The sequence below is a fragment of the Flavobacterium flabelliforme genome (assembly GCF_017948675.1).
GTDB lineage: Bacteria > Bacteroidota > Bacteroidia > Flavobacteriales > Flavobacteriaceae > Flavobacterium > Flavobacterium pygoscelis.
The window spans coordinates 57,672-115,342 of record NZ_JAGFBU010000004.1; the positions used below are offsets into that span (position 1 = coordinate 57,672).

General features: G+C 32.3%; 45 protein-coding genes and 3 tRNA genes (2 of these 48 cut by a window edge). 28 read left to right on the forward strand and 20 right to left on the reverse strand.

Annotation, left to right across the window (positions count from 1 at the left end; genetic code table 11):
* A protein-coding gene (locus J3S90_RS10850) for an SH3 domain-containing protein (protein ID WP_210646224.1) crosses the window boundary here: on the forward strand, window positions 1-441 show its end. It extends 468 nt beyond the left edge of the window; 441 of the gene's 909 nt are visible here — the last part of the coding sequence; its start codon lies off the left edge, out of view; the stop codon is at window positions 439-441.
* A gap of 86 nt (window positions 442-527) precedes the next feature.
* Here the strand turns inward: J3S90_RS10850 and J3S90_RS10855 are convergent, their stop codons facing one another.
* The 4 genes from J3S90_RS10855 to thrA form a co-directional block, all read right to left on the reverse strand.
* Entirely contained in the window at window positions 528-1,952 is a 1,425-nt protein-coding gene (locus J3S90_RS10855) for a hypothetical protein (protein ID WP_210646225.1), read from the reverse strand.
* 648 nt (window positions 1,953-2,600) lie between these two features.
* The gene (thrC, locus tag J3S90_RS10860; RefSeq protein ID WP_210646226.1) at window positions 2,601-3,893 is read right to left on the reverse strand and encodes a threonine synthase; all 1,293 of its coding nucleotides are present in this window, start codon (window positions 3,891-3,893) and stop codon (window positions 2,601-2,603) included.
* A gap of 194 nt (window positions 3,894-4,087) precedes the next feature.
* Window positions 4,088-5,011 (reverse strand): homoserine kinase, encoded by a 924-nt coding sequence (locus J3S90_RS10865; protein WP_210646227.1) that lies wholly within the window; start codon window positions 5,009-5,011, stop codon window positions 4,088-4,090.
* Window positions 5,012-5,101: 90 nt separating this feature from the next.
* Window positions 5,102-7,549 (reverse strand): bifunctional aspartate kinase/homoserine dehydrogenase I, encoded by a 2,448-nt coding sequence (thrA, locus tag J3S90_RS10870; protein ID WP_210646228.1) that lies wholly within the window; start codon window positions 7,547-7,549, stop codon window positions 5,102-5,104.
* 740 nt (window positions 7,550-8,289) lie between these two features.
* Between thrA and hutH the strand changes: the two genes are divergently transcribed.
* Genes hutH through J3S90_RS10885 form a run of 3 tightly spaced genes read left to right on the forward strand, consistent with a single transcriptional unit; the run spans window position 8,290 to window position 11,875 of the window.
* A complete protein-coding gene (hutH, locus tag J3S90_RS10875; RefSeq protein ID WP_188050328.1) occupies window positions 8,290-9,804 on the forward strand; it encodes a histidine ammonia-lyase in 1,515 nt (504 codons plus the stop codon).
* A gap of 49 nt (window positions 9,805-9,853) precedes the next feature.
* Entirely contained in the window at window positions 9,854-10,498 is a 645-nt protein-coding gene (locus J3S90_RS10880) for a DUF47 domain-containing protein (protein WP_188050329.1), read from the forward strand.
* A gap of 30 nt (window positions 10,499-10,528) precedes the next feature.
* Window positions 10,529-11,875: an inorganic phosphate transporter gene (locus tag J3S90_RS10885; RefSeq protein WP_188050330.1), complete on the forward strand. Its 1,347-nt coding sequence runs from the start codon at window positions 10,529-10,531 to the stop codon at window positions 11,873-11,875.
* 90 nt (window positions 11,876-11,965) lie between these two features.
* Here the strand turns inward: J3S90_RS10885 and J3S90_RS10890 are convergent, their stop codons facing one another.
* The 5 genes from J3S90_RS10890 to J3S90_RS10910 all read right to left on the reverse strand — a co-directional run bounded on the left by J3S90_RS10890 (window position 11,966) and on the right by J3S90_RS10910 (window position 17,184).
* Window positions 11,966-12,358 (reverse strand): OsmC family protein, encoded by a 393-nt coding sequence (locus J3S90_RS10890; RefSeq protein ID WP_210646229.1) that lies wholly within the window; start codon window positions 12,356-12,358, stop codon window positions 11,966-11,968.
* 55 nt (window positions 12,359-12,413) lie between these two features.
* A complete protein-coding gene (locus J3S90_RS10895) occupies window positions 12,414-12,929 on the reverse strand; it encodes a DUF421 domain-containing protein (RefSeq protein WP_188050332.1) in 516 nt (171 codons plus the stop codon).
* Window positions 12,913-13,116, reverse strand: a complete 204-nt coding sequence (locus tag J3S90_RS10900) for a hypothetical protein (protein ID WP_210646230.1) — start codon at window positions 13,114-13,116, stop codon at window positions 12,913-12,915. Before J3S90_RS10900 ends, J3S90_RS10895 begins: the two co-directional genes overlap by 17 nt.
* Window positions 13,117-13,127: 11 nt before the next feature.
* A complete protein-coding gene (gene rimK / locus J3S90_RS10905; protein ID WP_188050334.1) occupies window positions 13,128-14,498 on the reverse strand; it encodes a 30S ribosomal protein S6--L-glutamate ligase in 1,371 nt (456 codons plus the stop codon).
* A 139-nt stretch (window positions 14,499-14,637) separates the two neighbouring features.
* On the reverse strand, window positions 14,638-17,184 hold the full coding sequence (locus J3S90_RS10910; RefSeq protein WP_188050335.1) for an ATP-dependent Clp protease ATP-binding subunit: 2,547 nt from the start codon (window positions 17,182-17,184) through the stop codon (window positions 14,638-14,640).
* Window positions 17,185-17,440: 256 nt separating this feature from the next.
* Here J3S90_RS10910 and gyrA point away from each other — a divergent pair, with 256 nt between their 5' ends.
* Window positions 17,441-20,083, forward strand: a complete 2,643-nt coding sequence (gene gyrA / locus J3S90_RS10915) for a DNA gyrase subunit A (RefSeq protein WP_210646231.1) — start codon at window positions 17,441-17,443, stop codon at window positions 20,081-20,083.
* A 35-nt stretch (window positions 20,084-20,118) separates the two neighbouring features.
* Complete coding sequence (locus J3S90_RS10920; RefSeq protein WP_210646232.1) at window positions 20,119-21,387, forward strand: tetratricopeptide repeat protein; 1,269 nt, start codon at window positions 20,119-20,121, stop codon at window positions 21,385-21,387.
* A gap of 81 nt (window positions 21,388-21,468) precedes the next feature.
* Here J3S90_RS10920 and J3S90_RS10925 read toward each other — a convergent pair whose 3' ends face one another.
* Window positions 21,469-22,230, reverse strand: coding sequence for a C40 family peptidase (locus J3S90_RS10925; protein ID WP_210646233.1), 762 nt, complete (start codon window positions 22,228-22,230; stop codon window positions 21,469-21,471).
* A 71-nt stretch (window positions 22,231-22,301) separates the two neighbouring features.
* Window positions 22,302-23,480: an acetyl-CoA C-acyltransferase gene (locus J3S90_RS10930; RefSeq protein WP_210646417.1), complete on the reverse strand. Its 1,179-nt coding sequence runs from the start codon at window positions 23,478-23,480 to the stop codon at window positions 22,302-22,304.
* Window positions 23,481-23,710: 230 nt separating this feature from the next.
* Between J3S90_RS10930 and J3S90_RS10935 the strand changes: the two genes are divergently transcribed.
* From J3S90_RS10935 to J3S90_RS10980, 10 genes are all read left to right on the forward strand, one after another.
* Window positions 23,711-23,794, forward strand: a tRNA-Ser gene (locus J3S90_RS10935).
* 20 nt (window positions 23,795-23,814) lie between these two features.
* Window positions 23,815-23,889, forward strand: a tRNA-Pro gene (locus J3S90_RS10940).
* Window positions 23,890-23,928: 39 nt separating this feature from the next.
* Window positions 23,929-24,002, forward strand: a tRNA-Arg gene (locus tag J3S90_RS10945).
* A 326-nt stretch (window positions 24,003-24,328) separates the two neighbouring features.
* Window positions 24,329-25,942 (forward strand): type I restriction-modification system subunit M, encoded by a 1,614-nt coding sequence (locus J3S90_RS10950; RefSeq protein ID WP_210646234.1) that lies wholly within the window; start codon window positions 24,329-24,331, stop codon window positions 25,940-25,942.
* A 136-nt stretch (window positions 25,943-26,078) separates the two neighbouring features.
* Window positions 26,079-27,278, forward strand: coding sequence for a restriction endonuclease subunit S (locus J3S90_RS10955; protein WP_210646235.1), 1,200 nt, complete (start codon window positions 26,079-26,081; stop codon window positions 27,276-27,278).
* Entirely contained in the window at window positions 27,242-27,682 is a 441-nt protein-coding gene (locus tag J3S90_RS10960) for a transposase (protein ID WP_210646236.1), read from the forward strand. Before J3S90_RS10955 ends, J3S90_RS10960 begins: the two co-directional genes overlap by 37 nt.
* A 150-nt stretch (window positions 27,683-27,832) precedes the next feature.
* A complete protein-coding gene (locus J3S90_RS10965; protein WP_210646433.1) occupies window positions 27,833-28,021 on the forward strand; it encodes a hypothetical protein in 189 nt (62 codons plus the stop codon).
* Window positions 28,022-28,025: 4 nt separating this feature from the next.
* A complete protein-coding gene (locus J3S90_RS10970; protein WP_210646237.1) occupies window positions 28,026-30,920 on the forward strand; it encodes a type I restriction endonuclease subunit R in 2,895 nt (964 codons plus the stop codon).
* A gap of 555 nt (window positions 30,921-31,475) precedes the next feature.
* Window positions 31,476-31,874, forward strand: coding sequence for a DUF2452 domain-containing protein (locus tag J3S90_RS10975; protein ID WP_188050350.1), 399 nt, complete (start codon window positions 31,476-31,478; stop codon window positions 31,872-31,874).
* Window positions 31,875-31,995: 121 nt separating this feature from the next.
* Window positions 31,996-32,652 (forward strand): M15 family metallopeptidase, encoded by a 657-nt coding sequence (locus J3S90_RS10980; RefSeq protein WP_210646238.1) that lies wholly within the window; start codon window positions 31,996-31,998, stop codon window positions 32,650-32,652.
* Window positions 32,653-32,654: 2 nt separating this feature from the next.
* Here the strand turns inward: J3S90_RS10980 and J3S90_RS10985 are convergent, their stop codons facing one another.
* The 7 genes from J3S90_RS10985 to tsaD form a co-directional block, all read right to left on the reverse strand.
* Complete coding sequence (locus J3S90_RS10985) at window positions 32,655-33,221, reverse strand: hypothetical protein (protein ID WP_210646239.1); 567 nt, start codon at window positions 33,219-33,221, stop codon at window positions 32,655-32,657.
* Window positions 33,222-33,226: 5 nt separating this feature from the next.
* Window positions 33,227-34,405: a THUMP-like domain-containing protein gene (locus J3S90_RS10990; protein WP_210646418.1), complete on the reverse strand. Its 1,179-nt coding sequence runs from the start codon at window positions 34,403-34,405 to the stop codon at window positions 33,227-33,229.
* Window positions 34,406-34,407: 2 nt separating this feature from the next.
* Window positions 34,408-35,499, reverse strand: coding sequence for an AI-2E family transporter (locus J3S90_RS10995; protein ID WP_188050353.1), 1,092 nt, complete (start codon window positions 35,497-35,499; stop codon window positions 34,408-34,410).
* An 80-nt stretch (window positions 35,500-35,579) separates the two neighbouring features.
* A complete protein-coding gene (locus J3S90_RS11000; protein ID WP_188050354.1) occupies window positions 35,580-36,521 on the reverse strand; it encodes a zinc metalloprotease in 942 nt (313 codons plus the stop codon).
* A 366-nt stretch (window positions 36,522-36,887) separates the two neighbouring features.
* Window positions 36,888-37,526: a DUF4159 domain-containing protein gene (locus tag J3S90_RS11005; protein ID WP_210646240.1), complete on the reverse strand. Its 639-nt coding sequence runs from the start codon at window positions 37,524-37,526 to the stop codon at window positions 36,888-36,890.
* A gap of 12 nt (window positions 37,527-37,538) precedes the next feature.
* The gene (locus J3S90_RS11010; protein ID WP_210646241.1) at window positions 37,539-38,246 is read right to left on the reverse strand and encodes a 16S rRNA (uracil(1498)-N(3))-methyltransferase; all 708 of its coding nucleotides are present in this window, start codon (window positions 38,244-38,246) and stop codon (window positions 37,539-37,541) included.
* Between the two features lie 2 nt (window positions 38,247-38,248).
* A complete protein-coding gene (gene tsaD, locus J3S90_RS11015) occupies window positions 38,249-39,271 on the reverse strand; it encodes a tRNA (adenosine(37)-N6)-threonylcarbamoyltransferase complex transferase subunit TsaD (RefSeq protein WP_210646242.1) in 1,023 nt (340 codons plus the stop codon).
* 238 nt (window positions 39,272-39,509) lie between these two features.
* Between tsaD and J3S90_RS11020 the strand changes: the two genes are divergently transcribed.
* The 4 genes from J3S90_RS11020 to J3S90_RS11035 all read left to right on the forward strand — a co-directional run bounded on the left by J3S90_RS11020 (window position 39,510) and on the right by J3S90_RS11035 (window position 47,407).
* On the forward strand, window positions 39,510-43,907 hold the full coding sequence (locus J3S90_RS11020) for a translocation/assembly module TamB domain-containing protein (RefSeq protein ID WP_317192539.1): 4,398 nt from the start codon (window positions 39,510-39,512) through the stop codon (window positions 43,905-43,907).
* A 365-nt stretch (window positions 43,908-44,272) separates the two neighbouring features.
* Entirely contained in the window at window positions 44,273-45,259 is a 987-nt protein-coding gene (gene pfkA / locus J3S90_RS11025; RefSeq protein ID WP_188050358.1) for a 6-phosphofructokinase, read from the forward strand.
* 165 nt (window positions 45,260-45,424) lie between these two features.
* On the forward strand, window positions 45,425-46,429 hold the full coding sequence (gap, locus tag J3S90_RS11030) for a type I glyceraldehyde-3-phosphate dehydrogenase (RefSeq protein WP_210646243.1): 1,005 nt from the start codon (window positions 45,425-45,427) through the stop codon (window positions 46,427-46,429).
* A gap of 126 nt (window positions 46,430-46,555) precedes the next feature.
* Window positions 46,556-47,407, forward strand: a complete 852-nt coding sequence (locus tag J3S90_RS11035) for an N-acetylglucosamine kinase (protein WP_188050360.1) — start codon at window positions 46,556-46,558, stop codon at window positions 47,405-47,407.
* Window positions 47,408-47,473: 66 nt separating this feature from the next.
* Here the strand turns inward: J3S90_RS11035 and J3S90_RS11040 are convergent, their stop codons facing one another.
* Both J3S90_RS11040 and J3S90_RS11045 read right to left on the reverse strand, forming a co-directional pair.
* Window positions 47,474-47,854 carry a RidA family protein gene (locus J3S90_RS11040; protein ID WP_210646244.1) on the reverse strand — a complete coding sequence of 127 codons (381 nt, stop codon included), beginning with the start codon at window positions 47,852-47,854 and terminating at the stop codon, window positions 47,474-47,476.
* A gap of 57 nt (window positions 47,855-47,911) precedes the next feature.
* The gene (locus tag J3S90_RS11045) at window positions 47,912-50,608 is read right to left on the reverse strand and encodes a putative LPS assembly protein LptD (protein WP_236023933.1); all 2,697 of its coding nucleotides are present in this window, start codon (window positions 50,606-50,608) and stop codon (window positions 47,912-47,914) included.
* A 129-nt stretch (window positions 50,609-50,737) separates the two neighbouring features.
* On the opposite strand from J3S90_RS11045, the gene J3S90_RS11050 reads away from it, so the two are divergent.
* The 8 genes from J3S90_RS11050 to J3S90_RS11085 all read left to right on the forward strand — a co-directional run.
* Entirely contained in the window at window positions 50,738-51,904 is a 1,167-nt protein-coding gene (locus J3S90_RS11050; protein WP_210646245.1) for an N-acetylmuramoyl-L-alanine amidase family protein, read from the forward strand.
* Window positions 51,905-51,953: 49 nt separating this feature from the next.
* Window positions 51,954-53,108, forward strand: a complete 1,155-nt coding sequence (locus J3S90_RS11055; protein ID WP_236023934.1) for an N-acetylmuramoyl-L-alanine amidase family protein — start codon at window positions 51,954-51,956, stop codon at window positions 53,106-53,108.
* A gap of 50 nt (window positions 53,109-53,158) precedes the next feature.
* Window positions 53,159-54,124 carry an MlaD family protein gene (locus J3S90_RS11060; RefSeq protein WP_188050363.1) on the forward strand — a complete coding sequence of 322 codons (966 nt, stop codon included), beginning with the start codon at window positions 53,159-53,161 and terminating at the stop codon, window positions 54,122-54,124.
* 5 nt (window positions 54,125-54,129) lie between these two features.
* Window positions 54,130-55,464 carry a (Fe-S)-binding protein gene (locus tag J3S90_RS11065; RefSeq protein ID WP_188050364.1) on the forward strand — a complete coding sequence of 445 codons (1,335 nt, stop codon included), beginning with the start codon at window positions 54,130-54,132 and terminating at the stop codon, window positions 55,462-55,464.
* Window positions 55,465-55,532: 68 nt separating this feature from the next.
* Window positions 55,533-56,324 (forward strand): (Fe-S)-binding protein, encoded by a 792-nt coding sequence (locus J3S90_RS11070; RefSeq protein ID WP_188050365.1) that lies wholly within the window; start codon window positions 55,533-55,535, stop codon window positions 56,322-56,324.
* A 64-nt stretch (window positions 56,325-56,388) separates the two neighbouring features.
* The gene (locus tag J3S90_RS11075; RefSeq protein WP_236023935.1) at window positions 56,389-57,132 is read left to right on the forward strand and encodes a phosphatase PAP2 family protein; all 744 of its coding nucleotides are present in this window, start codon (window positions 56,389-56,391) and stop codon (window positions 57,130-57,132) included.
* Between the two features lie 32 nt (window positions 57,133-57,164).
* Window positions 57,165-57,647, forward strand: coding sequence for an ABC transporter ATPase (locus J3S90_RS11080; protein ID WP_188050367.1), 483 nt, complete (start codon window positions 57,165-57,167; stop codon window positions 57,645-57,647).
* Between the two features lie 15 nt (window positions 57,648-57,662).
* Window positions 57,663-57,671: the 5' end (the start) of a glycoside hydrolase family 3 N-terminal domain-containing protein gene (locus J3S90_RS11085; protein ID WP_210646247.1), read on the forward strand. Its footprint extends 2,988 nt past the window's final position; only the first 9 of its 2,997 coding nucleotides appear in the window; its start codon is at window positions 57,663-57,665; its stop codon lies off the right edge, out of view.

The window sequence follows — 57,671 nt, forward strand, 5'->3', positions numbered from 1 at the left end:
TACATTCCAAGGTTGCGATGGACTGATAAGGCAATAGAGGAGTTAGAAAAAGGAAACGAAGTACCCTTAATTTTTAATGATACCGTAAGACCTTTTTACTCCAATTATCTTTATGATTGGTTTGAAGAAGCATCCAATAATTTTGGTTGGCAAAAAATCGACAATGTTGATGAACTTCAAAAAAGAGTCAATGAAAATGGTGGAGTAGGAATTATCTCTGCAAAACGATTTATCCTAAATAAATCCGGTCATATTGTAGTAGTCGTTCCCGAAACTGAAACCGAGAAAGCGTACAGAGTAGATGGTAAAGTGATTTATCCTTTGCAATCGCAAGCAGGTTATGACAATTATAATTATTTTGCTGAAGTCAGAAAAGATTGGTGGGCAAATCCAGATCCTGAAAAAGGCTATTCCTCTGCGATTTTTTACTACCACGATTAATTAAATATTTAAAATAAAAAAAAAGACTTTTTAAAGGATTAAACCTTCAAAAAGTCTTTTTTTTATGAAATTATCTTACCTAAATATTACGACAAAATAGCGTCTTTCTTAATTAGTAACGAACTGCAAAAACCATTTTTATAATATTTTGCATGAAAACTGGCATATATCTGATTGTAGATTTCTATTGGGTCCGTTGACGGAATATTGATCACTAACATTTCTTCTAAAATAGCAATATAATCAGCTGGAACAACGGTTTCTTTTCCATGAACAATCGATTCAAAAGTAAAGTTATTCCATTCTAAATTGCATATTGGATTTTCAATTTCGTGTAATAAAGAATGATCCATAATAAAAACAAGAAATTGCAATACTTCTTTTAAGTGCTTTTCTTCAAAATAATCAAACATTCTAAATTCAATACCGTGATTTTTATGTTTGTGAAAATTGATGTCCAATCCTATTTTATCAATTTGTTCGTAATCTGATATTTCGGAGTAGCGATTTACCCACCACTTCGGATTATCATGCATCGGATGTGCTGTAAAATCCATTTGCACAATCTTACCCGTTTTCATTACATCAGTATCATAAGTTCCCACGCCAATGTATCTTGACATAGCACATCGTTGCGAAGCCTTTGTTAAGTTTACATCAATATCGTTATGTGATAAATAATCGGAAGATCCAAATTTAATCATAAACAAAGGGCTCAACCACTGAAACAATCGAATCGTGCGTTGGTGTTTTTTTATGAAATCAATTTTATCTTTAATTTCACCTTCCACGTTTAATTCTGTCGGAATTGTTAAATTAAAATGATACGTCATGTTATTAAAAACAGAATAATTCTCATTATTCGACACAAATATGGCAAAAGGATGATTGACAGAACAAATTTTTATTTTTCCAAACTCCGAAAAAATATTTTCTTGCTCCATTCCGTTTTGCAAGTGCGTTGTAAATTCTTGTTTGATATTTGCTAACTCAGCAATAACGCTATCAACATCTTTTTTGTAAAAATCTTGCGTTACAAATTCAATTGTATCCCCATCAAAAATGAATTTTTTCTGAAGTTCATCTACAAAATAGCTGTTGTTTTTTTGTAATTTATCAAATATACTTACTCCAGAATACTCAGGATTAGGCTCCTTATCTATAAAATCTAAAGTTTCATGTTCGTTGTTTACATCTGTTTTTGTAAACGAATGCGAATTCATCAATACAGGAATATGGTATTCCTTTTCAGTTAAGATTTTTAGCAAAGAATTTTCGAATACATTTTCTTTGTAATTCTTAAAATGATTAACGCTGTACTTTTCATGCAGACCCTTGGTTAGCAAAAAATCTTTATCCACCGTTCGGTGTTTTTCAAACTCTAAATAACATTCATTTTCGATACCAACTCCCCAATAAAAATCATTCGATTTATACTGATTGATATACTCTTTATGTTTGTCCAATAATTCAATTTCAAAACTAACAGCATTCATGCTATGATTCGTCATAAACTTTTTTCTCCTTCTTTTTAAATAAATTATGTTGATATAGGAAGCTACTTTATCAGGTAGTTTTTTGAAGCATTACAAGTCTGTTCGAATTTTGATAAAAGTCAAAAGATTAGTACTACTTACGTTTTGTTTTTTTGTGAATATAAGTTGTTTTTTCTATTCTTAAAAGAGGGGAACACAAACAACTTATTATTGTGCAAAAGTAGTTAAAATTTATGTGTAAATCAATGGGTGATTTTAAAATATTTTTTTTACCAATAAGCTTACTTTTTTAGGATGTAATATTTTAATTTTTAAAGTTTTAGCAGTTTTGTTTTTAGTAAAAATCAACATTTAAAAGTTCTAAATTCTCATTTTGAATTAGGAGCAGATATTTAGATTTCATTAACACTATTCGTCTCGCTATTCGCTATATCTTTATGCTTGAACGCCAAGCATAAAGGATACCGCTACTATCGAGGCTAAATAACCTACTTTTTCTCAGTAACTAGAATAGCGAAGAGAGCTAATAAAAAAGATGTTAGGAATAAATTATTTGAATATATAACAAACAAAAAAATCCTTACTCCATCTTTTACGCATCGGTAAATTTGTGGTAAGGATTATAATTTTGAATCAAGTAAAAGGTTTAAAGCGAGACTTTATTTATTGAATTAAAAACGTTTTCAAATGTTCATAAGTCTTAATTTTTATACTTACTTTTTCTTTATTTAAAACGCTTTCTATTTGTGTCGGAATGGGTAGTTTTACATTCAAAGTTGGTTCTACAGTATGTAAAAATTTAATAGGATGAGCCGTTTCTAAAAAAATACCAATCGCATTTTTATGGTTTTGCAATTCCTTTTTTAACCCTAAATATCCAACTGCTCCGTGAGGTTCTGCAATATAACCGTTGGTGTTATAAATAGTTTTCATTGCTTCCAGTGTTTCTTCATCGGAAAATGTAAATGAAGAAAAATCTTTTTTGAATTGCTCTAAATCATTTTGATACATCTCCTGAATTCGGATAAAATTACTTGGATTTCCAACATCCATTGCATTCGAGATCGTAGCTTTGGAGGGTTTTGGATCGTAAATACCTTTTTCTAAAAATCTAGGAACAGTATCATTTACATTCGTAGAAGCTACAAAATGTTCGATTGGTAATCCCATTTTTTTAGCAATAATGCCAGCGCAAATGTTTCCAAAATTGCCACTCGGACAGGAGTAAATTAATGGTTTGTTCTCTTTTTTTAAGGCTTTATATGCATAGAAAAAATAGAACATTTGTGGTAGCCAACGCGCAATATTAATAGAGTTTGCCGAGGTTAAGTTCTTGTTTTTTAAATCTATATCTAAAAAAGCCTTTTTAACCATATCTTGACAATCATCAAAAACGCCATCAACCTCAAGAGCAGTGATGTTTTGACCTAAAGTGGTTAATTGCCTTTCTTGAATATCGCTTACTTTTCCGGAAGGATATAAAATGATGACTTCAACGCCTTTCACGCCAAGAAAACCACTGGCTACAGCGCCACCAGTATCACCAGACGTGGCAACAAGAACGGTGTTTTTGCTGTCCTTTTTTTCTTTATTAAAATAACCTAAACAACGGGACATAAATCGTGCGCCAACATCCTTAAAAGCCATAGTTGGACCATGAAACAATTCCAGTGCGTAAATATCTTTTTCTACTTCAATCACTGGAAAGTCAAAACATAATGTTTCTGCGATAATTTCTTTTAAGATAATTTCTGGAATTTCATTGCCTATAAATTGTTTAATGGCTTGATAAGCAATTTCTTCATTGCTCAGATTTTCAATAGTATCAAAAAAATCAGCATTTAATGGCGTTATTGTTTCAGGAAAATACAATCCTTTATCGGGTGCTATTCCCTTTATTACGGCTTCTTGAAAAGAAACATTTGGTGCATTATGGTTTAAACTGTAGTATTTCATTATGATTTTTGATTGCGCATTAACGATTTTTGATTTATGATTTTTTCGTGACGTCATTACATCTGAAATCATAAATTATTAATCAATATTCTTATATTATTTATTCTTAAAATGTATTTTAGAAAATAGATTGACGACTTGTGATTTTTTGCAAAGCAGTTACATCTGAAATCAAAAATCGTTAATCAAAAATTTTAAATAATAACTTTCATTCCCTCATCATTTACTCTAGAAACGTGAATTTCATAAGGCAGATTCATATTTTCATATACTTGACTCATGGCTTTTGCAATTTTTTCAGCAGTGTCTACACCTTTGCTTAAAGCAAAAATAGAAGGTCCAGAACCCGATATCCCAGAACCTAAAGCGCCGTTTTCTAAAGCAGTTTGCTTAATTAAATCAAATCCTGGAATCAAAACACTTCGCAACGGCTCTACAATCTCATCATGAAGTGAGCGTCCGATTAATTCGTAATCCTGAGTGTATAATCCTGCAATTAATCCGCCAAGGTTTCCCCATTGTACAATGGCACTTTTTAGCGATACATTTTGTTTTAATACGGAACGCGCATCCGAAGTTTTCAACTCAATTTGAGGATGAATAATCGTCGCGTATAATTCTGATGGACTTTTAATTTTGATAATGTCCAATGGATCGTAACTCCGAACCAAAGTAAATCCGCCCAAAAGGGCAGGAGCAACATTATCCGCATGTGCGTTTCCGCTGGCTAGTTTTTCACCTTGCATGGCAAATAAAACCAATTCTTTTCTGGTAAATGGACGACCCAATAATTCATTAATTCCAAAAACAGCTCCTGCAGAACTTGCCGCACTGCTTCCGATTCCGCTTCCTGCCTTTATGTTTTTGTAAATTTCAATTTCAAATCCAAACTCGGTTGTTACATTTTCGAGCATTGCTAAAGCCGCTACACCTGCCACATTTTTTTCGGTTTCCAATGGTAAATCGGCACCAACAATTTTGATAATACGAACTCCTTTTACATCAGATTTTCGAATAATCATTTCATCGCCAGCCGTTTCTAGGCATAATCCAAGGACATCAAATCCACAAGATAAATTCGCAATAGTTGCAGGACAAAATATTTTAATAGTATTCATAAAGTTTTTAAAGTCTTATAGCCTAAAGTTGTAGCCTTTTTGTCATCAAGTTTTTCACTTTCGACAGCAAGACTTTTCACTTTCGACTAATTAGTTATTTCCAATTCTGATCACATCTGCAAAAATTCCAGATGCGGTAACTGCGGCTCCAGCACCAGCACCTTTTATTAATAAGGGTTGCTCAACGTAACGATCTGTAAAGAATAAAACAATGTTGTCTTTTCCTTCTAAATTATAAAATGGATGGTCTTTAGGAATAAAACGCAAGCCAACATTTGCTTTGTCGTCTTCAAATTGTGCTACATATTTAAGTCTTGAATCTTTGCTTACAGCTTCTTGATAAATGGCTTCAAAATGGGAGGCGTGTTTTTTTAATGATTCAAAAAAAGTTTCGTTTGAAGTGGTATCTAAACATTCAGCGGGCATAAAAGATTCATTAGTAATCTGATTCATTTCCATTTGATAACCACTTTCTCGTATTAATATCAATATTTTTCTCGCGACATCAATTCCGCTCAAATCGATTTTAGGATCTGGTTCCGTAAATCCCTGAATACCTGCTTCTTTTACGACATCATGAAAACTATTTTGTGTATCAAAATTATTAAAAATAAAGTTTAAACTTCCAGACAAAACAGCTTGGATTTTATGTACTTTATCACCAGAAGCAATCAAATTTTTTAGTGTATCAATAATAGGTAAACCAGCTCCAACATTGGTTTCAAACAAAAATGGGGCATTGAATTTTTGAGATAATTTTTTTAATTTTTTGTAATTGTCAAATTCAGATGCACAAGCAATTTTATTACAAGTGACAACGGCAATGTTACGTTTTAAAAAGTGTTCGTATGTTTGAGAAATACTTTCATTTGCAGTAATATCAACAAAAATACTATTGCGCAAATTGAGTTCTTTTACTGTAGTAATAAACTTTTCTTTATCGGCAGTTTCTCCTGTCTCTAGCAAAAATCGCCATTCTTTCAATGAAATGCCATCTTCATCAAAATACATTTTTTTAGAGTTAGATAATGCTATAACGCGTACATTAATTTTAAGATTTTCTTTTAAGAATTTCTTTTGTTGGTGAATTTGTTCGATGAATTTTTCACCAACATTTCCAACTCCCATTACAAATAAGTTCAGTTGTTTGGTGTTCTTTTCAAAAAAGGTTTCATGAAGACTATTTAATGCTTTTTTCACATCTCTTTCGCTAATAACAGCTGAAATATTTCGTTCGGAAGCACCTTGAGCAATAGCGCGAATATTTACATTATTTTTCCCCAAAGTACTAAACATTCTACCGCTTAAACCTTGATGATTTTTCATATTCTCACCTACTAGGGCAATGATGCATAAATTTTTCTCTACAATACAAGGGGCTATTTTATTTTGTGAAATTTCAACTTCAAAAGCTTTATTGATCGATTCTTCTGCACTATCGGCATCTGAATTTAGAATTCCGATACAAATAGAGTGCTCGGAAGAGGCTTGAGTAATAAAAATCACATTAATTTCTTGATGTGATAATACTTCAAAAAGTCTTTTAGAGGAACCAGTTACGCCAATCATTCCAGAACCTTCTAGTGTGATCAAAGTAATATTGTCAATATGGCTGATTCCTTTCACAGGATTGGTATGTGACATTTCTTGATTGGAAATGTAGGTTCCTTCGGCTTGCGGTTCGAAAGTGTTTTTAATTAGAATTGGAATGTTCTTTCTTAAAACAGGTTGTATTGTTGGGGGATATAAAACTTTGGCACCAAAATGCGACAGCTCCATTGCTTCTTGATACGATATAAAGGCAATGGGTTGTGCTTGTTTTACTACTTTCGGATTTGCGGTAAACATCCCATTCACATCTGTCCATATTTCTAGTTCAGTTGCATTCAATGCGCCAGCAATAATTGCCGCAGTATAATCGGATCCGCCACGACCCAAAGTAGTGTTGATTCCGTCTAAAGAAGCTGCGATAAACCCAGGCATTACAACTACTTGATTTTCATTAGATGCAAAATAATCAGTTATTAATCGATTAGTGATTTCAAAATTAACAGTTGCTTTACCAAAATGATTGTTTGTTTTTATTAGTTCGCGACTGTCTTTATAACCGCTATTTTTTAGATTTTGTTTTAAAGCTTCCGCAATAATATAAGACGAAAGTAATTCTCCAAAACTCAAAATGGTATCTGAAGTTCGCAACGATAATTCTCCTAAGAGATAACAGCCATCTAATAAAGTTTCTAAATGGTTGATAATTCTTTTAACATGGCTTAAAAGACTACTTTGTTCGCTTATCGGAATCAATTCTTTTAAAGCATCCAAATGTTGTCTCTCTATATCTGCAAGAATTTCTTTAAAACTCTCGTCACCAGCTGCTGCTTTCTTAGAAGCTAACAGGAGTAAATCGGTAATTTTGCTAAAGGCGGAAACGACAACGATTAATTTTTCTGTTGCTGCTTTTTTAGTGATAATATCTAAAACAAGTTTTATGTTTTTTGCATTGGCTACGGAGGATCCTCCAAATTTTAAAACTCTCATGCGAAGTTGTATTTGTATTATTTTTATAAAATAGATTTGCCCTTTTTTTAAAGTGACAACTTGATTTTGCATTGTTTATGCGAGAAGGAATTATTTATTATAAGCCCAATAAATTTTTTCTCTAGAAAAAAAGAGAATATACAATAGGATTATATGTAGAAAATTTACCCCAAAGGGGTAATTGTAGTTGTTGTAGTAAACGTAACAGCAGTTGCAACCCAAATAGGAGTTGTTATGGAATATTGATATGTTATGCTGTTGTTTATCATTTTATTACTACAAAACTAACCTTTTTTAGAGAGTTAGAAAACTTTTGTTTCATTTTTGCGAATAGCTCAAAATTTAAAGTTGTAAGAAGAATAAATTGTTTAATAATCATTTTGCAGACTTTTTTATTTCTTAATTCATTATTATTCTTTACCGTCAAAAATTCCAAATTTGCTAATAAACTTTTTATACAATATAAAAACACTGTTTTTTAAGTAGGTAATTGTAAAATACAGAAATACGATTTATTATTTTATTTTGATAGGATTACTTCGTTAAAAATGAATAGCTTGAATTATCTTTCAAATAGTAATACCAATACAAGTTATTCTCACAACGCGGGCCAATTTAGGTAATGGCTTTACAAAGAATTTATTTTTTGGTTTTGTTTAAGGACTCTTTTTAAATTATTATCAATATATGTTGTGTAATAATAAAGATTTACTCAATTTTACTTTTTAAACACTATCAAAATGGATAATACGCACTACATTAGTACTGAATTACTTAGCCTTGAATCATTAGCTGAAATTATTACGCATCACAAAGCATTAGCTTTATCAGAAGAAGCAAAAATAAATATTCAGAAGTGTAGAGATTATTTAGACAAAAAAATGGCCGCAGAGTCTGGTGCTATTTACGGTATCAATACTGGTTTTGGATCACTTTGCAATGTGAAAATATCAAACGAAAATCTTTCTAAACTTCAGGAGAATCTTGTAAAATCTCACGCATGCGGAACAGGCGAGGAAGTGCCAAGTAGTATTGTAAAATTGATGTTGTTACTTAAAATTCAGTCGTTGAGTTATGGTCACTCCGGAGTTCAGTTGCAAACAGTAGAACGGTTAATTGCTTTTTATAACAATGATATTTTACCCGTTATTTATACTCAAGGTTCTCTAGGTGCATCGGGAGATTTGGCTCCTTTAGCCCATTTATCTTTACCATTGTTGGGTGAAGGTGACGTGTATTATGAAGGGAAAAAAGTCCATTCTAGTGAAATAATGAAAATTTTTAATTGGGAACCAATCATTTTGCAATCAAAAGAAGGATTAGCATTATTAAACGGTACTCAATTTATGAGTGCTTACGGAGCTCATATTTTGATGAAAGTAAGTAAGTTGTCTTATTTAGCAGATTTAATAGGAACCATTTCGTTAGAAGGTTTCGACGGAAGAATCGAGCCTTTTCATGAGTTAATTCATTTTATTAGACCTCATAAAGGACAAATTGTAACGGCAAACCGTATCAAAGGGTTTCTAGAAGGAAGTGAGATAATCGAGCAAACTAAAGCACACGTACAGGACCCTTATTCTTTTAGATGTATGCCGCAAGTTCACGGTGCTTCTAAAGATGCGATTGAGTATGTGAAGAAAGTGTTTAAAACAGAAATTAATTCGGTGACGGATAATCCTAATATTTTTATTGAAAGTGACCAAATCATTTCTGGCGGAAATTTCCACGGACAACCTTTGGCTTTAGCTTTAGATTTTATGGCAATTGCTTTGGCTGAATTAGGAAGCATTTCAGAGCGTAGAACCTATCAATTAATATCGGGCACTAGAAATCTACCTGCTTTTTTAGTAGATAATCCAGGATTAAATTCAGGATTAATGATTCCACAATATACAGCAGCGAGTATTGCTAGTCAAAATAAGCAATTAGCAACTCCAGCAAGTGTAGATAGTATTGTTTCGAGTAACGGTCAAGAAGATCACGTTAGTATGGGCGCAAATGCAGCTACAAAAGCATTGCGAGTTTTGGATAATCTGGAGCGAATTTTAGCCATTGAGCTAATGAACGCTTCTCAAGCTATTGAGTACAGAAGACCTTTGCAATCGAGTGATTTTATTGAAATGTTTTTGACAGCCTACCGACAAGAAGTTCCGTTAATTAAAGATGACAGAATTTTACACTATGATATAGAAAACACGGTAGCTTTTTTAAATACTTTTCAAATCGAAACCGATTTGTTAATATTAGCTTAACATTAAAAGACAAGAATGCTGTAATTTTGTCGCACTAAATTTAAAGTAAATGAACATAAATAATTTTTTCCAGTTTTTGGTTCCTAAAGACAAAAAATTCTTTCCTCTTTTTGAAGAGGCTTCAAGTAATTTGATTGAAATTGCTACAAATTTGCACGAAGCTGTTAATCTTCCATTGAAGGAACGTGAAGTTCTTTTTCAGAAAATTGATACTTTAGAACAAAAAGGAGAGGACATAACACGTCAGACGAATTTAGAGTTAAGTAGAAATTTTATTACCCCATTTGATAGAGAAGATATTCATGCCTTGATCACTTCAATCGATAATGTTGCCGATTATTTACATGGAGCTGCGAGTAGAATGCGTTTGTACCAAGTAGACAAAATCACAAAATCGATCAGGAAACTAACAGAAATAAATCTAGAAGCTTGTCAGAACATTGATGTTGCTGTTAGAGAATTGAGAGATTTGAAAAAAATGAAAAACATCACTGATGCTATCGTTAGAATCAATAAGCTAGAAAATAAATCAGATAATGTTTATGATAAAGCAGTTCTTGATTTATTCGAAAATGAGACAGATGCCAAAAACATTATTAAATACAAAGAGGTATTATCAGTTTTAGAAAATGCTGCTGATAAATGCAAAAGCGTAGCAAGTGTCCTAGAATCAATTTCTGTAAAACATTCTTAATTTAAATCGTTTTATTCTGAAATTAAAATTATGGAATTTACTCTACTTATAGTTATCATAGTACTGGCTTTAATCTTTGATTACATCAATGGTTTTCATGATGCGGCTAATGCAATTGCTACTGTTGTTGCCACAAAAGTACTAACTCCTTTCCAGGCGGTAGTTTGGGCCGCTTTTTTTAACTTTTTAGCTTATTGGGTTTTTGGTTTTGGTGTAGCGGATACCGTTGCGAAAACTGCCAATACCTTAGAAATAGACTTAGTTGTAATCCTTGCAGGAGTTATTGCAGCTATTATTTGGAATTTATTTACTTGGTGGCAAGGAATTCCTTCAAGTTCTTCTCATACATTGATCGGTGGTTTTGCAGGCGCTGCTATTGCACATGCTATTGCAGTTCATGGTTTTTTTGAATATACAATTGTAGATGGTGCAAAAAGCTATACCTCTTATTGGTATGATACCGTAAACTGGTACACAGCCGGAAAAGATGGTGGTTTTCCTTCGGGAGTTTTAATTATTATTGCCTTTATTGTTTTGGCTCCTGTTTTGGGTGCATTGATGTCATATTTGATCTCTATTTGGCTTCTTAACGCTTCTAAAAAGAGTATTTATCCTAAAATATTTACCGCTTTTTTGATGATATTGACAATTTGGTTTGTAGAGAGTCAAATGGTTTATTATGATCAGATTAAAAAACCACGCTTCGATTCCCATTTTTGGAGTGTAGCTTTAGAATCTCACAACATTAAATGGTTTTTAGTAGCCTTTATTGTCCTATCAATTAGTGGTTTTTGTATGATATTCAGTAGTTTAAATCTACATCAATCGAATTATTGGTTAAAAAAGATGCAGTTAATATCTTCTGCGGCTTTTAGTTTAGGTCATGGTGGAAATGATTCTCAAAAAGTAATGGGAATTATTGCTGCAGCCGTTACTGTTTATATTCACACTAGTGGAATTACGCAAGAAAGTCTTCCGCATTGGTTGGATGTTGTTCTTCCTAACGCAGATGGCGATTTTAAAATGCCTGAATGGATTCCTCTAGCCTGTTATTCTGCCATTGCAGCAGGAACTTTGAGCGGAGGTTGGAAAATTGTTAAAACAATGGGCTCTAAAATAACAAAAGTAACTTCTTTTGAAGGTGTAGCTGCAGAAACGGCAGGTGCATTGACTTTATATTTTACAGAGCATTTTAAAGTTCCTGTGAGTACAACGCATACCATTACTGGATCTATTATTGGAGTAGGACTTACAAAAAGAGTTTCTGCTGTAAGATGGGGGATGACAGTAAGTTTGATTTGGGCTTGGGTATTAACAATTCCTATTTCGGCAATTTTGGCAGCAGTAATCTATTATATTTTAAATATATTTTTCTAGTATAAACTTATTTTCATAAAAAAAACCATTCACAATGAATGGTTTTTTTTATGAAAATAATTATTTATCTTAATTTGATTATTGAATTTACTATTTTAGTTCTGATTTGACTTCAATAGTATTGCTTAGTATTTTGTGAATAGGACATTTGTTTGCAATATTTAGCAATCTGTCTTTTTGATCCTGACCTAAATTTCCAAATAATTCAATGGTTCGTGTTATTTTAGTTGTATTTTCTTGTGTTTCTTCTTCAAAATAAACTTCTACTTTTACATCCTTTAATTCCCAACCTTTTCGATTTGCATACATACGTAATGTAATGCAGGTGCAAGCTGCTAGAGAGGATGCGAGCAATTCATAAGGTGAAAATCCTAAATCAATTCCTCCGGCACTTTCTGGTTCATCTGAAATAATAGTGTTTGTTGCTGATCTAATTTCTGTTCTGTAATTTGCTGCACCAATATGTGCTGTAATTTTAGTCATAATATTTTTTTAGATTACAAATAAATTTCTACTAACATTAGCTATAATTTAATAATTAGTTTAGTCCACTTAGATTTTTGTGATTGTGTTTTCGCTTGAAATGAGTTTGTTTTAGGTTTTGAGTGCCAGAAATAATACTTATGTTACCATCAATTTCAAGCATAGCTAGTTTTACATCTTTAAAATATTCGATTCCATGTTCTCTCATTGCTTCTTTCAACTCATCAGAAGTGATGTTGAGTTTACTTAAAATATTGAAATCTAGATTGCCATTATGTATCAATATTTCTGGTTTTTCTTGCATGAAATCACTAAACTTACTATACCTAAACATTAATTTTTTTAAAATGTAATTGATGGTAAAAAGAACAGAAGCTGCCGCCAATCCACCCCATAAGCTGGTGTTATTGCCTACCATCGCATTTTGAACTGAGTTGCTGATTAATAATATTAAAATGACATCTGCAGTATTTAATTGTGATAATTCTTTCTTTCCAAAAAGACGCAATGCGATTACCATAAAGAAATAGACAGCTGCGCTTCGAATTATTATATCAAGATATTGGTTCATTACTTTTTGATTTAAAATACACTTTTATAAAGATTAGAACACTTATAACTTTCAAAGACAAACTGACTAATAAGAGCTCTTTTCCTGTAATTACTCCAATTTCGTAATGAGCATATTCAAATAAAAAGCCTAAGGCATCATAAACAAGTGAAATGGCAATAATGATAAATACACTTTTGTATTTCATTCCATTTGATGTTATCGATTTTTGAAATTTTTCTCGATTGCTTTTATCATTTCACCAGCTATATCTTTATTGGTAGCTCCTTCGATTCCTTCTAAACCTGGCGAAGAATTTACTTCCAGTAATAATGGCCCTTTTGAAGAACGAATGATATCTACACCCGCTACTTTCAGATCCATTGCTTTTGTTGCTTTTATGGCGATGCGTTTTTCTTCTGGAGTAACTTTGATAATAGAAGCCGTTCCGCCCAAATGGATGTTGGCTCTAAATTCTCCTGGCATCGCTTCTCGCTGTATTGCTGCAACAACTTTACCATCTATTACAAAACAACGGATATCTTTTCCGTTAGCTTCTTTTATAAATTCCTGAACTAATATATTGGCATTTAAGCTTTTAAAAGCATTGATAACACTTTCTGCTGCTTTTTTTGTTTCCGCTAAAACCACTCCTTTTCCTTGCGTTCCTTCCAATAATTTAACAATCAATGGAGGTCCGCCTACCATTTTTATTAAATCATCAGTATCTAATGGTGAATTTGCAAATCCAGTAGTTGGAATTTCAACACCATGATTCAGTAATAATTGTAACGAATAAAGTTTATCACGGGATTGTGTAATCGCATGCGAAGAGTTTAAGCAATATACTTTTAGTGCTTCAAATTGTCTTGTTAACGCGCAGCCATAAAAGGTAATACTTGGGCGAATTCTAGGGATGATAGCATCAAATTGATTCAGTATTTTTCCACCACGATAATGAATTTCTGGTGTTTTTGCATCCAGTTTCATATAGCATTCCTTAATGTTCAGGAAGTGCATTTCGTGACCTCGCATTTCACCCGCTTCCATAATGCGTTTGTTGCTATATAATTCGGGATTACTAGCCAATAAGCCAATTCGTAATCCAGAACTTGCTTTTTCAGAATTCTTATAAAGTTCTTTTAAAGTGTCAGAAGTGGGTTGTCCCAAAAGGTATTTTTGTTCAGGATCTACTAAAACTCTACCACTCATAGCTTCACGTCCCAAAAGCATTCGAAATCCCATTGAATCTCGGTTGGTTAAGGTCATTTCAATTGGCCATGTAGAAGTACCGATTTGAAGGTTGGTTTGAATTACATAACGCTGCTCTCTAAAACCACTACTACTTTTTACTATTCTTTTATCGATAAGTGGCGCTTCACAGTGAATAACTGTTTTTAAATTATTTTGAATCGGGTTAATATCAAATTTTACCCAATTGCTTTCGTTTTTGATGAAAGGAGCAATGTTTATTGCATGTAAAGCAGAAGTTTTTGCCCCTGAATCTACTCGCGCTTTTATAGTAGGAATTCCTAATTCTGGAAAAGAGCACCACTCTTCACTCCCAAGAATGACTTTGTTATCTGACATAAAGTATTTTTAAAGGTCTCGTTATATTGAAATCAAATGTAAAAATTTGTTTTCTAAAATAAAGACTATTTAACATAAAGAATAAACCCGTTAGGTTATTAAAACGTAACGGGTTTATAGTATTTATTAGTATCTAAAATTAAAGATTAGTTGCTTCGCCTGCTTTGTGAACTTGCACGGTTAGTTCTTGAGCTCCTTCTTCAATATCCATAAATATTTCGTCTCCAGAGGCAATTTTTGAAGTAATTATTTCTTCAGCAAGTGCATCTTCAACGTATTTCTGAATCGCTCTTTTTAACGGTCTAGCACCAAATTGTCTATCAAAACCTTTATCAGCGATAAAAGCTTTTGCTTTATCAGAAAGATTTAATTGATATCCTAATTCAGCCACACGAGCATACAATTTTTTCAATTCGATTTCGATAATCAAATCAATATCATGTTTTTCTAAAGCATTAAATACAATTACATCATCAATTCTATTTAAGAATTCTGGAGCAAAAGTTTTCTTCAATGCATTTTCAATAATGCTTTTCGAATTATCATCAGCCTGAGCCACTTTAGCAGCAGTTCCAAAACCAACACCTTGTCCAAAATCTTTTAATTGTCTGGCTCCAACATTTGAAGTCATGATAATTATAGTATTTTTAAAATCAATTTTGCGACCTAAACTGTCGGTCAAATAACCATCATCTAATACTTGTAAAAGCATATTAAAAACATCTGGATGTGCTTTTTCGATCTCATCTAATAATACTACACAATAAGGTTTTCTACGAACTTTCTCTGTCAATTGTCCACCTTCTTCATAACCTACATATCCCGGAGGCGCTCCAACCAATCTAGAGATGGCAAATTTCTCCATGTATTCACTCATGTCAATACGAATCAAGGCATCTTCAGAGTCGAACAATTCTTTAGCTAATACTTTTGCTAATTGTGTTTTACCAACACCCGTTTGTCCCAAGAAAATAAAGGAACCAATAGGTTTGTTAGGATCTTTTAAACCAGCACGATTACGCTGAATAGAACGAGCAATTTTCATTACTGCTTCTTTTTGACCAATAACTTTTCCTTCAATAAGTTCTGGTAATTTTGCTAGTTTATTACTTTCTGTTTGTGCAATTCGATTCACAGGAATACCGCTCATCATTGAGACTACATCGGCAACATTATCCTCCGTTACTTCAATTCGGTTATTTTTAGCGTCTTCTTCCCATTGTTCCTGAGCAACGGCTAAATCTTTTTCGATGCGTTTTTCATCGTCACGAAGCTTAGCCGCTTCTTCATATTTTTGTTTTTTGACAACCACATTTTTCAATTCACGTACGTCTTCTAATTGACGTTCCAAATCTAAAATTTGTTTTGGAACTTCAATATTAGTGATGTGAACTCTTGATCCTGCTTCGTCCAAAGCATCAATCGCCTTGTCTGGCAAGAAGCGCTCTGACATATATCTATCTGTCAATTTTACACAAGCCTCAATCGCTTCTTGCGTATAAGTAACATTGTGATGATCTTCATATTTATTTTTAATGTTATTCAAAATTGTAATTGTTTCTTCAACTGATGTTGGTTCTACAATTATCTTTTGAAAACGTCTTTCTAATGCACCGTCTTTTTCAATATATTGACGGTATTCATCTAATGTTGTAGCACCAATACACTGAATTTCTCCACGTGCTAATGCAGGTTTAAACATATTGGAGGCGTCCAAAGAACCTGTTGCGCCACCAGCACCAACAATCGTATGAATTTCATCTATAAAAAGAATAATATCATCATTTTTTTCTAGTTCATTCATTACCGCTTTCATACGTTCTTCAAACTGTCCTCGGTATTTGGTTCCGGCAACAAGACTAGCAAGATCTAATGTAACGACGCGTTTGTTGAACAAGGTACGAGATACTTTTTTCTGGATGATCCTTAATGCTAAACCTTCAGCAATAGCTGATTTTCCAACTCCTGGTTCTCCTATTAGTAACGGGTTGTTCTTTTTACGACGACTCAAAATTTGAGAAACACGTTCAATTTCTTTTTCTCTTCCTACTACAGGATCTAGCTTTCCTTCCTCAGCCATTTCTGTTAAATCTCTCCCAAAATTATCTAAAACTGGAGTTTTGGATTTTTTGTTTGATTTATTGGCTGGGTTGTTAAAAGTGCCTTCTTTTAGACTGTCATCTTGTCCTGAATCGTCATTATAAGATTCGTTTCGGGGTAAATTTTCTAAAAAATCTTCTTCGTTTGGAGTCATATTTATATACTGTTCTTTAGCTATATCATAATCAATTTTTAGTTTATTCAATAGCTTGGTTGTTGGATCGTTTTCGTTTCTTAAAATGCACAATAATAAATGTGCTGTACTAATAGAAGAGCTTTGAAAAACTTTGGCTTCTAGGAAAGTAGTTTTTAATGCTCGTTCTGCTTGACGGGTTAGGTGCAAGTTCTTTTTCTCAATATTAATCTCTAAAGTTAAACTGGCAGGGCTCAGAATTTCTACTTTTCTGCGCAGGTGTTCCAAGTCAACATGTAGATTGTTTAATATTTGAATTGCTTTTCCATTTCCGTCTCTTAGAATACCTAGCATTAAATGTTCGGTGCCTATAAAGTCATGACCTAATCGTAGTGCTTCCTCTTTGCTGTAGGTAATAACGTCTTTTACTCTTGGTGAAAAATTATCATCCATAATATATATTTGCTATCGTAAATTTAGTGAATTAGTGTTTGGAAAACAAAAACTATTCCCATAACTGCTCGTGTCAGCTAATAGACAAAAAATATAATAATTTCAACGTTAAATTTCCCTTAAATTATTAACTAAAATGATTGTGGGTGTTGTTAATAAATCATTGAAATAAGTAGTCTAAAAGTAGCTAAAAAATTTCAAAAAGGTGTATATTGGCACGTTTTGAAACTAATATAATTTTTTAATATAACAACTTATGTCTGAAGGAGAAAAGTTAATTCCTATTAACATAGAAGATGAAATGAAATCAGCTTACATCGATTACTCGATGTCAGTAATCGTATCAAGAGCACTTCCAGATGTTAGAGATGGTTTGAAGCCAGTACATCGAAGAGTTCTTTATGGAATGTATGATTTAGGAGTGTTTTCAAATAAAGCCCATAAAAAATCCGCCAGAATTGTCGGTGAAGTTTTAGGTAAGTATCACCCACATGGTGACACTTCAGTTTATGATGCCATGGTTCGTATGGCTCAGGAGTGGAGTTTGCGTTATTTATTAGTAGATGGTCAAGGTAACTTTGGTTCTGTAGATGGAGATAGTCCAGCAGCAATGCGTTATACAGAAGCAAGAATGCGTAAAATTTCGGAAGAAATTATGGCTGACATCGAAAAAGAAACAGTCGACTTTCAATTGAACTTTGATGATACTTTATATGAGCCAAAAGTAATGCCAACGCGTGTTCCTACGTTATTAATTAATGGAGCAACAGGTATTGCTGTAGGTATGGCCACCAATATGCCTCCACACAACTTAACAGAAGTGATCAATGGTACTTTGGCATTTATGGACAACAATGATATCGAAATTGATGAATTGATGCACCATATTAAAGCTCCTGATTTTCCTACAGGAGGAGTTATATACGGTTATGAAGGTGTTCGCGAAGCTTTTAAAACTGGTAGAGGACGTGTTGTAATGCGTGCTAAAGTTGGTTTTGAAGAAGTAGATGGTAGAGAATGTATTATTGTTACCGAGATTCCTTACCAAGTTAATAAAGCAGACATGATCAAACGTACTGCTGATTTGGTTAATGATAAAAAAATTGACGGAATTGCCAATATTCGTGATGAATCGGATAGAAATGGTATGCGTATCGTTTACATCTTAAAACGCGATGCAACTCCAAACGTAGTTTTAAATACGCTTTATAAATACACTCAGCTACAGTCTTCATTTAGTGTTAATAATATTGCATTGGTAAAAGGGCGTCCGCAAATGTTGAATCTAAAAGAAATGATTCACTATTTTGTAGAACACCGCCATGATGTAGTGGTAAGAAGAACGCGTTTTGAATTGCGTAAAGCCGAAGAAAGAGCGCATATTTTAGAAGGTTTAATTATTGCTTCTGATAATATTGATGAAGTAATCGCTTTGATTAGAGGTTCGAAAAATACCGAAGAAGCTCGTGAAAAATTAATCGAAAGATTTAAATTATCAGATATTCAAGCGCGTGCTATTGTAGAAATGCGTTTGCGTCAATTAACAGGTCTGGAACAAGACAAGTTAAGAGCAGAGTATGAAGAGTTAATGAAATTAATAGCGCACTTAAAAGCTTTATTAGAAGATGTTAATCTTAGAACTGCTTTGATTAAAGAAGAGTTGGAAGAAATTCGTGAAAAATACGGAGACGAACGCCGTTCTAAAATTGAGTATTCTGGTGGAGATGTAAGTATCGAAGATTTAATTGCCGATGAAAATGTAGTAATTACTATTTCTCACGCAGGGTATATCAAACGTACTAACCTAACAGAATACAAAACTCAAAATAGAGGTGGAGTAGGACAAAAAAGTGCGGGTACAAGAGATCAAGATTTCTTAGAGCATATGTTTGTAGCGACCAATCATCAATACATGATGTTCTTTACTCAGAAAGGAAAATGTTTCTGGATGCGTGTTTATGAAATTCCAGAGGGAAGTAAAACAGCTAAAGGAAGAGCGATTCAAAACTTGGTTAATATAGAAAGTGACGATAAAGTAAAAGCTTTTATTTGTACACAAGATTTAAAAGACAAAGATTATATCAATAGTCATAACCTTATTATGGTGACCAAAAAAGGACAGGTTAAGAAAACTTCTTTAGAGAAATATTCTAAACCTAGAGTTAATGGTGTTGCAGCTATTACGATTAAAGAAGGAGATGAGTTGCTTGAAGCTAAATTAACCAATGGTGAAAGCCAAATTATACTAGCGGTAAAATCAGGTAAATTAGTTCGTTTTGAAGAAACTAAAACGCGCCCAATGGGTAGAACTGCTTCTGGAGTTCGTGGAATTACATTAAAAGATGATACCGATGAAGTAATTGGTATGGTTACTGTAGATAAAGAAAACATCAATGATTCTCAAATTTTAGTGGTAACCGAGAACGGATACGGAAAACGTACTAAATTGGTTGAAGATGGGGAAGATGTTTACCGAATTACAAACCGTGGAGGTAAAGGGGTTAAAACCTTAAATATTACCGAGAAAACGGGTAAGCTGATCTCTATTAATGCGGTTACAGATGCTGATGATTTAATGATTATTAATAAATCGGGTCTAACCATTAGAATGGCAATTGAGGATTTACGTGTGATGGGTCGTGCAACTCAAGGTGTTAAGTTGATTAACTTGAAAGGTAAAGATTCAATCGCGGCAGTTACAAAAGTGATGAAAGATGATGTGGCTGAAGTTGTAGTTGATGAAGATGGAAATGTAATTGAAACAGAAGCTATCGAAAGAGTAAAACCAGTAATGGAAGTGCTTGAAGAAGAAGTTTCTGAAGAAGAAGACGATGATTCTGAAAACGAAGAAGAATTGGAAGACGATTCTGAAGAAGAGGATTCTGACGATGAAGCATAGTTAAATTAAGAATAATTATTAAATAAAAGAATGTTATGAAAAGTAAATATGTAGTATTAGCATCAGCGTTATTGATATCAGTAGCTACTTTTGCTCAAAAAGATCAAATAAAAGCGGCTGAAAAAGCATTGAAAAAAGGAGAAGTTCAAGAAGCTGCTACCATATTAAAAGATGTTGAGTACTTAATCACCAATGCAGTTGATACTGAAAAAGCACAATATTTCTTTGTAAAAGGGAATACTTTTTTAGAATTAGCTAATAAAAAAATCGATACAGATAAAAATTTAAGTATTGCAGCTGCTGCATACAATGATTTAATCGAAGTAGAGAATGAATCTGGTAAAGCAAAGTTTTCTGCTCAAGCAGCATCTTCAATTACAGACATTAAGTTTCGATTAATTAATGCTGCTATTGCAGATTCTAAAGTAGATAAACATTCAGAAAGCGCAAAGAAATTATATGATGCTTATTTGTTAGACAAAAAAGATACTATTAATTTATATTATGCTGCTTCTACTTATGTTAATGCAAAAGAATATGATAAGGCATTAGATCTGTATCAAACATTAAAAAAATTAAATTATTCAGGTAAAGGAAAAGGTTTTTATGCAATAAGCAAATTAACAAATGCTGAAGATTTTTTTAATAATGAAAAAGAAAGAGATTTAGCAGTAAAATTAGGGACTCACGAAAAGCCTAGAACAGAAGTTATTGCTTCTAAAAGAGGAGAGATCTATAAAAACATGGCTTTAATTTTAGTTGAAAATGGTAAAACTGCCGAAGCTAAAAAAGCAATTTCTGAAGCAAGACTTGCCAATCCTGATGATACTTCATTAGTTTTGACAGAAGCTAATTTGTATTTAGAAACAAAAGATTTTGAAACTTACAAAAAATTAATAGGTGAGGTATTGGCTAAAAATCCTAATGATGCAGATTTAACATTTAACTTAGGTGTTATTAGCGGAAATGCAGGAAATAAAGTAGATGCCGAAAAATATTATTTAAAAGCTATCGAAATTAAACCTGATTACATCAATGCTTATATCAATCTTGCTGCTTTGAAACTGGAAGGTGAAAAAGTTATTATTGATGAAATGAACAAGTTAGGTACTTCTACAAAAGATATGAAGCGCTATGATGAGTTAAAAACAAAAAGAGATAACATTTTTAAAAGTGTGATTCCTTCTCTTAAAAAAGCATACGAATTAGATCCAGCTAATAAAGACGTTGCAAAAACATTATTGAATGTTTATAGTGCTTTAGAAATGACTGCTGAGTCAAAAGCATTAAAAGCTAAAATGTAATCTTTATTTATTGTTATAAAAAAAAACGGTTTGAAATATTTCAAACCGTTTTTTTTTTTTTAAATATTTAATTACTAAATATTAAATAATTTTTTTGATCACTCTTAATTTGTGAGTGTGTTTGTTAGTCTCTGCATTAAAAATTCCTAAATGATCCAAACGATCAATTCTGATTTTTCCGCTTGCATGGATGATGTAGTTGTCTTCCATGATGATTCCTACATGAATAATGTTTCCCTCCTCATTATCAAAGAAAGCTAAATCTCCTGCTTCACTTTCTTCAATAAAGCTTAGTGGTTCTCCTTGTGTAGATTGTTGTGATGCATCACGCAATAATTTATAACCATTTAATTTGTAAACCATTTGCGTAAAGCCCGAACAGTCTATCCCAAAGGGTGTTTTTCCTCCCCAAAGATAAGGGGCGTTTAAATACAGAAAAGCAGTATCTATTAAAAGTGATTTGTCTTTTATTCCGCTAGTTCGCACTCCTTCAAAATCAAAATTAGAGGTATTAATCTCATCGTAATTTAAAAAAGACAAAGAAGAACCTAAAGGAATTGGAATTAATAAATTGGATGGAGTAGTGATGTATTCGATCAAGTCACCATTCAATATGATTTTTTCGTTCGAAAGTTTTTTATAACTATCTTCTGAAATCAATTGCATTTGTTTAAAATCGATCCAGCCTTCGTAAGCGTCATATTGTAGTCTAACACGAGTCCATTGGTTCTGTTGTTCTACAATTTCAAAATGTTCTCCAAATAAAACTTGAGAGACAATTTCGCTTCTATCACTAGGTTCTAACCGAAGTGGGATCATTGCTAGATTACAAATTCCAAACATTTATGCTTAATTAGGAGTTAAATATGATGGGTTAGGACCTGATTGTATCCTAACCCATCAGTTATATTTATTTAGATTCTTTCAATTACAATAGCTGAAGCACCACCACCACCATTACAAATGGCTGCAGCACCAACTTTGGCATTGTTTTGTTCTAAAACATTTAATAAAGTAACGATAATTCTAACTCCAGAGCAACCTAGCGGGTGACCTAAAGATACAGCTCCACCGTTTACGTTTACTTTGTCATTTGATAAACCTAGAATTTTAGTATTTGCTAACCCAACAACTGCAAAGGCTTCATTAAACTCAAAATAATCAACAGCATCTATAGAAATACCTGCTTTGTCTAATGCCTTTGGTAATGCTTTAGCTGGACTAGTGGTAAACCATTTTGGCTCTTGTGCTGCGTCTGCATATCCTTTGATATAGGCTAATGGTTTAAGACCTAAAGCTAGTGCTTTTTCTTCACTCATTAAGATTACAGCTGCTGCACCATCATTTATTGTAGATGCATTTGCTGCTGTAACAGTACCGTCTTTAGTAAAAACTGGGTTTAAAGAAGGAATTTTGTCTAATTTAACATTAGTAAACTCTTCGTCTTTAGAAACCATGATTGGGTCTCCTTTTCTTTGTGGAACAGCAACCGGTACAATTTCATTGTCAAATTTTCCAGCTTCCCAAGCTTTTGCACTACGCTCATACGATTGAATTGCGAAGTTATCTTGATCTTCACGGGTAAAGTTGTATTCAGTTGCGCACAAGTCAGCACAAACTCCCATTGCGCTGTTGTCGTAAGCATCTGTTAGTCCATCTTTCTGCATTCCGTCAACCATTGTTGCAGGACCAAACTTTGTTCCTGATCGCAAGTTCATATAATGTGGAATCAAACTCATGTTTTCCATTCCTCCGGCAACTACAATTTCTGCATCGCCACATTGTATGGCTTGAGCGCCTAGCATTACTGCTTTCATTCCTGAAGCACAAACTTTATTTATTGTGGTGCAGGCCACAGATTCATTTAATCCTGCATATATAGCGGCTTGACGAGCGGGAGCCTGTCCGGTTCCAGCTTGAACGACGTTACCCATAAATACTTCATCAACTAAATTTGGATCTAGTTTGATTTTGTCTAGTGCGCCTTTTATAGCTGCAGCACCTAATTTAGGAGCAGTAACTGTAGATAATCCCCCCATAAAACTTCCGATAGGTGTTCTAACGGCAGAAACGATAACAACTCTTTTGTTCATGACTTTCATAATGTTGGTTTATGTAGCAAATTTAATCTTTTTTATACAATTTCATATTTTTGAGGCTCACATTATATTTTGTAAAAATTATTTTTATTCTATATGTTTGATTGTGAAGTGCTTTTGTGAAAATGTCAAAAAATATTAAAAAAAAGCCTCGAAATACTTGTGAGTAACATAAAGAAGTCATAAGTTTGCAACCGCAAAACAAGACACGTTTCTTTGAGCTTGGAGAGGTGCCAGAGTGGTAATGGAGCAGTTTGCTAAACTGTCATCGAGTGATCGGTGCCAGGGTTCGAGTCCCTGTCTCTCCGCTGTTATGATTTTGTTTTTTCGGGGTGTAGCGTAGCTCGGTTATCGCGCCTGCTTTGGGAGCAGGAGGCCGCAGGTTCGAATCCTGCCACCCCGACAAATTAAACTTTTTCCATTTAAGTTTTAAAAGATAAATGGAGGCATAGCTCAGCTGGATAGAGCACCTGCCTTCTAAGCAGGCGGTCGAAGGTTCGAATCCTTCTGCCTTCACAAAAACCGATACTTTTATAAGTATCGGTTTTTTTTTGCTGTTTTTTTTACTTTCTAACACGATCAAAAATGCAAATTTTGCACAAAAGTGCATTCAAATTGCAAACAACGATCACTACTTATTCTTCCAGTTTTAAAAACTATAAAAAATGTTACTACTTTGCGGTTTTTCGTAAGTATTAACCTTGTTTTTTCAATATATTAGCAAATTGAATTTCCAATATTATTTTGATTGTGAAACAATTATTTATTTCATAAACTGACTAAAAGGAGACTCAAAATACGATACCTTAGAACTCTAAAATAAAATTGAATAAATACCATAAATGGCAGCCGAACAAAAACAAAAATTAGAACAACAACTCTGGAACATTGCAAACACCCTTCGTGGTAAAATGGATGCAGACGATTTTAGAGATTACATATTAGGTTTCATTTTCTACAAGTACTTAAGTACTAAAATGGATCTGTATGCCAACCAAATACTGCAACCCGACGGATTAACTTTTGGTGACATCATCGGGCATGCTGACGAAGCATTGTTGATGCAAGAAGTAAAACAATTGGCCATTGACAAACTGGGCTTTTTCTTAGAACCCTCAGAGTTATTTTCTGAATTGGCAAAAAGAGGAAACGCCGGCGGAAAAAACAATTTCATTTTAGGTGATCTCGCCAAAGTACTCACGCACATCGAGCAAAGTACGATGGGATCAGAAAGCGAAGAAGATTTCGGAAACTTATTTTCTGACTTAGATTTAACCTCTCACAAACTCGGGAAATCAGAAAGTGATAAAAACGAATTAATTGTAAAAGTGCTCACGCATTTAGACGAAATTGATTTTGATCTCGAAAATGTGGATAGCGATGTCCTCGGCGATGCTTACGAATATCTCATTGGGCAATTTGCCAGTGGAGCAGGAAAAAAAGCAGGAGAATTTTACACACCGCAACAAGTAAGTAGTGTTCTCGCACAATTGGTAACGGTTGGAAAAGACAAACTAAAAAGCGTTTACGATCCTACTTGCGGTTCGGGCTCTTTATTATTGCGTGTGGCCAAAGAAGTGAAAGATGTAAGCGCTTTTTACGGACAAGAAATGAATCCTACCACCTACAACCTTTGTCGGATGAACATGATTATGCACGACGTACATTACAAACGTTTTGACATCAAGAACGAAGATACTTTAGAGCGTCCGCAACATATCGACCAGCGTTTTGAAGCCATTGTAGCCAATCCGCCGTTTTCGGCAAATTGGAGTGCTAACCCAATGTTCATGACCGATGACCGATTTTCTGCTTTCGGAAAATTGGCGCCGAGTAGCAAAGCCGATTTTGCTTTTGTACAACACATGATTCATCAATTAGACGATAACGGAACCATGGCAATTGTGTTACCGCACGGCGTTTTGTTTCGTGGTGGCGCCGAAGGTCACATTCGGAAATACTTGATTGAAGACAAAAATTATCTCGATGCCGTAATTGGTTTGCCCGCAAATATTTTTTACGGAACCTCGATTCCGACTTGCATCATGGTATTCAAGAAAAATAGAACGCATACAAATGATGTTTTATTTATAGATGCCAGCCAGCATTTTGATAAAGTAAAAACCCAAAATGTATTGCTAGACGAGCACATTGACAAAATTATAAATACCTATAAAAACCGCACCGAAGAAGATAAATATTCCGCCATTGCCCCAATTAAATCGGGTACAGACGCGATGCATCGCGTCTCCACATCGCATCGCGTCTCTACATCAATTGCCGAAAACGATTACAACCTAAACATCCCGCGCTATGTAGATACCTTCGAAGCCGAAGACAGCATTGATATTAACGCCATTGCCAATGAAATAAAAGCACTGGATTTACAAATTGAAGAAAACGATCAATCAATAGCCTCTTTTTGTGCCGAATTGAACATCAAAACCCCATTTTAAGGATGAAAAACAATCAAAATAACAATTTGGGCGTTTCCCTATCGGGTCAGGCTATCCGTTTCAATCTTTTTGTGGGCAAAAGAAGGCCCACAAAAAGGATTTCCACTGCTATCCTTAACGCAAAACCCTGCTAACTATGGAAAAATCACTACCACAATTGCGTTTTCCTGGGTTTGAAGGGGAATGGGAAGAGAATATGCTTGGTAATTTAATTAAGATAAAAAGTGGAAATAGTCCGTCATCTTTTAATTTATTAAAAGAAGGAAATTATCCATTTATAAAAGTTGAAGAACTAAATAATTGTATTAAATATCAAAATTTAAGTAGGTTTTATTGCAATGAAAGCAAAAATTTAGTTGAAAAAAATTCAGTAATCTTCCCTAAAAGAGGAGCTGCAATTCTTAATAATAAAGTTAGAATAAATGACTGTGAAATTTTGATGGATAGTAATATGATGGCAATTACTCCTATAAAAGATAAAATAAATCATGAGTTTCTTTTTTATAAAATAATTAAAGAAGAATTATATAAAATTGCTGATACATCAACAATACCACAAATTAACAATAAGCATATTGAACCTTACAGGATAACTTTTCCTGATATTATTGAACAAACCAAAATCGCAACATTCCTAACCGAAGTCGATAAAAAATTAACCGCCTTAAAACAAAAGAAAACCCTTTTAGAGCAATACAAAAAAGGCGTAATGCAACAAATTTTCTCGCAACAACTACGATTTAAGGATGATAATGGTAATGATTTTCCGGATTGGGAAGAGAAAAAGTTGGGGGAAATAGCTAAGTTTTCAAAAGGTAAAAACATATCAAAATCAGATATAAGTGATGATGGTATTTACGAATGTATTAGGTATGGGCAATTGTACACTCATTATAAAGAAACAATAAATAATATAATTTCCAAAACTAATTTGCCTGCAAAAAAATTAGTTTTTAGTAAATATAATGATATAATTATCCCAGCTTCAGGTGAGACACAATTAGATATCGCAACAGCTTCATGTGTTTTGAAAGATGGTGTAGCATTAGGTGGAGATTTAAATATTATCAAGACAGATAGTAATGGTGTTTATTTATCATATTATTTAAATTATTATAAAAAACAAGATATTGCAAATCTTGCGCAGGGCATTTCAGTAGTTCATTTATATGCTAAGCAATTATCTATTTTACAATTATCTATTCCCATATTAAAAGAACAAACCAAAATCGCCAATTTTTTATCTGCAATTGATGAAAAAATCAACCATTGTCAGGGACAAATAGAAAAAATGCAGGTTTGGAAAAAAGGATTGTTGCAACAATTGTTTGTGTAAAATGCAATGCGTTTGGTCGCACAATACGTGTCGGTGGCACCCAACAAAACCAAAACCAACAAAATATCATGAACAAATACCAAAACAAATACCGCATTCCATCCACCCGATTGCAAAATTGGGATTATGGTGCAATGGGTGCCTATTTCGTAACCATCTGCACCCAAAATAGGGAACATTTTTTTGGCAAAATTGTACAAACGCAATGCATTGTAGAGACGCATTGCAATGCATCTCTACAAAATGAAATGGTATTATCTGATATTGGAAAAAAGGTAGAACAAGAATGGCTGAAAACAATTGAATTACGACCAGATATGAATTTAGAATTAGGCAATTTTGTGGTAATGCCCAATCATTTTCACGGAATATTGATTATTGGGAAAAATGAATTTAATTCTTAACAGGAAATTGCAACGGGAATTGAATCGGGAATTGAATCGGGAATTGAATCGCGAATTGAATCGCGAATTGAATCGCGTCGTACAGACGCGATGCATCGCGTCTCTAGCGATACCAATAAAACAAATAAATTTGGACCACAATCAAAAAATTTGGCATCCATTATTCGCGGATTCAAATCGGCCGTTACCACCTACAGCAGAACAAATGGAAATACCAATTTTGGTTGGCAACCCCGTTTTCACGATCATATTATTCGAAATTCATTTGAATTTGAAAGAATACAAAATTATATAGAACAGAATCCTGCAAAATGGGCAGCAGACAAATTTTATAAATAAAACTATGGCACATCAATCGGAAGCACAATTAGAAAACAACCTAATCCAGCAATTAATTGGTTTAGGCTACGCAGCTGTAAAAATTCAAGATGGAGATGCCTTGGTTGCTAATCTCAAAAAGCAACTGGAATTGTTTAATAAAACCAGTTTTACTGCTAAGGAATTTGATGCTGTTTTAAATCATCTGGCAAAAGGCAATGTGTTTGAAAAAGCCAAAACGCTGCGCGATCGTTTTCAATTGACTAAAGAAGATGGGACTTCGTTTTATGTTCGTTTTTTTAATACCGAAGATTGGAATTCTAATGTATATCAAGTCACCAACCAAATCAGTTTAGAAGGAAGTTACAAAAACCGTTTTGATGTAACGCTTTTGGTCAACGGTTTGCCTTTGGTACAAATAGAACTCAAACGTTCTGGAATTGAGATAAAAGAAGCCTTTAACCAAATTAATAGGTATCAAAAACATTCGTTTTGGAGTACGCATAGTTTGTTTCAATACGTACAACTTTTTGTGATTAGCAATGGTATAGAAACGAAGTATTTGGCCAATAACGAATTACAATCGGTCAAGCAAACCTTCTTTTGGGCTGATGAAACGAATAAAAATATTAAAGAATTAATTCCTTTTGCAAAGGCTTTCTTAAATCCCAATCATTTAGGTAAAATGGTGGCGCATTATATCGTCATCAACGAAACCCACAAAATAATGATGGTTTTGCGTCCGTATCAATATTTTGCTACCGAAGCGATTATCAAACAAGTCAATAATTCTCAAGACAACGCTTACATTTGGCATACTACAGGTTCCGGAAAAACCTTGACTTCGTTCAAAGCCAGTCAAATTTTAATGGATTTGCCCGACGTTCACAAAGTAGTTTTCGTAGTCGATAGAAAAGATTTGGATTATCAAACCATGAATGAATTCAACGCTTTCAAGAAAGACAGTGTTGATGTAACCGATAATACACAATCCTTAGTACGACAACTTACGGATAATACGAAACTGGTTTTAACTACGATTCAAAAGTTAAATAATGCCGTTTCAGACCGATTTAAAAATAGTATAGAACCGCTACGACATAAGAAGATTGTTTTCATTTTTGATGAATGCCATCGTTCTCAATTTGGGGAAACCCACGAACGCATTACTAAGTTTTTCGAGAAAAGTCAGTTAATTGGTTTTACAGGAACGCCTATTTTTGCTGAAAACGCTTCAAAAAACGAAAAAGGAAAACGCACCACCAAAGATTTATTTGGCAATTGCCTGCATAAATATGTAATTACCGATGCAATTCACGATCAAAACGTATTGCGTTTCGGAATAGAATATATAGGGAAATACAAAAACAAAAGTAGAGACAAGATGCATCGTTTCTCTACTTTTATTGATATCGAAGTAGAAGACATTGACAAACAAGAAGTAATGGATTCTCCCAATCGCATTGAGAAAATTGTCGATTATATTATTGCCTATCACGATCAGAAAACATTCAATAAACAATATTCGGCACTATTAACGGTAAGCAGTATCGATAATGCTGTAAAATATTATGATTTTTTTCAACAGAAAAAAGAAGCAGGAGCACATGATTTACGAATAGCGACTATTTTTACGTATGGTGCCAACGAAGATTCTAAGGATGCTCAAGATTACCTTCCAGAAGAATCGGAATATGACCTCGCAGCAGAACCGCAAAGCAGCTATAACTCAAATCACAGCAGAGATAAATTAGAAACCTATATTGGACATTACAACCAAATCTTTGGAACAAGTTTTTCGACAAAAGATTCGCAACTATTTCAAGATTATTTCAAGAATATCAGTCAGCGTTTGAAAGATCGGGAGCGAAAAAACTTTAACGACGAGAAAGATCGCTTGGATATTGTAATCGTTGTAAATATGATGCTTACAGGTTTTGATGCTAAAAAAGTAAACACGTTGTATGTCGATAAAAACTTGAAGCAACACGGTTTAATTCAAGCCTATTCCAGAACAAACAGAATATTAGGCGAACAGAAATCGCAAGGAAATATTTTAGCTTTTAGAAATCTTAAAAAAGCCACAGACGATGCTATTACTTTGTTTTCGAACAAAGATGCCGTAGATGTGGTGACGATGCCGGACTATGAAAAAATTGCCGAAAAATTTGAGGAAGCTCTAAAAGCTTTACGCGAAATTACGCCCACTTATGAAAGCGTAAACGACTTAAAAGACGAAGAAGCCGAAGCATTGTTTGTACAAGCGTTTCGAAAGTTATTGCGTTCTATGAATGTCTTGCAATCTTACACTAATTTTGATTGGGACGATTTACCAATTGACGAGCAAGAATTTGAAGATTACAAAAGCAAATATTTGGGCTTGTACGAAAAAGTAGCGCAAGAGCGTGCCGTACAAAAAACGTCTATCCTGGATGATATTGATTTTGAATTGGAGTTGATTCATCGTGATAAAATTGGAGTGGCTTATATTCTAAAATTACTTTCACAGATGAAAGGCGCCAATACTTCAGAAGCCAAAGCCCAACGAAAAGCCATTATCGATTTGTTAGGCGGAGACATTAAATTGAGAAGCAAACGAGAATTGATTCAGAAATTCATTGATGAGAACATGCCGAAAATTAAAGACGGTGATGCTATTGAGGAGGAATTTGAGAAATTCTGGCAGGAGCAAAAAGTCTTAGCCTTAGGAAAACTCTGCGAAGACGAAAATTTAGACAAAGCGCAATTTAAAGCTTTAATTGATGCTTACATTTACAGCGGTCGAGAACCCATAAAAGATGAAGTTTTTCAGTGTTTGGATAACCGACCAAGCATTTTACAAGCCAGAGTGATTGGTGATCGCATTATTGCCAAGATGAAAGAGTTCGTGCAGATTTTTGAAAGGGGAATGGTAGCTTAATGAAATTAATTTAAAACAATATATGTTAGATTAATAAGTTTATGGGACTTTACAAATTGATGTCAACTAAATTCAAATACCTTATCTGGTAAAATTTATTATTTAGTTAGAATAAAAATATAATTACATCATAAATATAAATGGCAAACAATTCCTTCTATTCAGGAGTTGCTTGCCATTTTTATAAATTACAACTATTTTATTTACACCGATTTGCCTTTTTTATTTTCGGAATAATCATTAAAATAAATTAATTTTATAGGGGTGTTTTTCCTGTAATGCAAAGCTATTTTATCTTTATGTTTCTTATTTGCTGTTTTAAAATCAAATAATTTGATATTGCTTAATTTTTATGACGGTATTTAATTGCTTTACAAAAAGGTTTAACTGCTAAATTAACTTTGTTGAGTTTATTTTTGTTTAACGTTATTTTTTTATTGTTAAACAAAATAATAAATTTTATATTTGCATGCTATTTTAAAAGTTCAGGATTTTATAAATCACTTTTAATTAGAGAAGCAACACTAAATTTAATATGCTAGATTAAATAAGACAATGGAAAATAAAAAACCCGATAATATAGTTTATTCAGAAAACGAAGGATACAATGCAAACCTACTGCCCTACGGGACAAGTGTTGGTGCTCCCGCGATTAGAGTAGATGATTTAGTTTCTTGGAAAAGTAGAGGTATTACTACTGTAAATAAGGAATTCGAGATTAAGTTTAGTGAACTAAAATCTCAGTATGAAAGTTTAATTCAAGAATTTGAGTGGAACGAATTAGTGTATAACTCTAAATTTTCTTTTGAACCCGTGGTAGGAGAGATTTACCATTTATATAAAAGTATTGATGGATCTGATTTTCTATCATTAATAGGTCCTCAAGAGTGGAATAAAGAACATATAGGAACTTTTAAACTGAATAGCGATAAAAAATGGATTCATATATCTTAAAATTATATTCAATCCCATTTTAATAAATGATTAGTCTATTTTGAATTTACTTTTATATAACATTTTATAACTATAGCTTTCCTTAGTTAAAATTTTTCTATTTTTATAAAAAAAGTTCCTCATGAATACTACGGCTACATCTTTATTTATTTTTTGTTTTATGTTAGGGATAATTTCTTGTAAATCCCAAACTATTTCAGAAAGTGTTCGTGAGAAAAGCAATTTTATTAGCGACACTACCTTTGTCAATTTAAAGGATTATAGTGAGGATTTTGTGTTCGATATGAAGTACGCAACTACCGATAATTTTCTTAAAGCAAAAGTTTACGATTGCGCGGAATGTTATTTAAGACTAAAAACAGTGGAGTCTTTGCTTGAAGCCAATAAAAAATTCATTGAAAAGGGATATAGAATCAAAATTTTTGATTGCTATCGTCCTTTAGATATTCAAAAAAAAATGTGGTCTATTGTTTCAAATCCTATATATGTAGCCAATCCCTCTAAAGGTTCTATCCACAATAGAGGTGGAGCGGTTGACATTACTTTAGTCGATCGTACAGGAAAAGAATTAGAAATGGGAACTTCCTTTGATCATTTTGGCAAAGAAGCGAGTCATAATTACAAGAACGTATCAAAACAAATTAAAAATAATAGAAAACTATTAAAAACAATTTTAATCGAAAGTGGTTTTAATTCATTTGATTCTGAATGGTGGCATTACAATTTAAAATTGGGTTTGAATGATAAGGTGTCAAATTTTAAATGGGATTGTGATTAATGTTATTCTACACACTTTAAATTTTCTATAAAATAGGTTTCAGGATAATAGATTTCATTATTTAGTTCCGATTTAAATTCTTTTTTCATTACATAATCTTCTGTTTCAGTTAGATATTTAATGCGCATCAGGGATACTGGAGATTTTTTTAATTCTTCAAAATTATCTTTCAAAAAAAGGAACACGCCAGAATTGACTCTATTATCAAAACCTTTGGCATCGCGAATAGTTGTTCCGCAATTTTCTTGATCAATGTGCACTAAAGTGACTATTTTTCCATTGTTCAATTGTAAATAAAGTTTAGAATTTTTATCGAAACAGTTCACTTTTATAAAACCTTTACTCTTTTGTATGAGTTGAACATTTAAGGAAGGCGTTCCGTCTGTATTGGCTAAAGAATAATAAATATAACTAGCGTTTCCAGCAAAGTTTTTTTCACTAATCATATATTCTTTAGTCTCTTTATAAGTTCCGATAGAGTCAGTTACATTGACACTATATTCACATGGTTTTTGAGCCATTATACTCAGGCTGAAAAGAAATATAGCGGTCGTTATTATTTGTTTCATTTTATTTAAATTTTGCTGCAAATTAGAATTATTTTTTCATTATTCATATCCGTTGTAAAAAAACAATACAGAGAACCTCCCTCTTTTATTTTCCATTTTTTACGAATGCTTTCTACAGTTTCAGGAAAATTACGTGTCGTAATATTGGCTTGCTTGTTCTCTAAGAAAGATTTCATTTCCGTTTTATGATAAGCAATTTGGTTTTGAATTTTAAATACTCTTCCAGGAAACGGAATTAAAACTTCGGAAGTATAAAGATGGGAATGTTTATGAAGTTTATAAAGTTTATAAAATGCACCAACTTCTTCAAAACCACCCGATTTCATTATTGCGCTATTGGGTTCGTAAAGGTATTTTTTTGGATTACTAAAGGGTAAAAATTCAGTTGGCTCATTTAATGTGAAATCAAATTTTTCGCAACTATCTTTCAATAAATTAACAGTTTTAATCTTTGGCTTTCCTGAAAAGGAAGAATGTAATTCCCACAATAATTCTTTTACTTCATTCTCTACGGCAACAATATGAATTACAGCAACATTTTCTAATTCTGATAGTCCAGCAGAAATATCAAGAAGTGGTGCCGTTTTAATTAAAATTGATTTTGAGTTTTTGAAATAAAATTGCAAATTTTCAGGAACATTTGGTAAGCAGTCTTTAAGTAAGAAAACTTTTCCTTTGGCATCATTTCTTCGCGAAGGATCTATGTAAATCCAATCCCAATGTCTATTTAATTTTTTTAAGGTTTCCGAGCTGTCTTCTGCATAGCAAGTACAGTTTGAAACCTGCAATTGCTTAAAGTTATGTTGTACAATAGCAGATAACTCAGGATTGATTTCACAATGTGCAATCTTTTTTATTTTTTTTGAAAAATAATAATCATCTACTCCAAATCCTCCAGACAAATCAATTAAGCTTTCCCCTGAAACAATCGATGCTTTATAGGAAGCAGTTTTTTCTGAAGAGGTTTGTTCCACAGAAATTTTACTTGGATAAATAATGTTTGTCGTAGCGAACCAATTGGGTAATTTATCCTTTGCTTTTGTTTTAGCTTCAATTTGATTTAAGATGATAATCCAATTTATCTCTGGGAAAGGATTTTTTTGTAGCGCTAATTTTGAAATGCTTGTTCCGATATTGGCATCAATAAAAGCTTGTATTTTTTGGTCTAAAATCGATAAATCCAACATTAAATATCTTTAGTTAGTAACTTGATAACCTTGTTTTCCGGAAAAAACTCTTTGCCGATGACTTTAATAATGGTGTACAAAGGAACGGCAATGATCATTCCTAGAATACCAAAAAGAAATCCTGCAGTAAGGATAACTAAGAAAATTTCTAAAGGGTGCGAACTAACACTTTTAGAAAAAATAATAGGTTGTGATACGTTGTTGTCAATTATTTGTACAATCCAAAAACCAATCAAAACATAGAGTGTAGTGGGTAAAATTTCAGTTTGAAAGTCTGTTCCCAAGTTGCTTAACATGGTTAATACGGCTGCTAAAATAGAGGCGATTAATGGACCAATATAAGGAATGATGTTTAAGACAGCACACAAAAAGGCAATTATCAAGGCATTAGGAAGTCCAAAAATAAACAATACAATTAAGTAGAGTATAAACACAATAAATAATTGAAGCAACAAGCCAATAAAATAACGAGATAATAAATGATTTGTTTTTTCTAAAGAATTCAGAATTTGCTCTTCGTGGCTATTGGGTATTAATTTCTTTGCGCCAATTAGAAAATTTTTTCGATCTTTTAAAAAGAAAAAAGTAATAAATAATACAGAAGCTAAACCCATTCCGAAACTGCTTATTGTTCCCAGAAGCATGTTGAGAAAGTCGGTAACGAAATTAAAATTTAGTTTAGAAGTAATATTAGATTCCTTTAAAACGGCTGCCGAATCAATTTTGTGGTTTTCTAAAAATGCACTAATTTGATTTAATAATTGTGTGATGTTTTTTTCAATTTCACCAGTATTTAGTAGTGATAAATTTTGTCCTTGCGATGATATTAATGGAATAAACAGCATAATGAATCCAAAAATAATTAATACAAAGATCAATAAAACGGCTATTGTAGCAAATAAGTGATTGAACTTTAATCTTCTTTTGAAAAAATCTAAAATTGGATTTCCTATCAAAGTAAGAATAAGGGAAACAATAAGATATATTATTACAGATTGAATTTTATAAAAGAATAACAATCCTAACCCAATAAAAATTAAGGTTAAAACTGCTCTTAGTATTCCATTTGAAATAATTTTTGATGATATCATAGCTTTAATTTAATTGGTAAATATAAAAAAACTCGCTAACAAGTAGCGAGTTTTAAATTCAAATAAAACTAAAAAAATTATTATCTAAAACTAGCTCTAGATCCTCCTGCAACGAAAAGAGCCGCCATTCTACTTTTTTGTCCATTACTAAACATATACATTCCTCTATCATCAGAATAATCCATGTAGTTCATTGTCATCTCAACTGGTGTACCAGAACAAGTACTGTAGTGAGGATAAGCAGGAACTCCATAATTAGGTGCGTTATGAGTTGGTGTATCTGAAACTAAATCACTTCCGCAATTTGCATCACCCCAAATATGACGTAAGTTCATCCAGTGACCTACTTCGTGAGTTGCTGTTCTTCCTAAGTTAAAAGGTGCACTAACTGAACCAGTAGTTCCAAATGCATTATTATCTATTACAACACCATCCGTTGATGATGCTCCTCCAGGAAATTGTGCATACCCTAAAATACCACCACCTAAATTACATGACCACATGTTTAAAACTGTTGTTGGCGTAGTAGGAGCAATTCCTGTAGCTGCTTTTTTCATGGCATCATTTGTTGTCCAAGATGTTGTAGTAGTAGCTTTTCTTACAATATTTTGTAATACAAAAGTAATACCTACATTGGCTTTAACTCCAGAAAATAAAGCAGGTACAGAGTTAAAATCACTGTTTAAAGCATTGTAATCTCTGTTCAATACATCTATTTGAGACTGTATTTGTGCGGTAGAAATGTTTTCAGCTGCTGTTTTGTATAATACATTTACTACAACTGGAATTTCAATTTTTCCATTTACTAATCGACCACTCAACATTGCATTTTGAGTAAAGTCTTCAATTTTATTCATTCTTAAAGCTAAAGTAGGATCAGCTTTCATTTGTGCTTCTAGTACTTCTTGTGAAGCACAACCGCGTTGTAAAATTGCAGTAGTATCTACTGTTGTTTCTGTTGTCTCATTTTGACAAGAAAAAAGCATCAATAAAGCTGCTGCTGATAAAAAAATTTTCTTCATGATTTGGTTTGTTAAAAATTATTGGTTTTGGTTAATTAATAAACAATTTTATAAAAAATTATCAATATAAAAAATTTATATATCTTTTTTTTGACAATAAAAAGACAATTTCTATATTTTGTTGAGTTTACAGATTATTTATAAGTAGGTTTAAACTTACTTTTTTTGTTTAAAAAACAGCTATTTAATATTTGTCTATGATTTTTTTTGGATTATTTTTTGTTGAAATTTTGGATGAAAAATCAAAAGAGAGCAACGGAATAAAACATAATTTTTTTAAAATAGTAAAGAAATTATATAATATTCTGATTCTTTGGGAGGTACTGTCTTTTGGAACAAAAAGAGTACATAATGTTGACTTTATTATTAGTTATTAAAAATATAACTAATAATATTAGCACCCATTTTAAGTGCTTTATCGCGAATTTCTTTGGGATCATTATTCACTTCGGCATCTTCCCATCCATCACCTAAATCACATTCGTAGGTGTAAAGCAAAACTAATTTGCTATCTACAAAGATTCCAAATGCTTGTGGACGCTTGCCGTCATGTTCATGTATTTTAGGTAATCCGTTTGGAAAAGAATTAGGTTTTTGAAAAATCAAGTGACTACTTGGAATTTCAGTAAGAGGGTTATTGGGGAATATTTTTTTTATTTCTTTTCTAATGTATTGATCCATACCATAATTATCATCAATATGAAGAAAGCCACCCGCTAATAAATATTTTTTAAGGTTATCAATATCAGAATCACTAAAAACAACATTCCCATGACCAGTCATATGTATAAATGGATACGAAAATAAGTCAGGACTGCTTGGTTCTACTACTGCAGGTTTAAGTTTTATTTGTGTGTTAATGGTGGCATTACAATATTTTATCAAGTTTGGTAATGAAGTAGGATTGGCATACCAATCACCACCACCGCTATATTTGACCAAAGCAATTTCTTGCGCAAATGATGGTAAAGTAAGCAATACTAAAAGATAAAATATTTTTTTCATTGTTATAAATGTTTAGTCTTCGTTGACAAAAACTACACTATGACAAGCTACAATAGCTGCAGTTTCTGTTCTCAATCTAGTATTTCCTAATGACACAGGGATGTACTCATTGCTGAGTGCTAATGCAATTTCTTTTTCTGAAAAATCGCCTTCAGGGCCTATTAACAGAGTAATATTTTGATTGGGTTGTAACACAGATTTAAATGTTTTTTTATCAGCATCTTCACAATGTGCGATCATTTTTACATTTTCATTGCTATTGTTAACAAATTCTTTAAAGGTGATGGCTGGATTCAATTTAGGTAGATACAACTCATTAGATTGCTTCATAGCAGCCAATAAAATTTTATCAAATCTTTCGTTATTGATTACCTTTCTTTCAGAATGATCACAGATAATCGGTGTTATTTCATGTATTCCGATCTCTGTGGCTTTTTCTAAAAACCATTCGTAACGATCATTCATTTTTGTAGGAGCTACAGCGAGATGCAATCTGAATTTGGAAGGAGGTGTTTTTTCAAACGAAATTATTTTAACGGTACATTTACTGTCCGAAGCTAAAGTTATTTCTGTCTTAAACAAAAAACCTAATCCATTTGTTACATATAATAGATCTGTATCTTTTTTTCGCAATACCTTAATAATGTGTTTGCTTTCTTCTTTATCAAAAGTGAATGTTTCTGTAGTTTCGTTTATGGTAGGGCTGTAAAATAATTGCATAGTTATAATTGTATTCTTGCTTTAGAAACAACTGCAGTTGTTTCAAAGGTTTGATTTAAAAATTTTTGATATCCAACAATTCCTATCATTGCTGCATTATCTGTTGTATATTCAAATTTTGGAATAAAGGTTTTCCAACCATAGGCATTTTCTGCTTCCTTTAATGTTTTTCTAATACCTGAATTCGCAGAGACACCTCCTCCAATTGCGATTTGTTTAATTCCGGTTTCTTTTACTGCCAATTTTAGTTTATCCATTAAAATTTCGATAATTGTATGTTGAATTGAGGCGCAAATATCATTTAGATTTTCGTCAACAAAAGCTGGATTCTCTAATTTTTTCTTTTGAATAAAATACAATATCGCTGTTTTTAATCCAGAGAAGCTAAAGTCTAATCCTGGAACTTTTGGTTTTGTAAATACAAACGCTTTCGGATTTCCTATTTGTGCATATTTATCTATTAACGGTCCGCCAGGATAGGGTAGTCCTAATATTTTTGCACTTTTATCAAAAGCTTCACCAACAGCATCATCAGTTGTTTCGCCGATAACGGTCATTTCAAAAAAGTGATCTACCTTAATAATTTGAGTATGACCACCACTGATGGTTAAGGCTAAGAAAGGAAAAGTGGGTTTCTCAAAACCATCTTCGGCAATAAAATGAGCTAAAACATGAGCTTGCATGTGGTTTACAGCTATCAAAGGAATTTGTAATGCCAATGCCATCGATTTTGCAAAAGAACTGCCTACCAAAAGTGATCCCATTAATCCTGGGCCTTGCGTAAAAGCAATTGCAGATAACTGTTCTTTTTGTATATTTGCTTTGCGAAGTGCGGCATCAACTACGGGAACAATATTTTGTTGGTGTGCACGGGAAGCTAGTTCTGGAACAACGCCACCGTATTGGTTATGAATTAGCTGATTTGCTACAACATTTGATAGTACTTTATCGTTGTGTAAAACAGCTGCTGCTGTATCGTCACAAGAACTTTCGATAGCCAGAATAAAAACCTCGGAATTTTGCATAAAAAGGCACAAATTTTGAATTACTTTTGACAAGTCGATTATACAATTGTATTAATTTGTCAAAGTCCAAAATTAGAGAATTTTTGTCAAAGACATCCCGTTTCTCGTGGCAAAATGAAATATTAGAAAATTTAAATAATAAAAAGGTATCAAAAAAATTGTAAAAATAGCATTTCGTTCCCTCATTGGATTAATTCTCCTTTTATTGATTCTTGCCATTGCACTAACTTTGCCAGTTGTGCAAACTAAAATTGCTCATTATTTTACAAATACGATTAATAAAGATTTTGGAACAAATATCGCCATCGAAGGAGTTTCAATATCTGTTTTTGGAGGAATAAAGTTCAAAGAGGTTCTTATACGCGACCATCATAATGATACTTTAATTTATTCTCAAAGAATTGCAACCACTATTTTAGAAGGGAAAAAATTATTAGATGGTGATTTGATTTTTGATGGTTTGGAGTTAAAAGGTTTGTTGTTTAACCTAAAAACTTATAAAAACGAAAAAGACTCTAATCTTGATAAATTTGTTGCTGCTTTTGAAACTGGAAAACCCTCTACAAGAAAATTTTTGCTCAAAGCCAATAAATTACAAATACAAAACGGGCATTTTATTTTAACAGATGAGAATCGAGAAAATCCAAAAGATGTAGATTTTACAAAGTTAAATGCTTCCGTAACTAATTTTATGATTTTTGGTCCAGAGGTCACTACAACCATAAATAAGATGTCATTTTTAGATTTTAGAGGTTTGTATGTTAAAAATTTAAAATCAAAATTCTCTTATTCAAAGAAAAATATAAAATTAGAAGATCTTGATTTATTAACGAAGGAATCTACAGTAGTGGGTACTGTTTTGCTAAAATATAAAATTGAAGACTTTAGTGATTTTAATGATAAAGTTTTATTTGATATCAAACTAAAATCAGCTTCAATTGCCTCAAATGATATTCGCCATTTTTATAATGAAATAGGAAAAAATCAGCATTTTTATGTAAAAACAAAGATCACTGGGACGTTAAATAATCTTAGTCTTACTAATTTAAAATTAGTAGATGATCGCATGACGGCGATAAATGGTAATATTAATTTTAAAAATTTATTTGCTAAAAAAGGACAGCAATTTTCGATGTATGCTCAATTTGATAAGTTAACTTCAACTTATGATGATTTAGTAGTGATTTTGCCTAATATTTTAGGTAACAAATTGCCAACTTCTTTAAAGAAATTAGGAAGATTTACTGCCTCTGGAACTTCTAGTGTTTCTACAACTGCAGTTGAAGCCGATTTTTCAATGGTAACTCAACTAGGAAACGTAACATCAAATTTGGCGATTCAAAATATTGATAATATAGACAAAGCATCGTATGTTGGAAATGTGATTATGGATAATTTTGACATTGGTACCTTGTTGGAACAAAAAGATTTAGGAAGAGTTAGCCTTAATATTGATGTTGATGGAAAAGGTTTTAAACAAAAATATTTGGATACAGCCATTAAAGGTGATATTAGTAAAGTAGATTTTAGAAACTACAGTTATACAAATGTAGTAGTTGACGGAACGCTGAAAAGTCCCAAATACAAAGGTCTTATTTCGATTAGTGATCCTAATCTAACTATGACATTTGATGGTTTATTGGATATTAGCAAAAAAGACAGTCGCTATGATTTTCATGTAAATGTTGAGAATGCTGATTTAAATAAATTAAAATTAGTAAAAGATTCAATCTCTGTTTTTAAAGGAGATGTTGTGGTACAGGCTTCGGGTAATAATATCGAGAATTTTCAAGGAAATGTTTACATCAACAAGACTTCCTATAAAAATGCAAAAGACACCTATAATTTTGATGATTTTACCATAAATTCTGTTTTCGATAAAAGTAGGATAAGAACTATTACTGTTAACTCTCCTGATATTGTACAAGGAGAAATAATTGGTCGTTATGAGTTTAGTCAGTTAAAAAACTTGGTTAAAAATTCTTTGGGAAGTTTGTACACGAACTTTAAACCTCACAAAGTAAAAAAGGGACAGTTTCTTAAATTTAATTTTTCAATCTATAATAAAATCATAGAAATATTTTTTCCAGAAATAGCTATCGGTGCTAATACGGTTGTTAAAGGGAATATTAATTCGGATAATCAAGAGTTTAAATTCAATTTTAATTCACCTCAAATTGTAGCTTCAGACAATACATTTGATAATATTAATATTGCTGTAGATAATAAAAATCCGTTGTATAATGCTTATATAGAGTTGGATAGTATTAAAACTAAATATTACAAAATACGTGATTTTAGTTTGATAAATGTGACCATGAAAGATACCTTATTCTTTCGTTCGGAATTTAAAGGAGGCAATAATGCAGAGGATTATTACAATCTCAACTTATATCACACAATTAATAAAGACAATAATAACGTTGTAGGAATTAGCAAATCTGAGGTTAAATTTAAAGATTATTTGTGGTTTTTGAATGAGAATGAAACAACGGATAATCAAATTGTCTTTGATAAAACATTTGAAAATTTCAATATTGATAATATCATATTGTCACATGAAAATCAATCGATCACATTAGGAGGAATATTTAAAGGGCCCACGGTAAAAGATTTAAATTTAAAATTTAAAGATGTAGATTTAAATCAAATTACGCCAACGAATGATAAGTTTTTCCTCGAAGGAAATATAAATGGAGATATAAGTTTTAAGCAAAACAAGAATGTTTATCAGCCTACTGCCTCAATTGTTATTGATAATTTAAATGTAAATAAAATAGATCTCGGAGTGCTTAACTTTGATATTCAAGGCGATGAAAGCCTTAAGAAATTTACAATAAATTCAAACTTAGAAAATAAAGATTTAGAATCATTTAATGCCGACGGAAGTTTTGAAATCATTGACAAACAGACCATTTTAGATTTAAAACTTAAATTTGATAAATTTAATATAGGTACATTAAATAAATTGGGAGGAGATGTTTTGTCTAATGTAAGAGGTTTGATTTCTGGTAATGCCACTATAGAAGGTAATTTAAAGAAACCAAACATCAATGGTCGTCTTTTTCTAGATAAAGCAGGATTAACAATCCCGTATCTCAACGTTGATTATGCCTTGAGTGATAATACGATTATAGATTTAACGGATGAGCGTTTCTTATTTAGAAACAATACACTTACTGATACGAAATACGGTACCAAAGGGAGTTTGAACGGAAATATTGAACATAAAAACTTTGGCGATTGGAAATTAGATTTAGCGATTAGTTCTAAACGACTTTTGGCGTTAGATACAAAGGATAGTGAAGATGCTGCCTATTATGGTACCGCATTTATTGATGGTTCTGCCACAATCAAGGGGCCCACAAATTCGTTATTTATAAAAGTAGATGCAAAGTCTGAAAAAGGGACCGCGTTCAAAATTCCTATTAATAATGCCGAAAGTGTAAGTGATAATATTTTTATTCATTTTGTCACCGAAAAAGAGAAATACAACTTGAAAAATGGTATTGTTGATAATTCTAGAAATTATAACGGATTAGAATTAGAGTTTGATTTTGATATCACACCAGATGCAGAAGTAGAAGTAATCCTAGATCGAAATACAGGTCATGGTATGAAAGGAAAAGGATTTGGATCTTTGTTGTTTAAGATTAATACTTTAGGTAAATTTAATATGTGGGGAGATTTCCAGGCGTATGAAGGAACTTATAATTTTAAATATGGTGGACTAATAGATAAGAAATTTGAGGTTAAAAAAGGAGGATCTATTACTTGGGAAGGAAACCCGATGAAAGCCCAGCTGAATCTTGAGGCAGTTTATAAAACGACTGCTAATCCAGCAGTTTTATTGGATAATTCCTCTTTTAATACAAAAGTTCCAGTTGAAGTAGTAATTGGTGTTCGTGGCGATTTAACCAGTCCAGAGCCTGATTTTAACATCGAATTTCCAACAGTAAGTAACGTATTGAAATCGGAAATACAATATAAACTGAATGACAAGGATGTTAGACAAACTCAAGCCTTGTATTTATTGTCTTCTGGTGGTTTTTTAAGTCCAGAAGGTGTAAGTCAGTCCGACTTTTCAGGAAGTTTATTTGAGACTGCTTCTAGTATTTTAGGAGGGATTATTCAGTCGGATGACGATAAGTTCAAAGTTGGACTTAATTTTATTGGTGCAGACCGAAGAATAGGACGAGAAACAGATGGAAGATTTGTGGCTACTATTTCTTCAAAGATTAATGATCGAGTTACCATCAACGGAAAATTAGGAGTTCCTTTTGGCGGTATCAATGAATCTGCGATAATTGGAGATGTAGAAGTTCTTTTCCGAGTTAACGAAGATGGAACACTAAACTTAAGACTCTTTAACAAAGAAAACGATATTAATTACGTAGGACAAGGAATTGGTTATACACAAGGGTTAGGGGTTTCTTATGAAGTAGATTTTGATACTTTTAAGGAGTTTGTGAATCAAATTTTTAAAAACCTAAAATTTGAAAAAATATCAAGTCCTGTATCCGAAGATCAAGATTCTAATTTGTCTCCAGATTACATCAATTTTCAAGGATCTAAGAAAACAAATACAGAGAAGATTAAAAAGAACCACGAGGGACTACTCCCAGAAGAAAATTAATAAAGCACCAATTTTATATTTTATTTGCTTCGCTCCTTTATAAATTGACACTGTTTACTAAGAATAGTGTTAGGAAATAAAAGGGAGCGAATCTTCTTTTTATTAAAATAAAACTTTACTGATTACATGTATTCATAAACTAATGTTGTAATTTGTTTTTTTATAAAATATAACGTGCTACTTAAAAAATGGTACATAAAAGTTAATTTTTTTTTTAAAACGTTCCATTATCTTCAATTTTTTTTTGATTTGTGAAAACTTATCAACGAAAACGTTTGAATTAAAATCACTGACTTGTTTTATTAAAATCATAAGCCTTGAAAGTAATTTATGTTTGCTAATTTTACACTTTAATACATTAAATAATGCCAAAAACAATAAAAAAAATTGGTGTTCTAACCTCAGGAGGTGACGCACCAGGGATGAATGCTGCGATTCGTTCCGTTGTTCGAACATGTGCCTATCATAACATAGAATGTATAGGAATTTATAGAGGATATCAAGGAATGATCGAAGGTGATTTTAAAGATATGGGACCTAGAAGTGTAAATAACATTGTCAATAAAGGGGGAACCATATTAAAATCAGCTCGTTCTAACGAATTTAAAACTCCCGAAGGAAGAAAAAAAGCACATGAAAATCTTGTAAAAGCAGGAATAGATGCCCTAGTGGTAATTGGTGGTGATGGAACATTTACTGGAGGACTATTATTTAGTACTGAATTTAATTTTCCAATAATGGGGATTCCTGGTACTATTGACAATGATATTTTTGGCACTAGCCACACCCTTGGATATGATACTGCACTGAATACAGTGATAGAAGTTATTGATAAAATAAGAGATACAGCAAGTTCGCACAATCGTTTGTTTTTCGTCGAAGTAATGGGTAGAGATGCAGGACATTTGGCCCTAAATGCAGGAATAGGAGCAGGAGCTGAAGAAATTCTTATTCCTGAAGAAGATTTAGGATTGGAACGTCTGTTAGAATCGCTACAAAAAAGTAAAGCATCTGGCAAATCATCAAGTATAGTAGTGATTGCAGAAGGAGATAAAATAGGAAAAAACGTATTCGAACTAAAAGATTATGTTGAAGCCAATTTACCCGAATATGATGTAAGAGTTTCTGTTTTAGGACACATGCAACGCGGTGGTTCACCATCATGTTTTGATAGAGTTTTAGCCAGTAGATTAGGCGTAAAAGCAGTAGAATCCTTAATAGAAGGGAAAGAAAGTTATATGGTTGGTTTGCAATGTGATAAAATTTCACTTACTCCTTTAGATCAAGCAATTAAAGGGAAAACAGAAATAGATAGAGAATTATTGAGGGTTTCAGATATCATGTCTACCTAGTGTTTTTAAAATCTATAGTGAGAAATTAGATTTTAAAATTAAGTGCAATAGAATAAGGAGAATTCATAAAATTTTAGACACTATGTCTACCAGATTTGTTAAAGTTTATTGTGAGGAAATTAGACTTTATGTTGGGTTAATAAATAAACTAAAAATTAAAGTAAAATGTCAAAAGTAAAATTAGGAATAAACGGGTTTGGAAGAATTGGAAGAATTGTTTTTAGAGAAACTTATAATAGAGATAATGTAGAAGTAGTAGCTATCAATGACTTATTAGATGTAGATCATTTAGCATACTTATTAAAATATGATTCCGTTCACGGTCGTTTTGCAGGAAAAGTAGAAGTAAAAGAAGGTAAATTATTTGTCAATGATAAACACATTCGTGTGACTGCAGAGAAGAATCCTGCTGACTTAAAATGGGATGAAGTGGCTGTTGATGTTGTTGCTGAATGTACCGGTTTTTTTACCACATTAGAAACTGCTAATGCACATATTGTTGGTGGAGCAAAAAAAGTTGTTATTTCTGCACCATCTTCAGATGCTCCGATGTTCGTTATGGGAGTAAATCACGAAAAAGCGCTTCTAACAGATACTATTGTTTCTAATGCTTCTTGTACGACAAACTGTTTAGCACCTTTAGCAAAAGTTATTAATGATAATTTTGGTATAGTAGAGGCTTTGATGACAACAGTTCATGCAACTACTTCGACTCAAATGACAACAGACGGACCTTCAAAAAAAGATTGGAGAGGCGGTCGTGCTGCTTCTTGTAACATAATTCCATCTTCTACTGGAGCCGCAAAAGCAGTTGGCAAAGTGATTCCAGAATTAAATGGTAAGTTAACAGGCATGGCTTTTAGAGTTCCTACAACGGATGTTTCGGTGGTAGATTTAACTTTAAAAGTTGCTAAAGAAACTTCTTATGAAGAAATAATGGCAGTATTGAAAACAGCTTCTGAAACAACAATGAAAGGTGTATTAGGCTTTACTGAAGATTTAGTGGTGTCACAAGATTTTGTATCCGATCCTAGAACTTCTATTGTAGATGCTAAAGCCGGTATTGGATTGAATAGCACTTTTTTCAAAATTATATCTTGGTACGATAATGAATATGGATATTCTAGTAAATTGATTGACTTGTCTGTTCATATTGCAGGTTTAAAATAATTATATATATTTACAAATCCCGTTATCTTTTTTTAACGGGATTTTATTTTTTATCATTTAACTATTTGTGATCAGTAGTAAATGACAAAATTCTAACCCAAACCACAAAATAAAAAACAACACAAAATGAGATTAATAGTTGATAGTGGCTCTACCAAAGCCGATTGGATTGCAATAAACGAAGAGGGTAAAGTATTGTTTACAACTCAAACTTTAGGATTAAATCCAGAAATACTTGAGGGCAATGAAATTATTGATCGGTTAAATGATCGTTTTGATATTTTACAAAACAAAAAAGAAGCTACTCATTTGTTTTTTTATGGCGCTGGTTGTGGTACCGAACGTATGAAGCTTATGTTGTCACAAATTTTTAAAGAATATTTTACAAATGCGATTATATCTGTTGAAGAGGATACTTATGCAGCCGTATACGCGACAACTCCCAAGGGCGAAAAAGCAATTGTAAGTATACTAGGTACAGGATCAAACTGTAGTTATTTTGACGGTAAAGAATTACATCAAAAAGTACAATCTTTAGGATATATTGTAATGGATGATTGCAGTGGTAATGTTTTTGGAAAAGAATTGATCCGAAAATATTATTTTAATAAAATGCCTTTGGAACTCGCTCTTAAATTTGAAAAAGAATATGATTTGAATGCAGATGCGGTAAAAAGTAAATTGTACAAAGAGGCTAATCCTAATGCTTATCTTGCAACTTACGCTAAGTTTTTAATTCAAAATAAAGACACGGAATTTTGTAGAAAAATTATCTTTAAAGGAATGAAATCTTTTGTGAAAAATTATATTAAGCAATATGATAATTGTAAAGAAGTACCAGTACATTTTGTAGGTTCTATTGCTTTCTATTTAAAGGAGGAATTACAAGAAACTTTTGATAAATATGAGTTGAAATTAGGGAATGTATTGCGTAGACCAATAGATGGACTAATTGCTTATCATGTAACTAATAAATAAGTAAAAATAAATTCCAACATCCTACTTATATGTGGATGTTGGAATCTCTATTTCTCTTTAATTGTCTTATAAAATGGCTATCATTGAGATTTCTACATTTACATTTTTGGGCAAACAAGCTACTTGAACTGTTTCGCGAGCTGGAGCCGTTTTTTCATTAAAGTAAGAACCATATACTTCGTTTATTTTTGCGAAATCATTCATGTCCATAATGAATATCGTAGTTTTGACCACGTTTTCAAAGGTCATTCCTGCAGCAGTCAAAACAGATTTCATGTTTTGCATTACTTGTTCTGTTTCCCTTTCAATTGTTTCCGTAATTAATGTTCCAGTTGCTGGATTTATTGCGATTTGTCCAGAAGTATATAGTGTATTTCCTTTTAAAACAGCTTGACTGTATGGGCCAATTGGCGCAGGAGCATTCTCTGTAAAAATAATTTTTTTCATGTTTTTTCTTTTTTTTGTACTACAATTGAGCGTTGCTAAATTTAATAAACTTACTTTTTATCGATTAATAACGCTTCTTTTATCCCATTTGATGTCGCTCAACACACCAGATTTTATTCCGATGAAAAAGCCCCAATTTGCATTATTTCCAAAAGGAGACCAGTTAAAGTCCATTCTCCAACTTAGTAAATCTCTCTCAAAACGAAGTTGTGTAAAAGTCACTCCATTTTGTACAAAATCATAACCAGTAGATACGCCTGCTTTCCATTTTGGAGTTATATCTGCATTGGCAGAAATCATAATCGAATTTCCTATAATTTTATTTTCGCGATTGTTATTTCCATAGGTTAATGAATAAGCAAAAGTCATGTCCCAAGGCAATTTGGAGTTGAAAAATTCTGAAATTTTATCTACAACATCACTGTCTTCATCATTAAACTGACTTTTTCTAGTGTCGCCTAAATCTTTATTGGTACCAAATAAATCATCTTCTCGACCACCATTTCGTTGACTTTGGGTATTCTTTTCTTTGTTTTTATCTTCTTTTCCGCTACTCGAAAGAGAGTAGTTTATAGTCATATTAGAACTTGTCATTCTAAAAAGACTTCCTCCGTTATCAATATTAAATTTATTGATTCTTTTACCGGAGTTGTCAATAGCATAAGGATCTAATGTGGCGCCAAAATTCACATTCATTTTGTTCTCAAACAACTGCGTTCCACCACTTACACGTACCGGAGCAAGAGCAAGAGTGGTAACTCCGTCTGCATTTAGATTGTAACTTGTAGAAAGATTTAAGTTGTTCAGTAACATAATTTTCTTAGGCTCTGTTTTAGTGCTATCTCGATCAGTTACTTTGGCTTCAAAAGTATTGCTTAAATCAAAACCTATATTCTGAGAATTATTCAAACCAGGAGCACCAAAAATTCCATTTTCAAATCTAGAATATTGTTTGTCCATTCTACCACTAGCATCGGAAGAATAAGTGTCGTAATATTTTTCGAAACTCGGTGTGTAACCATACGATACAGATGGTCTCATGACGTGTCGTATAGACTTTATTCTTTTGTCTTGACCAAAATTAAAAGTACCATAAATTGTTGTTCCTACACTTGATGAAAAAGAATAGGTTCTAAAGGCATCAAAACCATTAACGATTTTGTCAACTACTTTGCTTTGATCGGTGTCATAACTTTTTTCTATAGTTTTTGTATACCAAATTTCCTCGTAATTTACAGCGGTTGAAGCACTAAAGTACTTGAATATTTTAAAGTTAGTGCTTAATGGAATGCTGTGTTGAAATCCAATTTTTGCGTCTCTAAACATTTGAGGTTTAAAGAATAATGAGTCTGTAGTTACAATACTATTACGACCGTTTAAGTTGTATTGTAAATTGATGTTTTTAAAGAAGCCTTTTTTAAGACCATCTTTTCCCACAAAAGGATATATTCGATCAACACTCAACTGTAAAGTTGGTAAAGTCATATTGATTTCTTCTGTTTGCGTGTTTTGTGAATGTGTTGCAGTCAATGACATTCTCACTTGCGGAACAGAATTAAACGTTTTAGAATAAGAAACTGATGAACTTAATGTATTATTTAAATTGGAACCAATATTGACCTGATTGATCGATTGCTTAAAATATTTACTACTCCCAAGATTCACAGAAGCAGAAAAACTTGAGTTAGGGCTAGATTTAGAATCTTTAGAGTGTGACCATTGAATGTTATAAATATTCTGTTTCAAATAATCTGGATACCCTCTTTCGCTAGTAATTAAATTTTCAAATCGAACATTTACGTTCCCTCTAAAATTATATCTTTTTGCATAACTGGATTCAAATCGCATTCCATAACTTCCATTGGTATAGTAATCTCCTAAAACCGTTAAGTCATAATTATCACTTAAAGCAAAATAATAACCTAAATTTTGAAGTGAAAACCCTCTTTGATTAGAGTCATTGTAACTAGGTAATATAAGACCAGAAATACTGGTTTCTTTGCTCATAGGAAAAAAAGCAAAAGGTAAAGCAATGGGCGTTGGAACATTTGCAATTACCATATTAGTTAATCCTGTGACTACTTTTTTTCCTGGAATAAATTTAACTTTATTAGTTTGGAAATAATATTCTGGATTATCAATGTCTTTTGAGGTAGTAAATCGTGCGCCTTTTAAGAAATAAACAGAGTCATTTTCTTTTTTTGTGACTGCAGCTTTAATTCTAAATTCCCCTTGTTCTGATCTAGAATTCCAAATTAATGCTTTTTTAGTTTTAAAATTAAAACGAATAGAATCAGGTTCAATAACATTGGCACCTTGCTTAAAATTTGGAAACTGAGTATATTTACCTGTAGAATCCTTTATTCTACCGGCATAAACCTCATTTTTTTCATAGTCCATTACTATTATTCCCGATTTTAACTCGATGTCCTGATAATATAATTCGGCATTATCATATAAAGTGATCAGTTTTTTCTTTTGATCTATTTTTGCATATTTTTCAGCTTTGTACTTTACTTTCCCGTCTAAAAAGGGCTTTTTAGCTAAAACAGTATCTTTTTTGATCGTGTCATTTTCTTTTTTAGTAGTTAGTAAAGGATTTTGAGCAGTACTAACTGTTTTTTTAGTGCTATCTGTCTGTTTACTAGCAGGTATAGCTGTGTTTTTTTTGATTATATCTTGTGCGTATAATTTACCAGAACCTAATGACAGGAAAAATGATAGTAAAACGATATTAAATAAGTTTGTATACAAAGGTTTAAATGCTATTTTTGTAATTTCTGGCTTGTTTTTTGAATTCTCAGAATTACATATTATTATTCGTCAAAAATAGTCAAATAAATTTATGACAGAAGTCTTTTAATTAAATTAACTTATAGCTTTATGCATAAAATATATAAAATTAAAATAATTGTAACTTTTATTTTAATGGTGATTTCGGCATCAGTATTCAGTCAATCTACTACTTTCAAAGTTACTTTAGACGCAGGTCATGGCGCACATGATTTTGGTGCTGTCTATGAAGGACGTATTGAAAAAAATATTGCACTTGCTATTGTTTTAAAAGTTGGAAAAATATTAGAAGCTACTCCGCAAATGCAGATTAATTACACTCGTAAAACGGATGTATTTATAGATTTGATCGAAAGAGCGAATATTGCCAATAGATTTAACGCTAATATTTTTGTTTCTATTCACTGTAATGCTAATAGAAATACAGCTGCGGATGGAACTGAGACTTATGTAATGGGTTTAAGTAAAGTAGCTTCCAATCTTGCGGCGGCTCAAAAAGAGAACTCTGTAATCACTTTAGAGAAAGATTATAAGCAAAAATATGAAGGGTTTGATCCTAATTCTCCTGAAACCATGATCGGAATGACTTTGATGCAAGAAGAATACCTTGATAATAGTATTTCATTGGCCAGTAAAATAGAAGATGCGTTTGCTGATTTAGGAAAAAAAATAAGAGGTGGAGGTGTAAAGCAAGCTCCTTTTATGGTTCTTCATAAAGCATACATGCCTAGAGTATTGATAGAAACTGGGTTTATTTCTAATACTATTGAAGGAAATTTATTGAACTCAGAAGAAGGCCAAAATGAAATTGCTAAAGCCATTGCTGATGCGATTGTAAGCTATAAGAAAGAATATTATGGGAACGGAGAAATAGAAATAACAGGAGAATTGCCTTCTCAAAAAATAAATGAAAAACCAATTCCTGATAATACTCCAGTAAGGCCAAAAATTACGACTCCATCAGAAGAACCAATATTGACTAAAAAGCCGGTTGAAGATAATGGGAAACCTATTTTTAAAGTTCAACTTTCTGCTACTATTAAAAAGGTTGAGTTAAGTCCGAGTAATTTTAATGGTTTAAAAAATATTTCAGTTAGTTTTGAAAATAATGTTTACAAATACATGTATGGCGAAACAACAGATTATAATGAAGCCAAACAAGATTTGCAAGAAGCTAAAAGAAAAGGATATAACACTGCATTTTTAATTGCTTATAAAAATGGTGAAAAGATTAATGTTCAGGACGCTATTAAATAATTACATTTTAAAATAATAAATTCAAATTTTAATCAAACATACTACTATTTTGAAGTTAATTAGAAAGATTAAATTCTTATATATAATCCTATTTTTACTTTTTTCTTTATCCATTTTTTCTCAATCAAATACTAAATTTGTTGTTATTCTAGATGCGGGACATGGTGGTAAAGATCCAGGAAATTCCTATAATGGATTTATAGAAAAAGAAATTGCTCTAAAAACTGCATTGAAATTAGAAAAATATCTTAAAAAAGAAAAAGACATCGATGTAATTCATACCAGAAAAACAGATGTTTTTATCGAATTAGTAGATAGACCCAGAAAAGCAAATACGCTTCATGCCAATTTATTTGTATCTATACATTGTAATTCAGTAAAAAATCCCATCCCTTATGGTACTGAAACTTTTGTTATGGGGTTAACCAGAAGTCAGGGGAATCTAGAAATTGCTAAACAAGAGAATTCTGTAATATTGTTTGAGAAAAACTATAAGCAAACTTATAAAGGATTTGATCCCAAAAAACCTGAAACGCTTATAGGATTAAAGATGTTACAAGAGGATTTCTTAGATCGAAGTATTCAATTGGCCTCTAAGATCGAAAATAATTTTATAAATCAACTAAATCGTAAATCAAGAGGTATAAAACAAACTCCTTTATGGGTTTTAGACGCTGCTTATATGCCAAGTGTATTGATCGAATTAGGCTTTTTATCTAATAAAAAAGAAGGACTCTATCTTAATTCTGCTGCGGGTCAAGAAAATATGGCCAAAGCTATTGCTACTGCAATTATTTCCTATAAAAAAGAATATTTTGGTTCTGGTTACAATAAAAACATGGAACAAAGTAAATCCAAAAAAGGAAATGCTACATCAACAAAAGAAAAAGCAAAAAATAGTGTTCTTGAGGAGACAAATAATAAAAAAGAACTAAAGGTTGAAGATGATGGCATTCTCTTTAAAGTTCAGTTTGCGGCGGGAAAGCAAAATCTTAAATTAGTTCCGTCAAACTTTAAAGGATTAAAAAACGTATCGGTAAGATCTACTAAAGCAAGCTTTTATAAATATTCCTATGGAGCCACATCAGATTACAGTGAAGCCAAAAAGAATTTGAAAGAAGTGCAATCCAAAGGCTATTCTTCAGCGTATATAATTGCATTCAAAGACGGAAAAAATATTAGTCTTGAAGAAGCGCTTAAATAATAGTAACAAGTCAAATATTTTATATTAAATTTGTAAAAAATACTTAAATTTTGAAAATAACACGAGAAATTAAAACAGCTATTTTAGTTATAGCATCTATATTATTATTTATTTGGGGCTACAGTTTCCTTAAAGGAAGAGACCTATTTACTAATTACAAAACTTTTTATGTTGAATATAAAAGTGTAGAAGGTTTGGCTACCTCTGCTCCAGTTACTTTAAATGGTTTAGTCGTGGGTAAAGTAAGTAGTATTACTATTAATGAAAACACAGGTGCTTTGTTGGTAGAATTACAGTTAAAAACTGATTTCCCAATCTCTCAATCTAGTGTGGCATCTATTTATGAGCCCGGTTTTATTGGTGGAAAACAAATTGCAATAATCCCGAACTTTGCTGATAAAACTTTAGCAGTTGATGGACAAAAGTTACAAGCAGGTGTGAAAATGGGTCTTACTGATAAAGTAGGAGATCAATTAGCGCCACTACAAGAAAAGCTTGAGAAATTATTAGGTAGTACTGAAAAATTAATTTCTGGACTTAATAATGTTTTAGACCAGAAAGGGCAACAAGATTTAAAACTTACGCTAGCTGAATTGAGCAAAACCATAGAACAATTTCATATTGCTTCAAAAAGTGTAAATGGTTTATTAGATACTAATAAAACTCAAATAAACGGAGTTGTTACTAACTTTAGTAAAATAAGTGATGATTTTTCTAAAATATCTTCCTCTCTTAATAAAGCAGATTTAGGTAAAACAGTACAAAATCTAAATACAACTTTAGCAAAAGTCGATGGTATTGTTACTGGTTTAGAATCTGGAAAAGGTTCTATGGGTAAATTACTAAACGATGAAGCTTTTTATCAAAATATTAAAACTTCAACAAAAGAACTAGAATTATTATTACAAGATGTACGACTTAACCCAACACGTTACGTTAATATATCTGTTTTTGGAAAGAAAAATAAACCTTATGTGGCTCCTGAAAAGGACTCTGTATCTACTGTAAAAAATTAGTAATTATGAGTTATTTAGACAATATTTTATTTGCAATCCTTTTAATTATTGGATTTGGTTATTTTTTCAGAAGTGTTCAAAAGATACGAAGAAACATCAATCTTGGTACTGATGTAAATCGATCTGATAATCCAAAAGCAAGATGGACTAATATGGCTATGATTGCTTTAGGTCAGTCTAAAATGGTTAAAAGACCAGTTGCAGGAATACTACATATTATAGTTTATTTAGGTTTTATAATTATTAATATTGAATTATTAGAAATTATAATTGATGGCCTTTTTGGAACACATCGTATTTTCGCGTTTTTAGGAACTACTTATAATGTTCTAATCGCTTCTTTTGAAATTTTAGCAGTTTTAGTATTAGTTGCTGTTTCTGTTTTTTGGATCAGAAGAAATGTTATTAAATTAAAAAGATTCATTAGCTCTGATTTAAAGGGTTGGCCAAAAAGTGATGGTAATTATATCTTATATTTTGAAGTCGTTTTAATGACTTTATTTTTATTGATGAATGCCTCAGATTTGCATTTACAAAATGTACCAGGTGGTTTTTCTCACTTTATTAAAGCAGGTTCTTTTCCTGTAAGTCAATTTATTGCTCCTATATTTAACGGAGTTTCTAATGAGTCAGTGATGCTAATGACTGAGATTTTCTGGTGGTTGCATATTACAGGCATCTTGATTTTTATGAACTATTTGTATTTCTCTAAACACTTACATATTCTTTTAGCATTCCCTAATACCTATTTTGCCAATCTAAAACCTTTAGGACAGTTTGATAATTTAGAATCAGTAACTAAGGAAGTAAAATTAATGATGGATCCTAATGCCGATCCATTTGCCGCGGCACCTGTTGATGAAAATGCAGCGCCAAGTAAATTTGGAGCAAGTGATGTTCAAGATTTAAACTGGGTTCAATTACTAAATGCTTACACATGTACAGAATGTGGTAGATGTACCTCTGTTTGTCCAGCTAATATTACAGGAAAAAAACTTTCTCCTCGAAAAATTATGATGGATACAAGAGACAGACTTGTAGAAGTAGGAAAAAATATAGATGACAATAAAGGAGTTTTTGTACCAGACAATAAATCATTATTAAACGATTATATTTCTCCTGAAGAGCTGTGGGCTTGTACTTCATGTAATGCATGTGTTGAGGAATGTCCAGTAAACATAAGTCCGCTTTCTATTATAATGGACATGAGACGTTATTTAGTTATGGAGCAATCTGCAGCACCAATGCCTTTGAATGCAATGATGACAAATGTTGAGAATAATGGTGCGCCATGGCAATACAATCAGCAAGACAGATTGAATTGGAAAAATGAAAATTAATCGAAAGTAAATTAGTAATACTAAATAAAGTTAAAATTACATTTTAACCATTTGAAAAAAACAACGTTATGTCAGAGAATTTAATAGTGCCAACAATGGCCGAAATGTTAGCTCAGGGTAAACAACCAGAAGTTTTATTTTGGGTGGGTTGTTCCGGAAGTTTTGATGATAGAGCCAAAAAAATAACCAAAGCATTTGTTCGTATTTTAAACCGCGCTAATATTTCTTTTGCAGTTTTAGGTACTGAAGAAAGTTGTACTGGAGATCCAGCCAAAAGAGCTGGAAATGAATTTCTATTTCAAATGCAAGCCATGATGAATATCGAGGTTTTAAATGCATATGAAGCAAAAAAAATTGTTACTGCTTGCCCACATTGTTTCAATACTCTAAAAAATGAATACCCAGAATTAGGTGGTGTATATGAAGTAGTTCATCATACAGAATTTCTAAAATCTTTACTAGATGATGGAAGACTTACTATTGAAGGCGGACAGTTTAAAGGAAAACGTATTACTTTTCATGACCCTTGTTATTTGGGAAGAGCAAATAAAGTATACGAAGCTCCAAGAGATTTAATTCTTAAGCTAGATGCTGAGTTAGTAGAGATGAAACGTTCTAAAGCTAATGGATTATGCTGTGGTGCAGGTGGAGCTCAGATGTTCAAAGACGCAGAACCTGGTAACAAAGAAATAAATGTTGAAAGAACAGAAGATGCCTTAGAAACACAATCAGAAATAATTGCCACAGGTTGCCCTTTTTGTAATACTATGATGACTGATGGTATCAAGGTTAAAGAAAAAGAAGGTGATGTAAAAGTAATGGATATTGCGGAGTTAATTGCTAATGCACAGGATTTGTAAGTAATAAGACTAACTTTTATTAGATTGTATTATGGTTTATAAAGGCATACTATATTTCATAATAATGCTAATTAGTTTTAGTATACATGCTCAAACTATTGATAAGTTTAATATTCAGGATAGTCTTGATTTAAAAACAAATAAACAACTGCATTTTAAAGTAAAGCAGCTAATTATTCCATCAGTTTTAATAGGCTATGGAATTATAGGAATTGGTAATGATCAATTAGAATCTTTTAATTCTCAAATTAGAGAAGAGGTTCGAGAAGACATTGACAAAAAGTTTACTATTGATGATTTTTCACAATATGTACCATTGGCTTCTGTATATGCTTTAGATGCTTTTGGGATCAAAGGCAAAAATAACTTTAGAGATAAAACGATAATTTTGGCTACCTCTTATTTGATTATGGGAATAGCGGTTAATAGTTTTAAACATACTTTTAAGGTTGAAAGACCTGATGGTTCAAGCATGAATTCTTTTCCTTCAGGACATACAGCTACTGCTTTTATGGGTGCTGAGTTGTTGTATCAAGAATATAAGGACACCTCAATATGGTATGGTATATCCGGATATTTAGTAGCAGCAGGTACTGGAGCATTTAGAATGTATAATAATAAACATTGGCTTACCGATGTAGTTGCTGGAGCAGGGATTGGTATATTGAGTACAAAAGCAGCCTATTGGTTGTATCCTACAGTAAATAATTTGTTGTCTTCAAAAAAAAATAATACGAATAAAAAAACAGTATTTATACCTTATTATGATGGTAAACAAGTAGGATTTGGACTTGTCTCTGCATTTTAATAGTTGGTAAAAATCAATAAAAAATAAATATTATGTACGTTCCTTTTGAAAATTTACCCGAAGAATCTAAAATTTGGATTTATCAATCGAATAGAAAATTTTCGGATGCCGAATTTTCTGAAATAGAAACAGCTTTACAATCTTTTCTTGAAGAATGGGCAGCACATGGTACGAGTTTAGAATCATCTTACCAATTAAAATACAATCGATTTATTATAATTGCCGTAAATCAAGACGTTCAGGCGGCTACAGGTTGTTCTATCGATTCTTCAGTAGAGTTTATCCAGAGTTTAGAACAGAAATATGGTGTTGATTTACTGGATAAAATGAATGTTACTTTTAAGTTAGGGGAACATATTGCTCATAAACCACTGATTGATTTCAAAAAAATGGTAAAGGATAAAGCCGTTACAGAGAATACTATTGTATTTAATAATTTGGTAAATAATATCGAAGAATTTAATGAATCATGGGAAGTTCCTGCAATTGATAGCTGGCATAGCCGTTTCTTTTAAAATTATAACTATCCAATGAGAAAA

What these genes read in the sequence shown, in the direction of transcription:
- J3S90_RS11000 (WP_188050354.1), bottom strand. Translation starts at nt 36,521, where the DNA reads ATGAAGAAAATTTTTTTATCAGCAGCAGCTTTATTGATGCTTTTTTCT.
- J3S90_RS10950 (WP_210646234.1), top strand. Translation starts at nt 24,329, where the DNA reads ATGGCAGCCGAACAAAAACAAAAATTAGAACAACAACTCTGGAACATT.
- thrC (WP_210646226.1), bottom strand. Translation starts at nt 3,893, where the DNA reads ATGAAATACTACAGTTTAAACCATAATGCACCAAATGTTTCTTTTCAA.
- J3S90_RS11010 (WP_210646241.1), bottom strand. Translation starts at nt 38,246, where the DNA reads ATGCAATTATTTTACAGCCCTACCATAAACGAAACTACAGAAACATTC.
- J3S90_RS10925 (WP_210646233.1), bottom strand. Translation starts at nt 22,230, where the DNA reads ATGTTTGGAATTTGTAATCTAGCAATGATCCCACTTCGGTTAGAACCT.
- J3S90_RS10900 (WP_210646230.1), bottom strand. Translation starts at nt 13,116, where the DNA reads ATGAAATACAAAAGTGTATTTATCATTATTGCCATTTCACTTGTTTAT.
- J3S90_RS10855 (WP_210646225.1), bottom strand. Translation starts at nt 1,952, where the DNA reads ATGACGAATCATAGCATGAATGCTGTTAGTTTTGAAATTGAATTATTG.
- J3S90_RS10895 (WP_188050332.1), bottom strand. Translation starts at nt 12,929, where the DNA reads ATGAACCAATATCTTGATATAATAATTCGAAGCGCAGCTGTCTATTTC.
- J3S90_RS10985 (WP_210646239.1), bottom strand. Translation starts at nt 33,221, where the DNA reads ATGAAACAAATAATAACGACCGCTATATTTCTTTTCAGCCTGAGTATA.
- J3S90_RS11040 (WP_210646244.1), bottom strand. Translation starts at nt 47,854, where the DNA reads ATGAAAAAAATTATTTTTACAGAGAATGCTCCTGCGCCAATTGGCCCA.
- J3S90_RS10910 (WP_188050335.1), bottom strand. Translation starts at nt 17,184, where the DNA reads ATGGATGATAATTTTTCACCAAGAGTAAAAGACGTTATTACCTACAGC.
- J3S90_RS10890 (WP_210646229.1), bottom strand. Translation starts at nt 12,358, where the DNA reads ATGACTAAAATTACAGCACATATTGGTGCAGCAAATTACAGAACAGAA.
- pfkA (WP_188050358.1), top strand. Translation starts at nt 44,273, where the DNA reads ATGCCAAAAACAATAAAAAAAATTGGTGTTCTAACCTCAGGAGGTGAC.
- J3S90_RS10955 (WP_210646235.1), top strand. Translation starts at nt 26,079, where the DNA reads ATGGAAAAATCACTACCACAATTGCGTTTTCCTGGGTTTGAAGGGGAA.
- J3S90_RS10980 (WP_210646238.1), top strand. Translation starts at nt 31,996, where the DNA reads ATGAATACTACGGCTACATCTTTATTTATTTTTTGTTTTATGTTAGGG.
- J3S90_RS11050 (WP_210646245.1), top strand. Translation starts at nt 50,738, where the DNA reads ATGCATAAAATATATAAAATTAAAATAATTGTAACTTTTATTTTAATG.
- J3S90_RS10995 (WP_188050353.1), bottom strand. Translation starts at nt 35,499, where the DNA reads ATGATATCATCAAAAATTATTTCAAATGGAATACTAAGAGCAGTTTTA.
- tsaD (WP_210646242.1), bottom strand. Translation starts at nt 39,271, where the DNA reads ATGCAAAATTCCGAGGTTTTTATTCTGGCTATCGAAAGTTCTTGTGAC.
- J3S90_RS11075 (WP_236023935.1), top strand. Translation starts at nt 56,389, where the DNA reads ATGCTAATTAGTTTTAGTATACATGCTCAAACTATTGATAAGTTTAAT.
- J3S90_RS10885 (WP_188050330.1), top strand. Translation starts at nt 10,529, where the DNA reads ATGGAATTTACTCTACTTATAGTTATCATAGTACTGGCTTTAATCTTT.
- J3S90_RS11065 (WP_188050364.1), top strand. Translation starts at nt 54,130, where the DNA reads ATGAGTTATTTAGACAATATTTTATTTGCAATCCTTTTAATTATTGGA.
- rimK (WP_188050334.1), bottom strand. Translation starts at nt 14,498, where the DNA reads ATGTCAGATAACAAAGTCATTCTTGGGAGTGAAGAGTGGTGCTCTTTT.
- J3S90_RS10920 (WP_210646232.1), top strand. Translation starts at nt 20,119, where the DNA reads ATGAAAAGTAAATATGTAGTATTAGCATCAGCGTTATTGATATCAGTA.
- J3S90_RS10880 (WP_188050329.1), top strand. Translation starts at nt 9,854, where the DNA reads ATGAACATAAATAATTTTTTCCAGTTTTTGGTTCCTAAAGACAAAAAA.
- J3S90_RS10930 (WP_210646417.1), bottom strand. Translation starts at nt 23,480, where the DNA reads ATGAACAAAAGAGTTGTTATCGTTTCTGCCGTTAGAACACCTATCGGA.
- J3S90_RS10865 (WP_210646227.1), bottom strand. Translation starts at nt 5,011, where the DNA reads ATGAATACTATTAAAATATTTTGTCCTGCAACTATTGCGAATTTATCT.
- J3S90_RS10970 (WP_210646237.1), top strand. Translation starts at nt 28,026, where the DNA reads ATGGCACATCAATCGGAAGCACAATTAGAAAACAACCTAATCCAGCAA.
- gyrA (WP_210646231.1), top strand. Translation starts at nt 17,441, where the DNA reads ATGTCTGAAGGAGAAAAGTTAATTCCTATTAACATAGAAGATGAAATG.
- J3S90_RS11035 (WP_188050360.1), top strand. Translation starts at nt 46,556, where the DNA reads ATGAGATTAATAGTTGATAGTGGCTCTACCAAAGCCGATTGGATTGCA.
- J3S90_RS11080 (WP_188050367.1), top strand. Translation starts at nt 57,165, where the DNA reads ATGTACGTTCCTTTTGAAAATTTACCCGAAGAATCTAAAATTTGGATT.
- J3S90_RS10975 (WP_188050350.1), top strand. Translation starts at nt 31,476, where the DNA reads ATGGAAAATAAAAAACCCGATAATATAGTTTATTCAGAAAACGAAGGA.
- hutH (WP_188050328.1), top strand. Translation starts at nt 8,290, where the DNA reads ATGGATAATACGCACTACATTAGTACTGAATTACTTAGCCTTGAATCA.
- thrA (WP_210646228.1), bottom strand. Translation starts at nt 7,549, where the DNA reads ATGAGAGTTTTAAAATTTGGAGGATCCTCCGTAGCCAATGCAAAAAAC.
- J3S90_RS11005 (WP_210646240.1), bottom strand. Translation starts at nt 37,526, where the DNA reads ATGAAAAAAATATTTTATCTTTTAGTATTGCTTACTTTACCATCATTT.
- J3S90_RS11070 (WP_188050365.1), top strand. Translation starts at nt 55,533, where the DNA reads ATGTCAGAGAATTTAATAGTGCCAACAATGGCCGAAATGTTAGCTCAG.
- gap (WP_210646243.1), top strand. Translation starts at nt 45,425, where the DNA reads ATGTCAAAAGTAAAATTAGGAATAAACGGGTTTGGAAGAATTGGAAGA.